The following is a 57,070-nucleotide window of genomic DNA, read 5'->3' as shown; positions in this document are numbered from 1 at the left end:
ATGACCTCGGCGATCTCGTGGCGAACCTCGGCGACGGCCCCGACGCCCTGCCCCGGATGGTGCACGCGATCCGGTCGGCGATGGCAGGCCCTCCGTTCCAGGCCGCGATCGAACTGTGGGCCGCCTCCCGCACCGACCCGCAGTTGCGCGCGGCGCTGCTACCGGCCGAAAGACGGTTGGGCTCGGCGCTGTGGGCGCTGTTCCATCAGCATGCCGGGATCGCCGATCCCGAAGCGGCCCGGACCGCATTCGAATCACTCATGGCCCTGGTTCGCGGCCTCGAACTGACCCGCATCATGCGAACCGATCCAACGATCGCCGATCGGGTCGTGGCCGACTGGTTGAACAACGTTGCCCGGCAGCGGAACATATGACGCCTATACCGGGGTCAGCGGAGGCGAGGGCGGGAACACCACGGGCAGCGCGGTGAGCGCACGGTGGAAGGCGCCCGCCCGCCAGGTCAGATCGGCGGGCGGGACGCCCAGCCGGATCTCGGGTAATCCGTCCAGCAGTTGGTCGATGGCGTCCTGAGCGATCAGGTAGGCCAGCGAGCTGGCCGGGCACACATGCGGCCCACCGCCGAACGCGAGGTGCGCCCGGTTGCCCGTGAGCCGGCTCGAACCGATCACCGGATCGGTATTGCACGCCGCCATACTGATGACGACGGGTTGATGCGCCGGTAACCAGCAATCGTCGATGAGAACCGGCTGCTTCGGAAAAGTGAAACAGAAGTTGGCCATCGGTGGATCATTGAACAGCACCTGGTCGAGAGCGTCCCGGGTGGACAGGCTTCCATCGAGTGCGCTGTCCCCGAACTGCTCGTCGGTGAGGATCAGGCGCAGCGCGTTGACGATCAGGTTCTGCAGCGGTTCGATGCCCGCGCCGTAGAGAGTGGCGACCTGATTCACGATCTCGGGCTCGGTCAGGGCACTGGGGTGCCGCAGTATCCGGGTCGTCACATCATCGCCGGGCGCGTGACGTTTGAGCGCGACCAGTTCCAGTAGCGATTCCATCAGCTCCCTGGCGCCGTCTTCGGCGCCGACACCCTCGAACATCGCGGCCATCCCGGCCGCGGCCCGCTGGGCGATCTCGGCCGGGCAACCCAGCACCGCGTTCAGCGCGGCGAAGGTGAGCGGGAAAACGTACTGGCGAACCAGGTCCGCGGATCCGTCCCCGCAGAACGAATTGATCAGCGGAACAGCGGCCTGCGCCACGGTCTCGTGCAGACCATACGGGTCGACCTCCGCCAGACCCGCGACGATCGCCTGCCGATAGCGCGCATGCGTTGTGCCGTCGTTGCGCCGGGCATTGGGCCGCCACTGCATGAGCGGCAGCACCGGGCAGTCCGAAGGGATCGTGCGCTGCCAGATGCGTGGGTCGGCAGGGAAATGATCCGGATCGTTGAAGATACGCAGTGCGGTGTAGTAGCCGATCACCAAGGTGGCGGGCACGCCGGGCGCCACATCCACCGGAACCAGTGGCCCGTATCGCTCGCGCATCTCGCGATAGGCGCTGTGCGGGTCGACCGCGAACTCCGGTACGTACAGCGGGATCCGCGGATCGTCGGTATCGATCGGGGCACCGTGCGGAGCCCGGCCCGAGGCATGGTCGGAAATCGTCATCGCAGCGATCCTAGGCCCCACGGCGGTCCCATTTCTCGTAAATGTTCGAGCGAGATACGGCTCGCATCCGGTGCTGTGGTGGTTATCGCGCAAGGCGATCCCGACTCCGCCCTTGCTAGTTTGTCCCTGTACGAATCCGGGCCGCCGCCGCGAGGCGATTCCAACAGGACAGAAGAGGTCGATGCCGGAAACGAACTATTCGACCGACCGCCATCTGGTCGGACGTGCCATTGCCGACATCACCGGGGAACCGGCCGAGGCCGGCATGCTCGGCTATGGCAGGGCCGATCAGAAGACGACGGGGATACACCTCCGTTTGCGCGCTCGCGCGTTCGTCTTCGTGGACCCCCTCGTCGACCGGCGGGTCCTGCTGGTCGTGACCGACCTGCCGCTGATCTTCTCCAGCATCACCCAGGAGGTGCTGCGCCGCCTGGCCGAGCGCTTCGGCGACACCTATACCGAGTCCAACGTGATGCTCACCGCAACCCACACCCACTGCGGGCCCGGCGGCTATTCGCACCACCGGCTGTACAACGGCTCGGCCGGGTTCCGGCCCAGAACGTTCGCGGCGATCGTCGACGGCATCATCGAGGCGGTGGAGGGTGCGCACGAGGATCTCGCACCGGCGACCTTGCGTTTGGCACACGGCGAGCTGCACGACGCCAGCGTCAATCGCTCGCGCGCGGCATTCGACCGGAACCCGCAGGAGGAAAAGGAATTCTTTCCCGATGCCATCGATCCGCAGACGACCCTGCTGCGTATCGATCGCGAGGGCGAACCGGTCGGTGTCGTCAACTGGTTCGCCACGCATTGCACCTCGATGACCAACCGGAACACCCTGATCAGCGGCGACAACAAGGGGTACGCCGCCTATCACTGGGAGCATGTGGTCGAGGGCGTGAACTACCTGGCAGACCCGGACCCCGACTTCGTCGCGGCCTTCGCGCAGACCAACGCCGGTGATATGTCGCCCAACCTGGGCGGCGGCCCCGGTGACGGTCCTACCGGCGACGAGTTCGAGAACACCCGGATCCTCGGCCTGCGCCAGTACGAGGTCGCGGCGAAACTCGCGGCGGGGTACATGCCTCGAATGGCCGGCAGCATCGATTTCCGCTCCGTCCATATCGATCTGTCCGCGGTCACCGTGTCCGCGGAGTTCACCGGAGACGAACGCGAACACCGGACCGGACGACCGGCCGGGGGAGCGGCCGCCTTCGCGGGGGCGGGATACGACGGGCCCACCCACTGGAAGACCTTCCGCGAAGGCCGGAATCCGGGCTGGGAGCTGCTGTCGCGGTTGGCGTACCGGTTCGCGCCGTCGCTGCGGGATGCGCAGGCGCCCAAGGCGATCGTCGCCCCGGGCGGGCTGCTCAATCGGATCGGACCGTATGTCCAAGAGATCGTTCCGGTGCAACTCCTCCAGATCGGGGAGCTGTATCTGCTCGGTATCCCGGGTGAGGTGACGATCGCCGCCGGCCTGCGATTGCGCCGCACGGTGGCAACTGCCCTCGGCGCCGAGCCGGCCAACGTCCTGGTCGCCGGATACAGCAACGCCTACATCCATTACGTCACGACTCCGCAGGAGTACGACGCACAGCATTACGAGGGCGCGAGCACGCTGTTCGGCCGATGGGAGCTGCCGGCCCTGCAGCAGGTCGCGGCGCAGCTCGCGACCGCGATGCGCGACGGCAGCGCGGTATCGTCCGATACCAGGGCGCCCGATCTCTCGGAGCGGCAGCGGCCCGCGGAATCGGCTCTGCCGTCGGACTTTCCGCCGGTGGGATACGGGTTCGGCGATGTGCTCACCGAACCCGCGTCCGAATACCGGGCCGGGGAGCGGGTGGAGGTCGAGTTCGCCGGCGCGCACCCCAACCACGATCTACATCGTGGCAGCACCTATCTCATGGTGCAGCGGCGCGACGGGGAGCGCTGGCGAACCATCGCCGACGACAGTGATTGGACGACCACCTTCAGCTGGGCGCCCGGCCCCGGCTCGAGCTCGCGGATCACGATCGCCTGGCACAGCCCCGCCGACGCGACACCCGGCCACTACCGGATCCGGTACTTCGGCGACGCCCTGAAGACCGGCAGCGACCGCGTCCCGATCGGCGGCACCTCGCCCGGGTTCTGGATCCACGCCGAGGACCAGGGCGAATAATCGGTACCCGAATTCGAAGGATGTGGTGTCGTGGCGGCGGAAATACCGCGTGGCCGGCTGCGTCGCGGAGGCGTACTGGGCCGGATGGCTGCCGACCAGGCGGTGCGCGGTGTCCGGACGCGGCTGTCGATGGCGGGCCGATCCGAGGCGGCGCGACACGTACTCGCTGAGCGATCGACACTCCAGGCCGCGCAACAACTCGTCGCCGTACTGGGCAGTATGAAGGGCGCGGCGATGAAACTGGGGCAGATGCTCTCGGTACTCGACCTCGATCTGGTGCCCGAATCGCATCGCGAGCTGTTCCGGCAGAAATTGGCGGAACTGCGCGATCGGGCGCCGACCGTGGATTTTCCCGAGATGCGCGGCGTGCTGGAAACCGATATCGGACCGCTGGGGCGGGTGTTCTCGGACTTCGATGAGACGCCTATCGCCGCCGCGTCCATCGGTCAGGTGTATCGCGCGAAACTGCGGGACGGCCGGTGGGTCGCGGTGAAGGTCCAGTATCCGGGCATCGGTGCGGCCATCGACGCGGATATTCGCAATCTGGAGTTCTTCGCCGGATTGTGGAAGTCGCTGGTGCCCAGCGCGGCCGATTCCGCCGTTCTCGCCGAGATCGCCGCCAATCTGGAACGTGAACTGGACTACCGGTGTGAAGCCGGCGCCCAGCGCGATGTCGCGGCACGGTACCGCGGCCACCCGTTCATCACCGTTCCCGATATCGTCGAAGCGCATTGCGGGAAACGAGTGCTGGTCACCGAATTCGTCGACGGACACTCGTTCGACCGGATCCGGGAGTTGTCCCGGTTCGAACGCGATCGGGTCGGGGAGCTGATCTATCGCTTCTACATCACGTCCTTGTTCACCGATCACGAGTTCTGCGGTGATCCCCATCCGGGAAACATCCTGCTCGCCTCGGACGGCCGGCTCGCGTTCGTCGATTTCGGTCTCTACAACCGAATGCGTCCCGCGGATACGGATTTCGAACGGATATGCCTGCGCGCCGCCGGTGAATACCGCGCCGATGACCTGTACCGATACTGGGTGGGACGCGGCATCGTCGATCGGGGCGCGAAGATATCACCGCAGGAATGCCTCGAATATGTCTGGGCTGCCGCAGGCTGGCACCTGTCGGACGAGGAGATCACGGTGACGCCCGAACTCGCGACCGCGGCGCTGGTCCTCGCGATAGATCCGCGCGCAGATCGCTTCCACGATATGCACCGGCAGCTGCTTCCTCCGGAGCACCTCTTCTCCCGGCGCGCGGATCTGTTCACCTTCGCGACACTCGGCCAGCTGGAGGCCCGCAACAACTGGCATCGCATCGCGCGGGAATGGCTCTACCAGGAACCGCCGATCACCGATATCGGGCGCGCCGAAGCCTTGTGGCGCGCGCAGCTCCGGAGTCGTTGAGCCGCCCACAGCGGACGTCGTCATGAGCATCCCGCGGCGGGGACCGAGCAGTCAGGAGTGAGCGATGCCCTCGAAAACCGGCACTCGCCGGCGTCCGACGCAGGCGCGTGCGAAGGCCACCAGAGAACATATCCTCGACACCGCGGCGCGCCTGTTCGGCGAACGCGGTATCGCGAACACCTCGACGAACCGGATCGCGGCCGAGGCAGGACTGAGCATCGGCACCGTCTACCGGTACTTCGCCGACCGCTCCGTCATGGTCGACGAACTACTCAGGCGCCTGCATGACACCATCGAAAGACGTCTCACGCAACAGGTTTCCGGAGCCCGGGACACATCGATGAACACCCTGTTCGCCGAAATCCTGCACGCCGTCAGCGACGAACTCGCGGCGAACGCCGATCTGGTTCGCGCCCTGGTCGACGGCGTGCAGTTCTACAGCAGCGGTATCCCGGAATTCGAACCCCGGCTGCGCTTACTGATCAAGGTGCTGCTGATCCAGATACTCGGCCCCGGCGACGACCACGAGTACGACGTCATGACCTACGTCATCATCAATACCGGGTTTGCGGCAGTTCTGCGTGCTTCCGCCGCCGAGGTCGACAGCGCGGCCCGCCACGAAGCCGTCGAGATGACCGCGCGCATGCTCAGCGCCTGGCTGGAAACCGAGGCGGCGAAGACTGCCGGCCGGGCGGGCGAGATCGCCACCTAGGTCCGGTCGAAGGACCGATTACTGCGATGAAACCGGCGCAGTCGTGCATCCGTTGTGCGGGCGGCGAAAAGTGAGCACCTGACGACCCCCATGGTCGTCGAAGGCCCGCGCAGTGTCGGATGAACTTCTGTATTCGCAGGTGAATTGACATTCATCCGAAGGCGGACGGCCCGCAAGAGTAGTGAGTAGTAGATGAGCGGATCTCAGGTTTACGCTGGTCGTCCTGGCGAAGGATCAGCGGGACCAGCCGGATTCGGGAGTACACGCCACCGTGGGCTCCGATCTCCGGCGGACCCGCCGAGGATCGCCGGAGCAGGCCGAAGGAGTCCTCGTGAGTATCACTGTTTCTTGCTCTTCGAACGCGATGACCGACGCGTCGCCCGGCTCGGGTGGTCGAGCGGGGACGGCGCCCGCCCGATTGGCGGGGTTGGTCCTCCAGCGATCACACGAACTCGCCACTCGCAGCACACCACTCGATATCGCCGTGCGGCGGTGCCTGCGCTTGGCCTCGGATCTGCTCACCGCGACAGAGACTTCGGCGGCGACCGCCCGGCTGACCGATGCCGCGAACAGGTGGGCCTACGAGGGTATTCCGCTGGAGTCGCTGCTGCACCGGGTGAACGAGACCTTTCGCGAATGCCTCGGACGGCTCGAGCCGGGCCGGACGGACCGCGACAGTGTGCTCGCCGGCTCACAAAGTGTGGTGGCAGCGCTGCGGATCATCAGCGCCACAGTGTCGCGCGCGTACGTTCGCGATATGAAGGCGGCCGCCGGTGAAGACCACACGACCGTGCAGGCGTTCACCTCCGCCCTGCTGGCAGGTCTGCCCGCCCGGATGTCCACGCCCGGGTTCGCTTTCGAGATCCACGACACCTACACCGTCCTGGCATTGTCCATCGCCCCGCATCCCGACGAGGGCGACCCGGCCGTCGACGCCTCAGTGGTGGCTCGCCGGAAATTGCGGCGTACCCAATCGGCCCTGTCGGCCCTGTCCTGGGGCGGACGCGCGCTGTCACTGCTCAGCGTGGACGGCGGGACCGTACTGCTGCCGGGCGAGCCCGCCGTTCCGGCGGCGACGGAGGATTTGGTGGCCGCCCTGGCCCGGGCCGCGGGGACGCCGATCACCGCGGCGGTGGCCACCGCCCGGGCCGGTGACGTCCCCTCCTCGGTGGACCGCGCCCACGACATTCTCGATATCGCGCACCGGCTCGGCTGCAGCCCGGGCGTCCACCGCTTCGCCGACTTCGCTCTGGAATACCAGCTGACCCGGCCCGGCCCGGGGCGGGAGGCCCTGCGTTCGCTCCTGGAACCCCTCGACGAATACCCGAAACTGCTCGACACACTGCGTGAGCACATCCGGAACAACTCCGATCGCCGCCGCACCTCCGAAGCCATGCACATCCACCCGAACACCCTCGACTACCGGCTCAGGCGGATCCATGAGGTCACCGGGCTCGACCCGGCCCATCCCGCGGGCCTGTGGCAGCTGAGATCGGCTTTCCTGGTCCGCGAATTCCGGCCCGGTCCCGGGCGCGCTCATTAAAATTCTGCGACGAGGAAACTCTTCGGTCGCGGTCGTGTCGGGACGACGACCTTCGCAGCCGCGGTATTCGTCCTCTGCAATCTCGTCGTCGATGTGGTCACCGCGCTGCGCGACCCGGCCGAGCGCTGAGTTCGAGCTTCTCGGTCGGCTCGGCCGGTCCCCGGGAATCGGGTCGGGTGCTACGCGTCCTGCTTGATGGCCGAGACCTCGAATTCCAGTACGACCTTGTCGGCGACCAAGACGCCACCGGTCTCCAGGGCGGCGTTCCAGGTGATCCCGAAATCCTTTCGGCTGATCGTGGTCGCACCCTCGAAGCCGACCCGGGTGTTACCGAAGGGATCGTCGGCCTGGCCCTCGAACGTGAACGGGACGGTCACCGAGCGGGTGATGCCCTTGATGGTGAGGTCGCCGGTCACATCGAAGGTGTCCGGGCCGGTCGGTGTGATCGCGGTCGAGCGGAAGGTGATCTCCGGGTGCTCTTCCAGCCCCAGGAAGTCGAGGCCGCGCAGATGGTTGTCGCGATCGGCATTGCGGGTGTCGATACTGCCCGCCTGAATGGTCACCTCGCCCGACGAGTTGCCGGGGTTCTCGGCATCGAAGCGGGCGCTGCCGGTGAACTCGTTGAACGCCCCGCGCACCTTGGTCACCATCGCGTGCCGGGTGACGAAACCCACCCGGGTGTGCGCCGGGTCGAGCACGTAGGTCCCGCTCAGCTCTTTCACGTTCGTCGCGGTTGTCATCGGGTTCCTCCGTGGTGAGTAGTTGATGTATCACCTAGATGGTGCGCGGAGTTTGGTGATATGTCAACTAATGCGTTAACCTGGCCATATGACCGAGACGCGATGGCTCGACGAGCGGGAGCGCCACGCTTGGCGGGGCTATCTGCGGATGCACACCCAGCTGGTCGCCCGGCTGCACCGGCAGTTGCAGAACGACTCCGGGCTCTCGCTGTCCGATTTCGATGTGCTGGTCCAGCTCACCGATCGGCCGGAGCCCCGGATGCGGGTGGGTGAGCTGGGGCAGGCACTGCAATGGGAGAAGAGCCGGCTGTCCCATCACCTCGGAAGAATGCAGCGCCGCGGGCTGGTGGTCCGCGAAGACTGCCCCGACGATGCGCGCGGCGCGTTCATCGTGCTCACCGAGCAGGGGCGCGAGGCTATCGAGCAAGCGGCACCCAAACATGTCGAAACTGTGCGTGAGCTGGTATTCGACGCGCTCACCGAAGATCAGGTACATGCCCTGGCGTCGATCGCCGACCGCATTCTCGCGAAGCTGGACGAATAGGCGTCCGGATCAGGGAATGGCTTCCGCGATGGTCGTGAGCAATTCCTCCGGCGGGAGATTCATCAGGTCGGTGGACAGCCACAGAGTGTGTAGGCCGTCATTGTTCACATGGTCCCAATCCATGTAGGTCTCACCTTTGATCGTCCCCGGCTCGGTGAATCTGATCTGCCAACCGTTGGTGCGGAATTCCCGGATCTTCTGTTCGGCGGCGGAATCACCGCCGCCGACCCGATCCAGCTGTTCGTCGAAATCGCCGGGCAGGCCGGTGTCCAACGGGCCTTCGAGGTAATTCTTCGACCCTTCCGGAGCGGGACGCCGTTCCCGGTCCGCCGGGGCTGCCCCACCGTTGTCCCCACCGTTGTCGTCCCCGTTGCCGCCGGATCCGCCGGAGGGCTCCGAGCCGCCACCACCTCCCGCCGCCACCGCACCGGCTACCGCGATCCCACCGCCGACCAGAAGCGCGCCTCCATACCCCGCCTTCTCGTTCGGGGGTTTCATCGCTTCCTCGACATGATTGCGACGCAGATGTACGTTTCCACTGCCCAGCAGGGCCGCTCCGGCGCGGCGGTCCACACCGTCCAGCCTCGCTGCCGCCCCGTTCGGTCCGGCGAGGTGGTGACTGGTGGAAAACAGCCGGTTGCCGAGACCTCGGCAGAGGTGGGCAGCGGTCGTGGAGAGCCGTGCCACTCCGCTCATCAGGGCTGCCGCGGGACTACGTGAGAGCGAAACGGGCGCGTCTCCGATCCCGCGCGGTGCCGGTATCGGCGTTGAGGCCATATGATTTCATCCCAACCGGAGTGGAATTCGTCCACTGGATTTCGACATCGTGGTGATACAGGAATGAAGAGGTAACTCGCACGAACTCTGGTGGATAATGCTAGACGGCAGATACTCGTCGCGAAACGGTCTGTATTGCCATAGTTTCGGCGGGGCTTTGTGAGGAATGCACAGTCGGTAGGACTCGATCGGAGAATTTCGGGTCGGGCAATCCGGCGGACGCGAATCCGCCCGAGAAGGTCTAGAATTCACACTCGCCTGCCGCTACGTCGAACGGAAAACGGTGACAGACACATCCCAGAGAATCGGGTCGCACGAGGTGCGCGCGCTGGGCGGCGAGGTGGTGGCGGCATGAGCGGCCTCGGGAGGTGGAGCCTCGGTATCGGCGCCGGACTCCTGGTTGTGGCCGTGCTGTGTTCGGCGTCGAACCTGATCCCGGCTGCGGTGATCACCGGTCTCACGGGTGTGGTCGCGCTCGTCATGGCCGGGTACGACGCGGTCTATACCTGGCTGGAGCGTGCCGACCTACGTCGCCGGGGTGCCAGGGCTCGCCGGGAAGGTCGAGGTCACCGAGGCCCGTAGGGGTAGGTCTCGGCCCGCCCCTGGAACGAGAGGATCCGCGGGTTCCGGATGCGGCCCTCGCGGATCTCGATCGCCCGCCGGACGGTCTCGTTGCCGTCCCAGGCGTCGGGCCCGCCCGCCACGATCGGCAGATACTCCAGCAGGGCCTCGGAGTTCTCCCAGGTGGCCGAGTTCCACAGATACGACGGGCTGTGGTCGACGCCGTAATAGTGCAGATCCTCACCGACGGTGAACATGGGTTCGGCGAACGAGGTCGGGCGGGCCCATTCGAAACCCATACCCGCGTCGCAGGAGACATCGATGAACAGGGTCGAACGCGGAAACAGCCCGAGGTCTTCGTCCAGGACGAAGAGCAGGGGATTCTCGGTGTCCTGGAACATACAGTTGACGATCACGTCGTAGTGGGCAAGCATCTCGGCCAGCGGCCCCGGCTCCGGCGCCTTCAATGCCAGGGTATGGCGGGGGTTGCGGGGGTCGCGCTGAAAGGTCTGCATCCGCACGGACGCGAACGGCGAGGCGACAGCGGAAACGCTGCGCTGGGTCAGCACCGTCACATCGCTGATCCCGAGTGCCGACAACGCGCGCACCGCGCCCCGGGCCGTGGCACCGAAGCTGATGACGGCGGCCCGCAATCTCTTGCCGTAGTCGCCGGTGACACCCCGCAGTCGCAGTGCGTGCATGACCGAGCAGTAACCGGCCAGCTCGTTGTTCTTGTGGAAGACGTGCAGGCTGAAATTTCCGTCCGCGGTCCAATGGTTCATCGCTTCCCACGCGATCAGGGTCAGCTGCCGGTCCACGGCCAGCTGGGTGATTCGCCGATCCTGCACACAATGCGGCCACCCCCACACGACCTGCCCGGGGCGCAGGTCCTCGAGGTCTTCGGCCAGCGGTTTGGGCAGCAACAGAACCTCACATCCGGCGAACAGCTCCGCGCGCGTCCGGTGCCCGGCGACCAGCGGTGCGAGCTGCGCGTCCGAGTAACCGAACCGGTCTCCGTAACCGTGTTCGAGGAAGATGCCCGCGCGGATGCCGGGGTCGATCCGGTCGAAGTGCGCCGGATGGATCGCGAGCCGATGCTCGTCCTCCTTGTGGGAGGTCGCCACGACACCGATCGTCAGTTGCTTCACCTGATGAGCCTACGCGCGCGGGGTCACGGTCAGATTTCCCGACGCAGCACCGCGGCTCGCGCGGTCTCACTCCGCGGCCATCCACGCTGTCACGGGATAACGACGAAAAGCGCCGATCGCCCGATCGGTGTGAGTTCGTTTCCGGCGCATACGGATGTTGAGATCTTAACCTAATGGTATTAGCTTTAGAGGTCGACGGCCCGACGCTTTCGAAGGTGCCGTGACAGCCGATCCGAGGGAATAGGACGTATGGCCGACCTGATCCGGACCGAGTGTCCGCGGTCCGGCGTACTGCTGCTTCGCCGCAACCGCCCAGGTGCGCTCGAGGGGATGAATGCCGACTCATCGAGGCGCTGCACAGATGCCGGCCGGCGCGGTGCCCACGGCCATGGTGGAGGACGTCGCGCTCCTCGGACCCGTCGACAAGATCTGTGAGGATATCGTGAACCGCTGGAAACCGACCTGCCTGACCACGCTGATACTCGGCGGCCGGCCGCGCCCCGAATCGCGGGAGCGGATCCTCGAGGCGGTGCGGTCGTGACACTGGACCCGCGAACGCCGGTTCTCGTCGGCGGTGGACAGATCAGCGATCGCGCGGGCGGCCGGGAACCGGTCGACCTGATCGCCGATGCGGCGGCCCGGGCGGCCGACGAAGCCGGTAGCGCCCGGCTGCTCGAACTGGTCGGCTCGGTGCGGATCGTCGGCCTGCTCTCCTGGCGCTATCGCGATCCCGGTGCGCTCGTCGCGGCACGTATCGGCGCGCAGCCCGCGCACACCGGATATACGGGCAGTGGTGGCAGCACCCCGCAGGCCCTGGTCAATGCGGCCGCCGAGGATATCGCGGCCGGGCGGGCAGAGGTCGTGCTCATCGGCGGCGCCGAATCCTGGCGGACCCGCACGAAGTTGCGTGCCCAGGGGATTCGGCCCGACTGGACCGTGCAGGACGACACCGTGGCGCCCGCGCCGATGCTGGTGCCCGAAGTGCCGATGCGTTCGGAAACCGAGAAACGCGCCGGGCTGGACCGGCCCGCCTATATCTATCCACTGTTCGAACAGGCGTTACGGATCGGCGCGGAGCGCACGATCGAGGACCATCGGGCTGCGATCGGGGAGCTGTGGTCGGGCTTCAGCAAGGTCGCGGCCGCGAATCCGTATGCCTGGACGCAACGCGAATACACCGCCGCGGAGATCGTGACCCCCAGCGCCGACAACCGGTGGATCGCCTCGCCCTACACCAAGCTGATGAACTCGAACAATATGGTCGAGCAGGGCGCGGCGCTGCTGCTGTGCTCGGTGGAGGTGGCCACCCGGCTCGGGATCGCCCGGGAGAACTGGGTGTTTCCCCAGTCGGGCACCGAGGCGCACGACACCTACGATATCGCCGCGCGCGGTGCGCTCGACCGGTCGCCGGCCATCCGGATCGCGGGCGCGCGTGCCCTCGATCTGGCCGGCATCGGGCTGGACGACCTCACCCATATCGACGTGTACTCGTGTTTCCCGTCGGCCGTGCAGGTGGCGGCGCGGGAACTCGGACTCGCCGTGGACGATCCGGGCCGGCCGCTGACGGTCACCGGTGGCCTGACCTTCGCGGGCGGGCCGTGGAACAACTACAGCACCCACGCGATCGCGGCCCTGGCCACCCGGCTGCGTGAATCGCCGGGCTCATACGGGCTGGTGACCGCGAATGGCGGTTACCTGACCAAACACGCCTTCGGGGTGTACCGGACCGAGCCGCCGGCGGTGGGATTCCGGCGCGAGGATGTGCAGCCGGTCGTGGACCGGGAGCCGACGGTCGGCGCGGAACCCGGGTACGCGGGCCGGGCGACGATCGAATCGTGGACCGCGGTCCACGACCGTGACGGGCGGCCCGAGCGGGGCTTCCTCGCCGCGCGCACGCCGAGCGGGCGGACGCTGGCAGTCACCGATGACCCGGAGGCCTCGGCACGCCTCGCGACCGAGGATGTCGCGGGCGAACGAGTGACGATCGCCGTGGACGGAAGTTTCCGGTTTTCCACAGACTGACCTGGCAGGGCAGGTTTGCCGCGGGCCGGTCATTGACTGGATAAACCTAAAGACATAAGGTAAAAGTAATCGGTCACCGCGTGCCGCACGGCATCGGCGACCCCGGGGGAGCAAGGAGAGAGTCATGTCCGAACAGGACTTCCGCGCGCTCTACGAGCGCCATGTCGGCCACGTCGTGACCGGGAACATGAAGGCGGCGCTGGCCGATATGGTGCCGGAGAATCTGTCCACCGTCTTCGACGGTGTCACGGTGCCCCGGGGTGCGGTGAACGGTTTCGAGATCAAAGACGTCCGCGCCGACGGCGACAAGCAGATCGGCGAGACGGTCTACGACACCCCGGACGGTGTGATCGGGCTGCGCTCGATCTGGGAGCTCCACGACGGTGTCTGGAAGGCCGCCGCACTCGAGAACTTCCCTGCCGCCGGGGGCCCGGCATGAGCGAGTCGGGCCCGGAGGCGGCAGCGAAGCGTCACCATGCAGGGCCCTCGCTCGTGCCCGGTGGACACAGCATGAGCGAGTCGGGCCCGGAGGCGGTAGCGCAGCGTGACCACGCAGACCCCCCTGTCCGCGAGTTCCCCTGGGGACCCGCCGCGGACGGCCTGGATCAGCCGTATTGGGACGGGCTGGTCGCGGGCGAACTGCGCCTGCAACGCTGCGGGCAGTGCGCCGAGTGGATCTGGGGGCCGCAGTGGATCTGCGGGGTCTGCCACACCTTCGACCCCGGCTGGGAAGCGGTCGAGCCGGTGGGCACCGTCTACAGCTGGTCGCGCAGTCACTATCCGTTCATCACCGAACTCGCCGACCGGACACCGTATGTGACCGTTCTGGTCGAACTGCCGGGCGCCGGTAATCGCCGCGTCCTCGGGATTCTCACCGGCGACGACGCCGACGGGGTCCGGATCGGGGACCGGGTGGCCGGGCATATCGAACTCGACGAGGGCGCGACCTGGCCGCTGCTGCGGTGGCGGCGGGACAGCACAGAAGGAGCACGTTCGTGAGCACTGGGTCGCTACGCGGAGCCGCCGCGGTCGTCGGCATCGCCGATCTGCACTACAAGCGGGGCGAGGCGCCGCACGGTGAGCTGCGGATGACCCTCGAGTCGATCGTCGCCGCGTGCGCCGATGCCGGGATATCCCCCCGGGAGCTGGACGGTTTCGTCTCCTACGCCGGTGGCGGACACGACGGCGCGATCCTCGGCGGTGCACTCGGTGTCGAGGAGGTGCGCTGGTCGACCATGATGTGGGGCGGCGGCGGGGGCGCCGTCGCCGCCGCGATCAACAATGCCGCGGTGGCCATCGCCACCGGTCAGGCCGAATGCGTCGTGGTGTTCCGGGCGATGGCGCAGGAGGACAGCGGCCGGCTCGGCTATGCGAAGTACTTCTACGGTCCGCACTATCTCGCGCACGGGGTCGGCTCGCCCGCCCAGGTGTGCGCGCTGCGGACCCAGCGGCTGCTGGAACACGACGGCGTACCGCGCGAAGCGCTGCGGGCACTGGTGCTGGCCGCGTACCGGCACGCCCAGAACAACCCGACGGCCGCCGGATACGGCAGACCACTCGACGAGCAGGGCTACGAATCGTCACGGATGATCACCGAGCCGTTCCACCTCTTCGACTGCTCCCGGGAGAGCGACGGCGCGGTCGCGCTGGTCCTGGTGCCCGCCGAGCGCGCCCGCGCGCTCCGGCCGGATGCCGCCTATGTCCTGGCCGGTAGTCAGGGGGCGCCCGGTGGCTATTCGTCGATCGTCGACAACGACGACCTCTACACCAGTGCCGGGTTCGCGGGCCGTCCCGGCTGTCCAGGGGTGGCCGACCGCCTCTGGACCGCCGCGGGGCTCGGACCCGGCGATGTCGACGTCGTCCAGGTGTACGAGAACTTCAGCGGCCCCGCCGTGGCCGCCCTGATCGATCACGGACTCGCTCCGGCCGGCCCGGCCGCGGGTGAGGTGCTCACCGTCGACAATCTGACCGCGGGTATCGGAAAACTGCCCGTCAACACCAGTGGCGGCAATATCGCGGATTCCTTCGTGAACGGGATGGGGCTGGCCGCCGAGGCCGTACGGCAGATCCGTGGCACCTCGGCCAACCCCGTTGCCGGCGCACATATCTCGCTGTTCATCGGCGGGCCGATGGCCCCGATCGTCAGCTCCACGCTGTTCGGCCGCGAAGAAACCCTCTGATCATTCCGAACTACCCGAGGACCGAAATGGACACCACCCTGGACCGGCGCGCGCTGTTCATCGACGGCGAATGGGCCACCCCGCGTACCGATTCCACCGTCGAGGTGATCGAGGCGGCGACGGAGAAAGTTCTCGGCACCTCCGCGCTGGCGGAGCAGGCCGATATCGACGCCGCTGTGGCCGCCGCCCGCCGGGCGCTGCCGGCGTGGCGGTCGCTGAGCCCGGCCGAACGTGGCGCGCATCTGGACGCGTTCGCGGCGGCGCTGAAAGCGCGGGCGAAGCAGACCGCAGCACTCACCAGCCGCGAGAACGGTATGCCGATCTCGTTGTCGATCGCCGTCAACGGCTACGCCCCGGGCCTGATGTTCGGGTACTACGCCGACGCGGTGCGCGATACCGTGCGCGACGACGTGCGGCCGAGTGCCTTCGGCGGTCGCACGGTGGTGCGGCGGGACCCGGTGGGTGTCGTCGCGGCCATCACGCCGTGGAACTATCCGCAATCGCTGGCGGCGATGAAACTCGCGCCCGCGCTGGCCGCCGGTTGCACCGTAGTGCTCAAGCCCGCACCCGAAACCGCTCTGGATGCCTTCGTTTTCGCGGAAGTAGCCCTGGAGGCGGGAATCCCGCCGGGCGTCCTGAACATCGTCCCGGGCGGGCGGGAGGCCGGATCGTATCTGGTCGGACATCCCGATATCGACAAGGTCGCCTTCACCGGGTCCACGCCCGCCGGACAGGCCATCGGCGAGGTGTGCGGGCGGCTGCTGCGACCGGTCACCCTGGAACTCGGCGGTAAATCCGCCGCCCTCGTCGCCCCGGACGCCGACCTCGATGTCTTCGCGGCGAATCTGCTCGAGGTCGCACTGGTGAACAACGGCCAGACCTGCCACGCGAGTACCCGGATCCTCGCGCCCCGCAGCCGGTACGCGGAGGTCGTCGAGGCCGTCACCGAGACGGTGCGGAAGCTGCGCATCGGCGATCCGCTGGACCGGCAGACCCAGATCGGTCCGCTGGTCAGCGCCGCGCAGCGCGATCGGGTGGTCGGCTACATCGACTCCGGGCGCTGGGACGGTTACCGGATCACCACCGGGGGCGGTATCCCCGCCGACCGGCCCACCGGCTGGTATGTCGAGCCGACGGTTTTCGAAGGCGTGCACAATGCCGCGCGGATCGCGCAGGACGAGATCTTCGGCCCGGTGCTCACGATCACCCCGTACGACGGCGAGGAGGACGCGATCGAGATCGCCAACGATTCCCGGTACGGGCTCGGCGGCACGGTGTGGACGACCGACGAGGAACGCGGCCTGGCCATCGCGGACCGGATCCACAGCGGCACCGTGGGCGTCAATCACTACCAACTCGATCTGGACGCGCCGTTCGGCGGGGTCAAGGCTTCCGGCCTCGGCCGCGAACTCGGCCCGGAAGGCCTCACCCCCTACTACACCACGAAGTCCGTCTACTTCGGTACGCGCTGAGCGGTACCACCGAAGGAGCCAACGATGAACCTTCCGCTGCACGGCGTCCGGGTCCTCGACCTCACCGACGGCCTCGGAGAATCCAGTGGGCGTTATCTCGCCGACCTCGGCGCCGAGGTGATCCGCGTCGAACCGCCGGGCGGCTCGCGATCGCGCACGGCCGACCCCGTTGTCGACGGGGTGAGCATCCCGTTCGCCCTGCGCAACGCGAACAAGCTCGGGATCACCGTCGACCTCACCACGGCACCCGGCCGGGCCCGCCTGGCCGAGTTGGCCGATGACGCCGATATTCTGCTCGAATCCCGGCCGCCCGGTTATCTGCCGGAGCTCGGTGTGGGTCCGGCCGAGATCCGGCGTGCCGCGCCGGGTCTGGTGTGGGTGTCGATCAGCGGGTTCGGTCAGGACGGACCCTATCGTGACTGGACGGCCACCGAATCGGTCCTCTACGGGATGTCGGGTGTGCTCTCCCGTTCCGGGGCTCCCGGCGCCGAACCGCTGCTTCCGCCGGCCGGTCTGGTCGAGGAAACAGTCGGTGTGCACGCCGCCTGGGCGGCATTGCTCGCCTACCACCGCCGGCTCGATACCGGTCGTGGTGAAACCGTGGATATCTCGGCCTTCGAGGCGATGGTGCACGGTTTCGATCCCGGGTTCGGAACGCAGGGGTCCGCCGCGGCCGGGCGGTCGGAGGACTTTCCGCGTGGCCGCCCCGACGCGTCGAATTTCTACCCGGTATTCCCGTGCCGCGACGGTCACGTCCGGATCTGCCTGCTGGCCAGGCGGCAGTGGCGCGGGATGTTCGAATGGCTCGGGGCGCCAGCGGAATTCGCGGATCCGAAATACGACACCATTCCCGCCCGGTTCGCCGCCGCAGATTCTCTGCATCCCCTCATCGAGCGGCTGTTCGCCGGGCACACCCAGGCGGAGCTGGTGGCCGAGGGCGCCCGGCGCGGGGTACCGGTCGGAGGCGTGCACACGCTGTCCGAAGTGCTCGCCACCGAACATTTCGATACGACCGGCTCTCTCGTGGACGCCGAACTCGCCCAAGGGCTGCATGCCCGCATCCCTTCGGGTTACGTGTCCATCGCCGGTCACCGCGCCGGATTCCGCACGCGGGCACCGGAACCCGGCGAGCACGATGCCGTGGACCTGTCCCGGAACCGCCCCGCCACCACCCCGGCCGGTGCGCCATCGGCCGCGCCGCTGGCGGGACTCAGAGTGCTGGACCTCGGCGTCATCGTCTTCGGTGCCGAACTGAGCCGGCAGTTCGCGGACTACGGCGCCGATGTGATCAAGATCGAGAACGTGAATTTCCCCGACGGTCTGCGCCAATCCAAACGCGGCGCCCCGCTGGCGGCCTCCGTCGCGTGGGGACACCGCAACAAGCGCAGTCTCGGACTGGACCTGCGCAGTACCGAGGGCGTCGCGCTGTTCCGTCGGCTCGTCGCCGATGCGGACGTGGTGCTCGCCAACTTCAAACCCGGCACACTCGCCTCGATGGGGCTGTCCTACGAGGTTCTCGCGGACATCAATCCACGCGTGATCGTCTCGGAATCCAGTGCGTTCGGCGGCACGGGACCGTGGCGTAACCGGCTCGGTTACGGACCGCTGGTCCGCGCCTCGTGTGGAGTGTCGGCGCTGTGGCGCTACCCCGGCGACGCGGAACTGCTCTGCGACGGACAGACCGTCTACCCCGACCATATCGCCGCCCATATCACCGCCGTATCGGTACTCGCCGCCCTGATCGCCCGCCGGCGCAGTGGCCGCGGCACGAATATCGAAGTCGCCCAGGCCGATACCGCGCTCATGCAACTGGGCACCCAGCTGGTCACCGAAGGTCTGCGGCCGGGCACGGTGACCGCGCCGGGGAACGCGGACCCCGATGCCGCACCGAGCGGTGTGTACGCGTGTGCGGGCGACGACGAATGGTGTGTGGTCACGGTGCGTGACGACCGCCAGTGGGCTGCACTGTGCGATCTGGTCGACCGGCCGGAGCTCCGGGGCGACAGCCGATTCGCCACCGGGGCGCAACGCATCGCGCACCGCGCCGCGGCGGATCAGCTGGTCGCGCAGTGGCTGCGCACCCGGGACCCGCGGGAAGCCGCCGCGGACCTCCAGCAGGCCGGGGTACCCGCGGGTGCCATGTTGCGGCTGCCGGAACTGCTCACCGACCCACACCTGACGGCCCGCGCGACCTACACGAATGTCGAGCACGAACTACTGCCGATGACCCTGCCCGCCACTGCCCGGGCCGCGGCCTTCGCGGAGATCGCCGACCCCCCGGCCCGGCAGGCCCCGATCGCGGGTGAGCACACCCGGGAGGTCTGCGCCGGAGTGCTCGGGATGGCGGATACCGAAATCGACGCGCTGGTCCGGGCCGGGGTTCTCCAGCCTCCCGCGACCGATCCGGCCCGCGTCCCCGAACCGGCCGCCGGATAGCTGTCGCCCGGTTCGGTGGTAGGGAAGCGTTCCCATCGATAGACCGGCCGGGGTCGCAGGGTCCCTCACCCGGCTGAGCGAGCGCGGGCACAAGACGATCGCGGCCGACTCGGCCGGATGCCGTGGCCGGCCGCGCGAGTGCGGGGGAGGGTGATCGCGGCCGACTCGGCCGGGTGCCTTATCCGGCCGAGCGGATGCGGGCGAGGATGATCGCGGCCAACTCCTCCGGGCGTTCCTCCGGTACCCAGTGGGTCGCGTCGAGGATTTCGTGGTCGAAAGGACCGGTCACGTATTCGGGGGTCAGCTCGGCGCCGCGACGGGCGATGAAAATGTCCCGGCTGCTCGAGACGTGGGTTGTCGGTGCGCCGACCTTCTGCCCGGCGCGCCGCCGGTCGACGATCGGCATCGCCCGGTACCAGTTCAGGGCGTAGTGCAGAGCACCGCTGTCGACGATATCGCGGCGCAACCGATCCAGCTGCTCGTCGTCGAGGCCCGACAGGGCGGCGGCACGGCGCCGCAGGCTCGTATCACCGGCCGAACCCGCCGCCCGGAAAGCGGCGGAGAGCACCACCTCGGGGATCCACGGCACCTGGAACAGCGCCATATAGCAGGTGCGCAGGGCCTGGCTACTGCTCAGCAGCGAGCGCGCGAAAGCCATCGGATGCGGTACCGAGACCGAGGTGAGCGTCCGGACCAGATCCGGACGCCGTGCCGCGGTGGCCCAGGCAACGGTCGATCCCCAATCGTGTCCGACGAGATGCACGGGTGCACCGCCCAGCGCCGTGATCAGCGCCGCCGTGTCGCCGACCAGTGCGCTGATCCGGTAGGCGAAACGCCCGCGAGGTCGCGCGCCGGGTGAGTAGCCGCGCTGGTCGGGAGCGAGGGTCCGGTAACCGTGTTCGTGCAGGAACGGGGTGAGCCGCGACCACTGCGCGGCCGTCTGCGGAAATCCGTGCAGCAGCACGATCGGAATACCATCGAGTGGACCCTCGTCGAGCACATCGAAGGTGAGTCCGTCGTTGACGAAGGACGTCAACCGTGTCCCCGGATGCCGCTCGGGCGGTGTATCGGACTGCATGGTGAAACGCTACGGCAGATCGCCTCGCGCCGCCCGGGCCCGTGCGCGACTCGGCCCGGGCCGACTGATCCGGGGCCGCTCAGGCCTTCATGAGGTCGCGGTGGATGATCTCTTTCATGATCTCGTTGGTTCCGCCGTAGATCCGCTGGATCCGGTGGTCGAGATAGGCCCGGGCGACGGGGTACTCCATCATGTAGCCGTAGCCGCCGTGGAACTGGACACCCGCGTCGATCACGCGGCCCTGCAGTTCGGTCGCCCACAGTTTCGCCTTGGCCGCGTCGACCGCGGTGAGCGTACCGGCGTTGTGGGCGCGGACGCAGCGGTCGATATAGGCCCGGGAGACCTCGATGGCCGAGCGCAGTTCCGCGAGCACGAAACCCATTCCCTGGAATTCACCGATCCGCTTGCCGAAGGCGGTGCGCTCCCGCACGTAGTCCATGGTCCAGGCGAAGACCGCCTCGGCGGAGACCTGACCCGCGATGGCGATTCCGAGCCGTTCCAGCGGCAGCGACTGCATCAGGTACGCGAATCCGCTGCCCTGCTCCCCGAGCAGATTCGACGCGGGCACCCGGACGTTGTCGAAGAAGAGTTCGGCGGTGTCCTGGGCGTGCAGCCCGACCTTGTCGAGTTTGCGGCCGCGGGTGAAGCCGGGCGTACCGTCCTCGACGACGATCAGGCTGAATGCCTTGGATCCGGCGGCTGGATCGGTCTTGGCGAACACGATCACGAGATCGGCCAGAATCCCGCTGGTGATGAATGTCTTGGCGCCGTTGACGACCCATTCGTCGCCGTCGAGCACGGCGGTGGTGGTGACCGCGCGCAGATCGCTACCGGCGCCGGGCTCGCTCATGGCGATCGCGCCGATGGTCTGCCCGCTGACGAAACCGGGGAGCCACTGCCGGCGCTGTTCGCCGGTGGCATGCCGGAGCAGGTAGTTCAGCACGATATCGTCATTGGTGGAGAATCCGGACTGCAGCGCCGAGGCGCCGGCGCGGGCGATCTCCTCCTGGATGACCACCCGGTACCGGTAGTCGGTTTCCGCGGGGCCGCCGAATTCCTCGGGCACCGAGAGGCCCAGCAGGCCCTGGCGGCCGGCGGCGAGCCAGGTATCGCGGTCGATCAGCCGCTGCGCGTCCCATTTCTCCATATTCGGGACGACATGCTTGTCGACGAAACCGCGCACCGAGGCGCGGAAGAGTTCGTGGTCGGGGTCGAAGAGATCGCTCTCCACTGTCGGCACTCCTTCGTTTACCTGGCCCGGCTCAGTGCCGGTCGAGCAGTTCCTGTACGCCGCGGCGGAACACCTGGTTGGCGACTTCGTTGCGGCCCAGGATCATCCGTCCGGCGTTGGCGCTGGCCATGCTCACCTGGGAATCGCGCAGCAGCGGGAAATCCTCGGCGTGCAGGACGGCCAGCAGGATCTCCCAGTTCTTGTCCCAGAGCCTGGTCCAGCGTTCCTCGGTCATCTCGGTGTCCTCGACCTTCGGCACGATCAACCGCATCTCCATCCGGCTGCGCTGCGGATCGGTGGGGTGGGGGCGGAAGGTCAGCAGCTGGAAATGGTCCGGCTGGCGGAGCAGAGTGCTGTTGGGCAGCAGGAAATGGGTCTCGGTGACATGGGATGCGAGGCTGCGATCGGCCGGATCCTCCTCGATCCACCGGTCGATGGATTTGCGGGGCGCGATGAACCGGCAGTGCCGCCCGAAATCGTCGAAGGCCAGCACATTGGTGTGAATATGCTTGGCCGCGGTGTTCGGGTGCGCGTACTGGATGTGGTAGCCGTCCAGGAAGGCGTCCTGCATGATCTTCCAGTTCACCGGTTCGTCGAATCCCTGCGAGCGCACGGTGACCAGTGCATCGAGCGAGTACGAGGCCAGTACCGCGTCCATTTCGGGTCCGAGCCAGGATGCCACATCGATCTCGGCGTCGGCATCGTCGATCACCCAGATGAAACCGTGCCGCTCCTCGGTGGGCAGCGCGATCAGGCCCATCTCGGCGCGATCGGCCTCGCCGAAGGTGTTGTCGCGGGTGATGGTGCGCAGACTGCCGTCGGTGTCGTAGGACCAGCGGTGGTACGGGCAGGAGAACAGGCGGCAGCGCCCCTTCTCCTCCTTCTCCACCATGGCACCGCGATGGCGGCACAGGTTGACCAGCGTTTTCACCCCGCCGTCGCGCTGGCGCACGACGATCACGTTGTTGCGGGGGAGCTGGAGGGTGAAGAAATCGCCGGGCCGCGGGATCTCGGAGCCGTGCGCCACGATGCTCGGTACCCGGCCGAAGACCAGATCGCGTTCGCGCCGGGCGATCGCCGTATCGGTGAACTCCTCGGGCCGGAACCACGTGGTGTGCCCGAACTCGTCGGTGGTGTCGTTGCGCAGATGTTCGAGCGTGCGGCGAATGCGTTCCTCGCGGGGTGCTCCGACCTCGGCCATCGGGTTACCTCCCAATCTCGTGCGCGGCGGCCCCAGTGCCGTCGACTCTTGCTTAAATCTAATCCAATTAGTTTTAGCTGTAAAGTCCGGGGCCTTGCCCCGAAAACCGACTACCGTTAGATTTAGCCACTGTTTCCGCTCGTCGAGGAGTACGGATGATCTCTTACCGATGGCGCGCCGAACTGGACGCCGAGGAGCGCGCGCAGGTGTCGGCTCTGGTGCGCGCGGCCGCCGAGTACGACGCCGAGGCCGGTTTCTCCGCGATCCCGCCGAGCGTGACCGGGGAGCGATCACACGCTTCGATACGGGTGGCGCATCTGCCGATCCTGGCCCGTCGCGATCTCAGCGTCCGGGTGGACGCCCCGTGGGTCACGGTCGCCTATCTGAACCTGGCCGTGGACGCGGACGGTGCGGGCACGGTCCGGTTCGTGGTGCATCCGGACTATCGGTCGCGCGGGATCGCGACCCTGCTCACCGAAGAACTCGGGCTGGATACCGCCGCGCCCGGTGGCTGGGCCGGAACCGGTGCCCGGTCCCTGCGGGCCTGGGCCTACGGCACCCATCCGGCGACCGAACGGCTCGCCGCGCGGTTCGATATCGCGGCGATCGACCGGCGGTGGACGCTGGTGCGTCATCTTTCCGGGCCGTGGGCGGTGCCGCTCGCCGGGCTCGCCTCGGAGGCGGCGCTGCCCGGCTCGGAACCGGTGCGCGACCTGCCCGGACTCGTCGAACTGGAGACGGAACTGTTGCCCGGTCCGGTTCGTGAAACGCCGGCCGTGGAGCACGGCCGGGAGCGGGCGATCACCGTGCGTGACGCCGATGGGCCGATGGGCATGGTCCGGTTCGATACCGCCTGCGGTGACCGTGACGGTTTCCGGGCCGCATGGATCGGTGCCGTCGTCGTGGCGCCTCGGGCCGCCGGGCGTGGTCTGGGTTCGGCGCTGCTGTCGGCCGCGCTCGGTGAGATGCGGGCCGCGGGCGTGCAACTGGCGCTGCTCCGGATGGACCCGCGCGAAGAGCGGGCGGTGCGCATGTGCCGGCTGCTGGCATTCGAGCAGGAGGAAGCGCACGTCAGGTTCGGTGTGTATGCAACATGAGATAAAAGACGTTCTTTGTTGTTTGTTGACCAGCCGCTGCTCCCGCAGTACCGTGTGTGACGGCACTCACAGCCGTTCGGCATCAGTCCGCCCGCTGTCACCGCGGGCCGGTTCGCGGATCTGTCCGCTCCGGACTTCCACCCCACCGGAGACTGCCGCAACTCGAAATTCGGCGAGGGAGAGAAATTCATGAATCGACTCGAAGGCAAGGTCGCGTTCATCACCGGTGTCGCCCCCGGGCAGGGGCGATCGCATGCCGTCCGGCTCGCCGAAGAGGGTGCCGCGATCATCGGGATGGATATCTGCGCGCAGATTCCGACGGTGTTCTACCCGATGGCCGCTGAGGCCGACCTCGCCGAGACCGTGCGGCTGGTCGATCCGACCGGGGTGAACACCCCGATGGTGGCCAATGCCGAATACGGCGCTTTCGTCAACGCGAACCCCGATGTCGCGAATGACGACGCGTTCGAGAACCCGATGCCGGTGGGGCTGATCGAGTCGATCGATATCAGCCAGGCCCTGGAATTCCTCGCCTCCGGCGAGGCCCGCTACATCACCGGCGTCACCTTGCCCGTCGACGCCGGCTACAACAACCGCTGAGGAAGGCCCCTTCATGACCAGCACAGAAACCACCGCTTCGGCGCCGCCGGTCGCCGACCGCGAACAGGTCTTCATCGGAGGCCGGTGGACGGAATCCTCCGGTGACGAGTGGATCGAACTCGTCGACCCGTGGAGCGAACAGACGACTGCCCGGATCCGCAGCGCCACCCACGAGGATGTCGCGCGCGCAGTACGCGCGGCGCGCGCCTCGTTCGATGCCGGTGTGTGGTCCGGTAAGTCGATGGCCGAGCGCGGCGCGGTGATCGACGAGATCGCCGACCGGCTCGAGCGGCGGCTCGACGAACTCACCACCATCGGCGTGCTCGAGGTCGGTATCCCGGTGACCGTGAGCGCGGGGACGCAGCAGATGAGCACCGGGCTCTACCGGGCGGTGGCCGAGGAGGCGCGCCACTTCGAGGTGCGGGAGGACCGGACCCGCGCCGACGGCGGAATCTCGCGCATCCTCGCCGAACCCACCGGTGTGGTCGCCGCGATCATCCCGTGGAACGGGCCGATCGGCACCATCGCGTTCAAGGTCGCTCCCGCGCTCGCCGCCGGTTGTTCGGTGATCCTGAAGGGGGCGCCCGACGCGCCGTTGTCCCCGGCCGTATTCGCCGATGTGATCGCCGAACTCGTCGCCGAGGGGCGGATCCCGGAAGGTGTGGTCAGCGTGCTGATCGCCGACCGGGAGGTTTCCGAAAGCCTGGTGACCGACCCCGATGTCGACCACATCACCTTCACCGGCTCCACCGCCGCCGGCCGCCGGATCGCCGCGCTGGCCGGTGAGCGAATCGCCCGGGTCTCCCTGGAACTGGGCGGGAAATCCGCCGCGATCATCCTCGACGACGCGAATCTGGACCATGTTCTGCAATCGCTGCCGATGGGTGGCTGTATGCAGTCGGGGCAGGCATGTATCGCGCTGACCCGGGTGCTGGTCTCCCGGAAACGGCACGACGAGGTGGCCGCGGCACTGACCGCCGCCTATTCGGCGCTGCCGATGGGTAATCCGTGGGAGCCGCAGAACTTCCTCGGCCCGCTGGCCGGGCAGCGGCACCAGGAACGGGTGCGCGGCTATATCGAGGCCGCGGTGAACGAGGGCGCCACCGTCCTCACCGGCGGTGACCGGCCGGAGTCCCTGCCGCACGGCCACTTCGTCGCCCCGACCCTGATCGACGGCGTCCGCAACGATATGCGCGTGGCCCAGGAGGAGGTGTTCGGACCGGTGATCTCACTGATCACCTACGAGGACGAGGACGATGCGGTCGCCCTGGCCAACGACTCGATCTACGGCCTGTCGGGGGCGGTCTACACCGAGGATCTGGACCGCGGTTACGCCCTGGCCCAGCGGATCCGGAGCGGGACCGTGAGCGTCAACGGTTCGGTTGTCGACTTCACCCTGCCTTTCGGCGGTTATAAGCAGTCCGGTCTCGGACGTGAGGGCGGTGCCGAGGGTCTCGCGGAATTCTTCGAGATCAAGACCGTGCATATGCCCGCGCCCGCGCAATAGTCCGCTACGCGAACGGCCGGTACGAGATCGCGCGGATCTCGTACCGGCCGTAAGTCGTGGTGGCTCAGGCCGATACCGCGGCGGGCCGGCCGGCGGGCGCGCCGGCATCGCGCATCACACCGTGCAGGAAGCTGCGCACCATCTCCTCGTACAACTGTTTCGAGGTCAGGGCGTTCTCCGCCAGCGCGTGTGCGAGTACCGGCTGTGACTCGGCGTCGACATTCGGGAAGATCGTGCTCTTCGTGCTGGACCCGCGCATCGCCTCGGTCAGCGCCGCACCGAGCGTGAGCCGCTCCATCCCGTCCAGGATCTGGACGTGCAGGTAGGTGGGCACACCCGAATCCGCCAGGAATTTCGCCGTCTCCTCGTAGGTGCTGATGAGCAGATCGCGCGGTAGATATTGCAGCAGGATCGGGGCGGCGTTGCGGTGTCGCAGGATCGAACGGCGGAAGTTCAGTGCCAGCGCGACGAAGAACTCGGGCCAGTCCGGTCCGGGCTTACGGCGCGGAATGGTGCCCGCGCCGGCGATCTGGCGCGCCACCGCGGCGAGGATCTCCGATTTATCGGCGAAATGGTGGTACAGCGAGGGTGCGCGCACACCGAGATGTTTTGCCAGCTTCGGCAGGCTGAACGCGTCGAGGCCTTCGGAGTCGATGATCTCGATGGACGCCGCCACCACGGAGGAGCGGCTGATCAGCGGTTGCGACGGTCGGGGCATATGCGGCTTTCCACTCGGTTCGCACCAGGAGATTTACCTAGCGTCGTCAGGTTGATCGTAACGTGTGGTGGATCGGCAGCCCGGCCGCGACGACACGGTGCCGGTCGCCTCGCTCAGTGGCCGGATGTTCCGCCGTCGACAGCGAGCGTCGAACCGGTGATGTAACCGGACCCGGGCCCGGCCAGGAAAACCACCGCGGCAGCTATCTCCCGCTGGGTGGCGGTGCGTCCCAGCGAACTTCCTCGCAGGAACTCCGCCAGCGTGTCGGCGTTCATCTCCCCGATCATGTCGGTGTCGACGAATCCGGGCGCGATCGCGTTGACCCGGATACCTTTTCGTCCCGACCACTGCTGTGAGAGGTCGCGGGTCAGACCGATCAGACCCGCCTTGCTGGCGGCGTAGGCGGCCTGGGGTAGTACCGATTTGACCAGCCCGAGCATGCTGGCCACATTGACGATGCTCGACCCCGGTCCCATCGCCCGCGCGCAGGCCTGTGCGGTCCAGTAGGCGCCGAACAGATTGACCTCGACGACCTTGCGGAAGTCTTCGGGACGTTCCCGGGTGGCCGGCGCGGTATGGCTCACTCCGGCATTGTTGACCAGCACATCGATTCGGCCGAATTCGGCCACGGCCGCTTCGGCCAGGGCGTCGCATTGTCCGGGGTCGGTGATATCGGTCGGCACCGCCAGGCAGCGTCGGCCCAGTCCGGTGACGATATCGGCGACCTGGTCGAGTGCGTCGCGCCGCCGCCCCGCGGCCACGATATCGGCTCCCGCTTCGGCCAGGGCCCGGGTGATTCCCGCGCCGAGTCCGCTGCCCGCACCGGTCACCACGGCCACACGGCCTGTCAGACGGAAAAGATCGAGTACCGATCCGCCCTCGTGAGCAGGGGTCTCCACCGGCCGGCTCCTCTCGCTCGGTTGGCTAACAGTATTAGATTTACCATCGAGGAGTAGCGCATGCGCAACTTCTCTACATGGTTCTTGCTTCCGATTAACCTAACAGCTTAAGATTTAGAAAACGATGGATCGAGTGGACGGTCAGGGCGATGAGCGATAATCGAGCACCCCGCCGGATGCGGGTGGCCGGCAAGGAGCAGGCCGCGGATGGAGTTGTCACTGTGACGCTCACGGACCCGGCCGGCGGTGACGTGCCGTGCTGGGAGCCCGGCGCGCATATCGATCTCGTCCTCGGTGATGTGACGCGCCAGTACTCACTGTGCGGCGATCCGGCCGACCGGGCCGCGCTGACGATATCGGTCCTCCGCGAAGAAGGGGGCCGGGGCGGATCGCTCTACGTTCACGACAAGCTGGACATCGGCGACGAGATCGAGATCGGCGGGCCCCGGATCAACTTCGCGCTGAGCGAGGCGCCGTGCTATCTGTTCGTCGCGGGCGGTATCGGCATCACGCCACTGCTGCCGATGGTGCGAGAGGTCGACGACCGGGGAGTGCCGTGGCAACTGCTCTACGGCGGGCGGTCGCGGGCGAGTATGGCTTTCGCCGCTGAACTCGCCGCTCGATATCCGGATCGGATTCGGCTGTCTGCGCAGGACGAGGACGGTCTACTCGATCTGGATACTGCGCTGGGTGATACGGCGGCGGGCGCTGCCGTGTACTGCTGCGGTCCCGAACCGTTGCTGCAGGCGATCGAAAGTGCCTGCCGGGCACGGGGTATCGCTCTGCATGTGGAGCGATTCGCGCCGAAGGAATCGGAATCCGCGCCCGGGGGCGCGTTCGAGGTCGAGCTGGCCCGCAGTGGTGCGGTGGTCGATGTCGCCGAATCGGAGTCGGTACTCGACGCGCTGCAGCGCGCGGGGGTCGCGGTCGAATTCTCCTGCCGGGAAGGTACTTGCGGCACCTGTGAGGTCGCTGTGCTCGGTGGGCGGCCGGAACACCGGGATTCCGTGCTCACCGAGGACGAACAGGCGGCGAACGACGCCATGATGATCTGTGTATCCCGCAGCCGCACCCCGCGGCTCGTCCTCGACCTCTGACTCTCGCCCGATCCCAGCCTCAGGAGGCCCCGTGACCCCGTCCGAATCCGCCGCGCTCTACGAGGTCCGCGACCATATCGCCATCATCACGCTGAACCGTCCCGACGCCCTCAATGCCGTGAACTCGGCCCTGTCGACGGCCGCCGGGGCGGCGCTGGAGCGCGCCGCGAACGATCCGCAGGTGCGGGTCGTGGTGATCACCGGAGCCGGTCGCGCGTTCTGCGCGGGCGCGGATCTCAAAGAGATCGCCGCGGGTCGCGGGATCTACGACCCGGACAATCGCGCGTGGGATTTCGCCGGTCTGGTGCGGCACTGGATTGCCAAACCCGTGATCGCCGCGGTGAACGGGTTCGCGCTCGGTGGCGGGACCGAGATCGTGCTGACCGCGGACCTCGCCGTGATCGACGAGAACGCGTCGCTGGGACTGCCCGAGGTGCGGCGCGGCCTGATCGCCGCCGCCGGTGGGCTGCTGCGTATCCATCGGCAGGTTCCGGCCAAGGTCGCCGCCGAGATCGCGTTCACCGGGGCGCCGGTCTCCGCCGCCCGGGCCTACGAGTTGGGACTGGTCAACAAGGTGGCGCCGGCGGGTACCGCGCTCACGGTCGCGATGGAACTGGCCGGGGTCATCGCCGCCAACGCGCCCCTGGCGGTCCAGCAGAGCAAAACGGCGATGCATGAGAGCGCCGCCGCGCAGACCGGCTGGTCGGCCGAGGAGTGGGCCGTCAATCGTGCCGCCGCGAAAGTGGTGATGACCAGCGCGGACTCGAAAGAGGGGCCGCGTGCCTTCGCGGAGAAGCGGGAGCCCCGGTGGAGCGGGAGCTGATAACAGGCCGGGCCTGTCCGCCGGACGTTCGGATTGATCTAACAAAATACAAAAATTGATTGACGTCTCACAGCTTGTGTTGTAGCGTGGATCACATGGCGAACGGTCTCGTTTCAGATCGACGCCTCGAATCGGCACCGTGATCCCACTCCGGCGCAATCGACTCGAATCATCAGGAAATCACTGACGCCGGATCCCCGGTCGTCGTTTCACGGGCAAGGGAGCTCGCAGATGAAACTCCAGGACAAGGTCGCGATCATCACCGGCGGCGGCTCCGGTCTCGGCCGCCAATCGGCCCAGCTCTTCGCCGCCGAAGGCGCCAAGATCGGGGTGGTCGATATCGACCCGGAACGGGCCAAGGACACGGTCGAGCTGGTGCGGGAACAGGGCGGGACCGCTGTCGCCCTCGTCGCCGATGTCAGTAAGAAGGCCGAGATCAGCGAGGCCGTAGCCCGGACCGTCGAGGAGTTCGGCAAGCTCGACATCATGTTCGCCAATGCCGGCGTGGTCTCCCGCGGCGGGGTCCCGTCGGTGGCCGGGGGCGAGCAGGTCGCCTTCGAGGATCTCACCGAAGAGGACTGGCACCATGTGCTCGGAGTGAACCTGAGCGGTGTCGTGTACTCGGCGCAGGCCGCGGTGCCCGCGATGGAGGCGAACGGTGGCGGCGTCATCCTCGCGACCTCCTCCGCCGCGTCGATCGCCGCTTACCACAGCATCGCGATGTATTCGGCGACCAAGGCCGGTGTCAACGGGCTGGTGCGCGGCCTGAGCCTGGATCTCGGCCGGCGCGGGATCCGCGTCAACGCGATCGCCCCCACGCACGGGATGTCACCGAACTTCCTGGCGCCGGCCGGGACGCCGGTGGTCGGTAAATCCTACGAAGAGGTCTCCGGTCCGTGGGAGCCCTCGGTATCCCCGATTCCGCTGAAGCTGAACCGGCCGCCGTCACTGCTGGACAACGCGCGCGCCGCGCTGTTCCTGGTCTCCGACGATTCCGCCTACATCTCCGGCGTCACCCTGCCTGCCACCGACGGCGGCACCCTCTCCCGGGTCGCGATGTGGTTCGACGAGGACAGCGGCTTCGCCGGGGCCTGAGCCTTTCGGTCGAGACACCCCGACGTCGTTCACAGAGGAAAGACGAACAATGGCTGCGACAATCGGGTCGGCCCTGCGCTGGTGGGCCGACACCAAAGGGGATCAGCGTGCGCTGATCGTGGAAGACGAAGGCCTGACCTACCGCGAACTGCAGGACTGGTCGAGCCGGGTGGCCCGGCGGCTCGCCGGCACCGGTATCGCACCGGGTGACCGGGTGGGCGTGCTCGGCCCGAATTCGCTGATCTGGCCGGTGCTGGCGCTCGGGGTGCTCAAGGCGGGCGCGGTGCTGGTTCCGCTGAACCCCAGGCTCAAGCCTGCCGAATTGCGCAAGGTGCTCGATGATTCCGGTGCCGTGGCGACCATCGCCCCGGAAGAATTCGCCGAGCAGATCGCGGCGACCCGCGAACTCGGGCAGAGTTTCGAGGCCCGGTTCTTCGACGAGTTCGCTGCCCTGCGAGCGGGGGGCCGCGACGATTTCCGGATCGACGCCGACCGCGACGACCCGGTCGCACTGCTGTTCACCAGTGGTTCGACCGGTCTGTCCAAAGGCGTCGTCTGTACCAACAGGACGCTGCTGGATATCGTCTTCGAGGCCTCACTCACCGAAGAGGGCCTCCGGCCCGGATCGACGTCGCTGCTGTTGCTGCCCCTGGTGTTCACGCCGGGCGTTGTCTGGGGTCTGGTGATGGCGGTCGTCCTGGGCAATACGCTGGTCGTCGAGAAGGAACTGCGGCCCGAACGCGCGGTCGCGCTCATCGGTGCGCACAAGGTGAACACGCTGTTCGGGGTACCGCTGGTCTTCGAGGCGCTGTCGCGGACGCCCGCTTTCGCCGATACCGATGTCTCGTCGCTGCGCACCGCCATCGTCGGCGGGGCGGCGGTCGCCCCCGCGCTGCTGAAGACCTGGGCCGACAAAGGTGTCGCGCTGCGGCAGATCTACGGAATGACCGAGGCCGGCGGTGTCGCGACCGCCACCGTGCGGACGGAAGCGTTCACCCACCCCGATACCTGCGGCACCGGGTCGATCTTCACCGAGATGAAGGTGATCCGGCCGGACGGCGGCGACGCCGAGGCGGGGGAGGAGGGCGAGATCGTCCTGCGTGGACCGGGTGTCACCCCGGGTTACTGGAACGATCCGGAGTCCACCGCGCAGGCACTGCGCGACGGCTGGCTGCACAGTGGTGATCTGGGCACCCGCGATGCCGACGGCCGTGTCAAGTTCGTCGACCGGATGAAGGATCTGATCATCACGGGGGGCATCAATATCTCGCCGGTCGAGATCGAACGGGTGATCGGCGAACTCGACGGGGTGTCGGAGGTCGCGGTGATCGCCGCCCCCGACGATCGCTTCGGTGAGACCCCCGCGGCCATCGTCACCGCGACCGGGGATGTCGACGCCACGGCGGTGGTCACGCACTGTGAGCGCCTGATGGCCGATTACAAGGTGCCCCGGTATGTGGTGATCCGGTCCGAACCGCTGCCGCGATTGCCCAACGGGAAACTGTCCAAAACCGCGATTCGCGACGAATACCGCGACGTGGCAAGCCGATTCGACAAGGTGCGGTGAATTCAGTGACGGAGTTGCGGACTGCCGATCCGGTGCTGCTGGAACGTGACGGTGAGATCGCGATCCTGCGGTTGCACCGCCCCGATCGGCTCAATGCCTTCACCGACGAGATGTGCGAGCGGATCATCGCCACCATGGACGAGATCGATGCCGACGATACGGTGCGCGCGGTGGTGATCACCGGTTCCGGACGCGCGTTCTGTGCCGGTGCCGACCTCGCCGCGGGTGGCGACACCTTCGTCCTCGCGGGCGATCCCGGCACCGGGGACGTGCCCGCGGACCAGGGCGGACGGGTCGCGCTGCGGCTGTACCGGTCGAACAAACCGGTGATCGCCGCCGTCAACGGTCCGGCCGCCGGCGTCGGCGTCACCGTGACACTGCCCGCGGATATCAGGATCGCCTCCGACACCGCGAAATTCGGTTTCGTCTTCACCCGGCGCGGTCTGGTCCCGGAGGCCTGCTCGTCGTGGTTCCTGCCGCGGATCGTGGGTATCGCGACCGCACTGGAATGGACGCTGGGCGGGCGGATGGTCGGTGCGGAGGAGGCGCGCGAGCGCGGTCTGCTGCGCGAGGTCGTCCCGGCCGATCGGGTGCTGCCGCGCGCACTCGAACTGGCCCGGGAACTGGTCTCCGGGACGGCGCCGGTGTCCGTCGCGCTCACCCGGCAGTTGATGTGGCGCATGCTCGGCGCGGACAGTCCCGATGTCGCGCACCGGGCCGAATCGCTCGCCATCTATCTGCGTGGGGTTTCCGACGACACCCGGGAAGGGGTCGAGGCGTTCCTCGAAAAACGCGACCCCCGGTTCCCCGGCCAGGTCTCCGCCGGGCTGCCCGACCTCTTCGGTGCGGCCGGGGCCGCGACCTGATTGCTACCATTCCCGAGGCCCGGCGCAGGTCCGGGCCGGCAAGAGGAGGGGAGCGACGATGGCTCGACGGCGAACCGGGAACGTCCTCAGCGAGGACCCGGACGAAGCGCGCCGCCAGATCCTCACGGCGGCCGAGGCGGTTTTCGAACGCTACGGCGTGGCCAAGACGACCATGGACGATATCGCCAGGGAAGCCACCATCTCCCGCCCCACCGTCTACCGCTATTTCGGTGATCGCGACACGCTGATCACCGCTCTGATCGAGGTCCGGGCCCGGGCGATGTTCACCCGGGCGCGGACCTTCCTGCGTAAACGCGAAACCTTCGCCGAGCAGATCGTCGACGGCCTGATCTACCTGGTGGACATGGGTCGTAAGGATCCGCTGGTGCGGTTGATCGTGAGCCCGGAGCATATGGATCTGGCGACGGCGCTCGTGGGCAGCTCCGAGCTCGCGGCGCGGCTCACCCAGGAGATGTGGGAGCCGATACTGCAGCAGGCCCGCGAACGCGGCGAGGTCCGCGCGGACCGGACCGATACCGAGATCTGCCAGTGGATCGCGCTGGTGGAACTGATTCTGGTGGGACGGATGGACTTCGGTACCGATACCGACCCCGATCACCGCCGGATGCTGACCAAATTCCTGCTTCCGGGAATCGTGACGCCCGAAGCCGCCGCCCGCGCCGGCATCTGACGCACCTGTACGAATAGCCGGTCCGGCCGTACCGATTATCGGTACCGCCGGACCGGCTCTCGTTGCGCGGCGCCGGGCGGGGAATCAGCGCGGTGCCATCCGGATGGCGCCGTCGAGGCGGATGGTTTCACCGTTGATCATCGGGTTGGCGACGATATGTGCCACGAGCGCACCGTATTCGATGGGGTCACCCAGACGCGACGGATGCGGAACCTGTGCGCCGAGCGACTGCTGGGCCTCTTCGGGCAGCGAACCGAGCAGCGGCGTCCGGAACAGGCCGGGCGCGATGGTGTTGACCCGGATCAGCAACGCGGCCAGATCCCGGGCAATCGGCAGGGTCATCCCCACCACACCGCCCTTGGACGCCGAGTAGGCCGCCTGGCCGATCTGTCCCTCGAACGCGGCGACGGACGCGGTGTTGACGATGACACCGCGCTCCCCGTCCACCGGTTCGGTTCTCGCGATCCGCTCGGCCGCCAGGCGCAGTACGTTGAACGTGCCGATCAGGTTGACGTTCACCACCCTGGTGAAATCGGCCAGCGGAAAAGCGCCCTGTTTGCCGACGGTTTTGATGGCATTGCCGATACCGGCGCAGTTCACCGCGATACGAAGCGGTCCGAGTGATTCCGCGGTATCCAGCGCCGCGGCCACCGCGGCTTCGTCGGTTACGTCGGCGGCGGCGAAACGCACATCGTCGCCGAGTTCCCGCGCCACGGCGGAGCCGTTCGAGGAAGCCAGGTCGACGATCACGACCCGCGCGCCCTGGGCCAGCAGAGCTTCGGTGGTGGCCAGGCCGAGGCCGGAGGCGCCGCCTGTGACGAGTGCGGCAGTGTTCTCGATCTTCATGGGTGTTCCGATCTGTGTGGTGCGGTCAGAGCCGTTCGATAACCGTCGCGTTGGCCATACCCGCGCCCTCGCACATCGTTTGCAGGCCGTACCGGCCGCCGGTGCGTTCGAGGTGGTTGACCAGCGTCGTGAGCAGGCGGGTGCCCGACGATCCGAGTGCGTGGCCGAGCGCGATGGCGCCGCCGGCCGGGTTCAGCTTCGCCGGGTCGGCGCCGAATTCGTGCGCCCAGGCCAGCGGTACCGGCGCGAACGCCTCGTTGACCTCGTAGGCGTCGATATCGTCGATTCCGAGGCCGGCCTTGGCCAGTACCTTGCGGGTGGCGGGAATAGGCGCGGTCAGCATGAACACCGGATCGTCACCGGCGACGGCGAACGAATGGAACCGGGCCCGTGGTGTCAGCCCGAGCCGGGCGGCCGCCTCTTCGCTCATGATCAGCACGGCGGAAGCCCCGTCGGTGAGCGGCGAGGAATTGCCCGGGGTGATCTGCCAGGCGGCCTCCGGGAAGCGTGCCGCGAACTCGTCGGTGCGGAAGGAGGAGCGCAGGCCTGCCAGCCCGTCGACGCCGGTGGCGGCGCGTACCGTCTCGTCGACGATGTGCGCGCGGGTCGCGCCGGAGCTGTCGGTGATATCGATCGGCACGACCTCGCGGTCGAAGTATCCGTTCTCGATCGCCGCCGCCGCCCGCCGATGCGATTCGGCCGAGAAGCGGTCCAGGGTCTCCCGGTCGAGTTTCCATTTCGCCGCGATCAGTTCGGCGGAGATGCCCTGGTGAACGAGGCCCTCGGGGTAGCGTGCCGCGATCCCGGGACCGGAAGCGTTCTGCCCGATCGGGGAGGTCCCCATCGGGATCCGGCTCATCGATTCGACACCGCAGGCGATGACGATGTCGTAGGCGCCGGCCATCACGCCCTGCGCGGCGAAATGCGCGGCCTGCTGGCTCGAACCGCACTGCCGGTCGATGGTGGTCGCCGGTACCGAATCCGGGAAGCCGGCCGACAGCAGCGCCGTCCGGGAGATATTGAGCGCCTGCTCACCGACCTGCTGGACGCAACCGCCGATCACATCGTCCACCTGCGCCGGGTCGATTCCGGTCCGCTCGACGAGGGCGCGCAGCACCTGCGCGAGCAACTCCACGGGGTGGATTCCCGACAGGGCGCCGCCCGGTTTGCCCTTACCGGAGGCGAGGCGGACGGCGTCCACGATGACCGCGTTGCGCATGATCGGTTCCTTTCGTCGGCCGCGGTCGGGGTACCACATGCCGGAATCCTGTAGGTCGTCGATCGCCGACAGCCTGGTGAAGGCAGGGGGCGACTACCAAATATCTATCACCATTAGATTTATTGGTCAACGGCCCTGCCCGGCCCCCGACGCTGCGTGCCGGTTTTCCGGCCGAGGCCCTCGGTGAGATCTCGGCGCCCGCGCTGTCGGACGGAGGGCCCGCCCCGGACCCGGTGCCGGGCGGCGATCGCTTGCGTAAACCGCAGCCCTCCACCCGGCAGCGGGCAGACGGATTTCCCCGGTACGGCGCAGCCCGCAGGCCTACCCGGCTGCCCGGGACAGGTCACCGATCTGCTCGTGCCGATCGGCCGCTCGGATCTTCTCCGGTAACCCGAGAACGTGCGGGTCGACGACATTCAGGAGTTGTTCGTCGGTGCGGGTCCGGATCCAGGTTGCGGCGATGTCGTAGCCGGTGTCGAACAGTTCATCGGATGTACGGGTGGGTGTGTTGAGCGCCGCACCGTAAGGCTGTCCGGCGAAGATGGTCGCCTCGCGCAGGGCATGGTCCCGGAACGGCCGTGGGCGGTGCGCAACGGCGGGCAACGAGGGATGGAGTAGAGGAAAAATCAGTCCGCCCCGGCTGTCGTACGGTTGTGGTCCGTAGAGATCGAGTATCAGCGCCGGGTGCGGGGAGAAGAGATGGTGCGGAACGCGGTACTGACAGCCGCCGTCGAAGACGTCGTCGAGACCCGCGGCCGCAGGCAGCGCTCCCGGTATCCGGGTGGCGGCGACAATCGCGTCGGTCACGGGCATATCGGTCAGGCCCAGCTTCGGCAGATCGCGCGGTAGTAGCAACGTGCCGTGTCCCGCCGCGTAGACCGGGATGAGCAACGAGGAGGCCGCCAGGTGGGGCTCCTGCCCCGGCGGCCCGAGGCTGAAGTCGGCAAAGGTGCGATCACCGGCGAAGGCGTGGGCGAGTTCGCGAATCCGGGCCCGCGGATAGAGAGTGCGCCGGGTCAACAGGCCGCGGACGCTCCTGGCGCCCAAGACCTCCTGCTGGGGGTGCTCGATGGCGATCTGCCGGGCCCGGTCCCGTGTCATCCCCAGCGCCAGTGCGGTCGCCGCGAGGGCGCCGCCACTGACACCCACGACGACCGGTTGCAGTGGCGGAGCTGGTTTCTCGTGGCAACGGACGCGTCGCTCGGTGAGGGCATCCACCGCCCCGAGTGACATCCCCACCATGAGGGCGAGGCTGCGGCCGGCCACACCGGCGAGGATCCGGACCATCGGACGTTCCACTGCCGGTGACTGCTCGATCACTGTTGCACTCGCTTGCCGGTGAATGACGTGATCCAGCGCCGAAAACCGTTGCCAGTTGCGGTATCCGGCACACCCTGCGTGGCAGCCGCGGCCAGTGCAGTGCGGAGGCCGCGCCGAGCGCCGGTAACCGGGTCGGTCGGTTGCCAGGTCGATCGGCTGCTGCCGTGCGCCGAGATCGTCAGGAACTTCCGTTCGGACCTGGTTTCGGTCGCATCGTCGGAAGTGCGGGAAAGGAACCGATCCGGCAGTGCGAGCTTCCAGATGGTGCGGTAGGACAGCCAGAACTGGGCAGGCAGCGAGCCGGTCGTGTACGGAAGATCGTATTTTTCGCACAGCGCGCGGACCCGCTCGGCGACCTCGGGATAACGGTTGCTCGGCAGATCGGGAAACAGGTGATGCTCGATCTGGTAGCAGAGGTTGCCGGTCAAGAGCGCGAGCCCGGGTCCGGCCCGGAAGTTGGCGCTACCCAGCAGTTGCCGGAGATACCACTCGCCCCGGGTTTCGTTGTCCAGCTGCGCGACGGTGAATTTCTCGGCCCCGTCCGGAAAGTGACCACACATGATCACCAGGAACGACCAGACATTCCGCAGCAGCAGCGCGGAGGCGTTCGCCACCAGTGTCCGCTTGAAATCTCGTCCGCTCAGGGCGGGATAGAACAGCAGATCCTTACCGGCCTGGCTGGCGAACTTGCGCGCGACTTCGAGATTCGGCTTCGATCGCCACTGGCTCCGGGGGATGTTCTGGTGCCGGCGCTCGACCGCCAGATCATGTATCGCGATCGCGACTTCGAAGCCCGCCGCGACGACCAGGCTCGTGATGGGCTGGATCAGATGAATCGGCCGCCAGGGCTCATCGCGTGTCATCCGCAGTACGACGAAGCCGAGGTCTTCGTCCATGCCGTACACATTGGTGTAGGTGTGGTGGATATGGTTGTGCGCGCGCTTCCAGTGGGCGGACGGACCGGCGAAATCCCATTCCCAACCGGTGGAGTGGATTTCCGGGTCGTTCATCCAATCCCACTGCCCGTGACTGATGTTGTGGCCCGCCTCCATCATCTCGATGATTTTGGAAGCCGCCAGCGCGGCGGTACCGGCGATCCGCACGCCCCGGTACCTACCGCCGCACAACAGCATCAGCCGCGACGCCGTCTCGAGGCCGCGTTGGAACGCGATGACGCGGTGAATGTAGTCCGCGTCTCGCTGTCCGAGGGATTGTTCGATGTCGGATCGGATCCGGTCGAGTTCGTGACCGAATGACTCGATGTCGTCTTCGGTGAGGTGGGCGAACGCCGCGATATCTGTGATGGCCATCGTTGCTACCGAGCGCCTCGTACCCGACCGGCGCTGCGCGTCTGCCCGGTCACCCCCGTCATCTCGGTGACCTCGGCCGGCGAGATGAGTTCTTCTGCGTCGCCGGACGGTGTCGCCGCCGGACCCGGTACCGCGGCGACGTCTATCTCCACACCCATATCCTCGAAAAATCCTTCAGTGAACGTTCCGTCATGTTCCTTGATAAACGCACATATGCGGATCGCTGAGCGATCCGGAGTGAACAAGGGTGTCTCCTCCAGTGTTTTCTGTGACTGGCCGACCGCCCGGAAACGCGGTTCCGCTGGTGGTTGCGAATTAGATGAATTGCGGTGATCCGACTGCGCGGTCGTACGGCTGTATTCTTACACCGATCGAACTTCTCGCCATTATTGGGAAGGCGTCCGGTTGCGCTCATCGCGCGCGCCAAAATGTCGCTGTGACGTGCGGCGGCGCTGAAATCTACGCATTGCCGCTGCCTGAGCACTGTGTTCGTGCACGTCTTTCATGTGAAAAGGAATCGGGCAACATATCGTGTCCGACCGGTGACTCTGTCGAATGGGATTGTTTGGAACAACGGGCCATCCGGTCGAATCCGGAAGTTTGTTCACTATGCACATTCGTCGAAATTATTTTGTCCCTGTTGCACATATCGGTCAGGACGGCGTTCGCAGGACACTCCGTCCGAGGAAGCGGCAGATACGGAGAGCGAGCGCGATATCCAGTTTCTCGTGGCCGGCGCCATTGCTCCGGGTGGCTTCGACCGCCTTGGTGATGCGGTATTTGACGGTGTTGCGGTGCAGGGTCATCTGTTGTGCCGTGTGCACATGGCTTTCACCGGTTTCGTAGAAGGTGCTCAACGTTTCTCGCAGCGTTGCTGCCTGATCGGTGTCGTCGGCGAGTGTCCCGAGTACCTCGCGCACCCACTCGCGCGTCGAGTCCAAGTCTCTGGCCAGCAGCGATACCACCGCCACTCCGGGGTCGCCGAACCCGATCGCCGGATTGCCGGCCGGTGATTCCGGCAGGGTGGCGACAAAGTAGGCGGCGGTGGCCTGCCGATGGGAGCGGCGGAAACCGTCGAGCCCCCGACCCGGTAGTCCGACCGCCAGCCGCACCTCCGCGGAGAGTCCCGCCTCCGACCTCAGTGCGTCGGCATCGATCGCCGGCTGGCGCCGGAACGGGAACCAGGCCCACAACGTCCGCCGGTCGACGGCTGTCAACAGCGGTGGGCCGTCGGCCTGCAATGCGTGGGCCATCCTTCGCGCCCCGGAATCCAGCCGCGCCAATGTGCCGACCTCGTCGCTGCTGGTCGACCACAGGATCACCGCCAGATGGGTGGGATCGAGGCGGTAGCCGGTGTCGGTCTCGAATCCCGCCGGGTCCGGCGTCCGCGGCGACAGCAGTGCCTGCACCGTGGAGGAGTGGACAGTGCCGCGGGCATTAGTCCACCGCATACGTTCTGTTTCGTAGGTTTCGAGGACGTACTCGATGATCCAATCGGTATACGCGTAGACGTACTCGGTGAGTCGTTGCAGGACCGCCAGTCCCAGCGCCGCCGGCAGGCCGCGTTGCGCCACGGCGTCATAGCACATGCGCATCATGGTGTTCTGGCCCATGTGGTAGGCCCGCACCAGCAGGTTGGACGGAAACTCGCGCTGCGCCATCCGCCGCGCGTATTCGACGGCCGCCATCGGCGGTTGCAGATTGGCGACCGGGATGTCGTTGGCCAAGACCTCGATCATCGTGGTCACATTGGCGTGGATGCTGGCGGACCGCAGATCCGAAAGGCGTGGATCCGCTCGGGTGTAGTTGATCTCGTGGAGTATCCGTCGGGCCATCCCCGCGGCGATCTCCGATTCCCGCGCGCGCAGCCCCGCCCCGATCTCCAGCGCGAGAGCGGACGCGCGGTCTGTTACCGGCCCCGGCTCCGGATCGGGCCGGGCCGCCGGAGGGAGTTCAGAGGCGGTCACCGCGCCGGGCCTTTCGCGAGACGAGAAGACGAATGGATCGACGGAGGTGATGTGCGTAGGCCGTACGCCACGGACGGCCGGCGCGTTGCCGGTGTTCGAGGTGCACCCGATCGGCCCGTGACGAGGGTGATCGGGGCGCCCAACAGTATGGCGGCCAGAAAATTCATCGCGATGACCTCGGCGCGGACCAGCGGCAACGATATCGAACAGTGGGCGCTCGCGGTGAGTCCCAGATGCTCGGTTGTCTGCCGGGCCAGCCGGTCCAGGTCTCCGTGCGGGATTTCGCTGTGCGCCGGTCGGCAACCCTGTTCGGGATATACGAGAGCAATGTCGTCGGCTTTCGGCGCCGGGGGCGTCTGCCACGCCGCCGGCCTCCGCCGGGGCAGAATCTCGACGGGCATACAGGGCGCGCCACCCAGACGCAGTCCAGGACTCAGTATTGTGCGATTGTCCAGAACGAGGAGGGCGTTCGCTCCGAAGATCTGCTGTTCTGCCCGGGCCCGGCCGATTTCTGGGTCCACCGGAGCAGCGGTCGCACCCAGCCGCCACACGGCCATCAGGGCGACCATCAACTCGAGCCGGTTGGGTAGGAGGGTGGCGATGGTTGTGCCCCGTCCGGTCCCGGCGGCAGCGAGTTGGGCGGCGGCGGCATCGACGCGCGCGGTGAACTCGTGGTATGACCAGGCCCGGTGATGATCCCGGATGCACGGGGTGGTGCCGCGGTGACGCACTTCGAGATATTCAACGGATCCGGACAAACCCATCAGCTTCCCTAGTCGGTGTGATCTGAGGTTAGCCAGTGCTGCGATGCCGGGAAATATCTCGAAACGCCACAATCGGCGGACTGCCTTGGGCAGATTGCACAACGTCGTCCTGAATCGGGTGCTGACCGGCGCTATCGTTGCCGGGGCGTATCGCCGTACTGCACGAAAACATGGATGGACCGGTATCGACGATCTGCTCGCCGGAAGGTTGCCGGTGTGGTCGTACCGGATCACCGAGTCCGACGCCGCCGGCCGGGCCGGCGGCCGTGAGTTTCAGCTGTCCCGTTCGTGCAACATGCGAACGGTGCCCACCGTATCGGCCTCGGCCGGGGATTTGTCGTCGCGGTAGCGCACCACGCGGGCGAACCGCAGTGCCATGCCGCCGGGGTAGCGGCTGGAACTCTGGACTCCGTCGAAGGCGATTTCGACGACCTGTTCGGGTCGCAGTTTCACGACGTACTCGTCGGTGGGGCCGTCGGCGAGTTCGGTGAAGCGCGCGGTCTGCCATTTCAGCATGGCGTCGGTCATTCCTTTGAACGTCTTCCCCAGCATCACGAATCCGCCGGTGGCGGGATCGCGCGCGCCCAGGTGGATATTCGACAGGGTGCCGGTGCGCCGGCCGGAACCCCATTCGACCGCGAGGACGACCAGGTCCAGGGTGTGCACGGGTTTGACCTTGAGCCAGCCGGCCCCGCGGCGCCCGGCCTCGTACGGTGCCGACGGCGATTTCGCCATCACGCCTTCGTGCCCGGCCGCCAGCGTGCGGTCCAGGAACTGCTGTGCGGCGGCGGCGTCGGCGGTCACCACGCGACCCACCCGCTGGGTAGCGGGAACGAGAGTGTCGAGTGCGGCGAGCCGGTCCCGGGCCGGAAGATCGAGGAGATCTCTGCCGTCGAGGTGCAGCAGATCGAAGAAGAACACCGACAGCGGTTCGAGATCGCCCGGATGCTTGCGGCCGAAGCGGGCGGCGGTGACCTGGAAGCGGTGCGGCCGTCCGTCGGGCCGTAACGCGATGGCCTCGGCATCCGCGATCAGATCGGTAGCGGGCAGGGCGAGGGTCGCGGCCACGACCTCGGGGAGCCGTGCGGTGACATCGTCGAGACTGCGAGTGAAGACCGAAACCGCCGTTCCGGCGCGGTGGATCTGCACTCGGGCGCCGTCCAGTTTGGTTTCGAGTACCGCCGTGCCGCCGAGTCGCCGGAGCGCATCGTCGACGCCGGTCGCGGTCTGCGCCAGCATCGGCCCGACCGGTCGCCCCGGGCGGAGCCGGAACTCCGCCAGCGCCGGCCGGCCCGCGGTGAGAGCCGCGGCCGCGACAGCGGGCAGGGCGCCGGCCAGCATCGCCGCGCGCCGGACCTCGGCGGCGGGTATACCGGCGGCTTCGGCGACCGCGTCGGACATCACTCCCGCCAGGGCGCCCTGGCGCAACTCACCGCTGAGCAGCCGCCGCAGAAACGTCTGCTCGATACCGGATGCGCTGCTGAACAGATCGAGCACCAGTTCGGCGCGCGCGACCCGGGAGCCCTTTCCGGATACCGCGCCGATCCGGGTGAATCGCTCATCGACCTCGGCGACGGTGAGCGTCGGCGTCGGGGCGGGTGGCGGCAGCGACCGCAACGCCGCCCACCCCACGCCGATCTGGCGTTGCGGCAGTTCGCCGGAAAGCCAGGAGGCGGTTACCGATACCAGCCGCGCGTCGCCCTCTGCCGCGATACGGCTCAGCAGCGCGGCGAGACGGTCGGTCTTGGCCCGCCGCGCCGACGCCGACGCGATATCGGCGGAGGCATCGGCGACCTCGGCGAACAGCACATCCACAGCCTCGCATGCGTACCGGCCGCGAGCAATCAGCGCGCGTACGGCGGATCGGATGCCGCGGTCGGCGCGCCTGTCGGTATCAGTAGCCCGGGCTACACGGATTCGGCAGTGCGGACCCCGAGGCGAGGTCGCAGACGCCGCCGGTCAGCATCTGAAAGGGCGTGATGACGAGCAGCGCGATGATCCCGAAGATATCGCCGCGCTGGACGGCGCCGACCGCCGACTGCGCGGCCGCCGATCCCGTGTCCGCCATGGCCGAGCCGGTGCCGGATTCTGCGACGGCCACCGGTGCCGGAGTCGGGGGAGCGGCTGTCGCACCGGCCGCGGTGCCGATCAGGCCGGCTGCCGCAATCGAGGCGGTGGCCAGGCGGAGGGGGAGGGGCATCGTCGTCTCCTCATCGAGTCGGAACGGTTCCGCCGGGTGTGAAACCGGCGAGAATTATGAGTAACTTATCAGCTTGCTTGGATGCGTCGCTATTTTTCGGCCCGCGCGCGACGATCTGACGAATCTTCGGGCTTTGTGGGAAAATATTTGAGGCGACTTGCTCCAAAAAGAGAAATGCTTATGCCATGATGGGGCGGTGACGTGACGCATGAGGTCCCCATCATTGAGAATGAGCATCAACATGGCTCATCAACGTCCGAGGTTGCGCAGACGACACGGCACACGCAACTCGGATTGCCGGGGAGCTGCCGGCAAGAAAGCGGCCGGGCAACTCACGATGTGCGAGGCCGATCGCACTCGGCCCTTGCCGCCTGGTCGTGCCTCCGCTGCCGGCGCAGCCGAGGGCTGGGGGTTCGACAATCCGGCCTCGACCTGCCCGGACATTCCGGTCGCGTGCCTTCAGCATTCACTTTCCGCCGGGACGCCGCGCAGGCGCTCGTCCAGCCAGAGCACGGCCTCGGGGTAGCCGAGCCCCGCCGCGATGATGTGTTCGCCGAGCACGCCGCGGTAGACGGCGGTGACGCCGAGTGCGCACTGCTCGCGGTAGAGGTTGCGTGCGCCCTCGGCGGGGATCCAGAACTCCTGTTCCCCGTTGTAGATGTAGAGCGGTGTCGCCGATGCGAGCCCGGCCATCCGGGTCACCTCGTAGATATCCTGTGCCAGTGTCGATCGCAGTGGATCGGCGATATTCGCGGCGATATCGATCGGCAGCAGCAGCACGCCGGGCAGCGCGAAAACGCTGATGCACTGGTCTTTCATCGGTGAGGTGGTAACCCATTGGGCGAAGTGGTTCATCCGGGTCAGGATCTCGGGCCGCTCGCGCGCGATACCGAAAACGGCCGCCATGAACACGGCCGAGGCCAGGTTGCCGTTCATACTGCGGGCGAGGATCTCGAAGTCGGCGGGCACCCCGCCCAGCGCCGCCCCGGCCAGGAACGGTGCGAGCTCGGGTGCGTAGCTGTCGATCAGTTTCACCGCACCGTGCGTGGCGATCGCACCACCGGAATAGCCGGTCATCGCGAATCTGCTCGCGCCGAACTCGTCGGCCCTCCAGTCGCGCACGGCGCGTACCGCATCGAGTACCGCGTGGCCCGCGACATAGGGCTCGGCGTAGGCCATCAGCGGGCCCTCGTGATCCGGGATGAGTACGGCGTAGCCGCGCAGTGCGGCCAGGTGTGTGGTGGGCGGCACGAAATCGGTGAACGCGCTGTCCGCGAATGAGAATCCATGCGCCAGGGTGTAGCTCGGCGTGCAGTGACGGCCGAGAGCATCGATCGGGAGGTTGTTGACGACGACCGGCCGTGCGCCGGGCATCGGTGACGGGGACGCCGGAATCACCAGCGTGGCCGTGGCGAAGGAGGGGCGGCCGTGCGCATCGGTGGTCCGGTACTTGAACAGCAGGGCCTGGCGGATCGGTACCACGACCAGCGGCGCGGCCGAGGCGGTGATATCGCGGACCTCGAGCACCGCGCCCGGGGCGGAATCGGCGAGGTTCGGCGGCCACAGATCGAATATCGGGTCGCCGACCGGCGCGGGTAGCACCGCCTGCCGCAGCGCGGCCAGTTCCGGTGTCATATCGTGCGTTTCCGACATCGGTGCCGGGTGGGGCGCCGGCGCGATCGGCGGCGGCGGAATCACCTGGTCGATCCACTCCTGAACAGTGGGCAGTATCGCGCCGCTCACGTCCGTCGGCGGTGGTGATACAGGTAGTCCGGGAATCGGGATGCCGGGTGGTTGGGCGGCGGCTTGCCCGGTGAGAAATAGCACGATGACGAGCAAGGCGAGAGCGCCGGTACGCAAACATCTCATGGCACACGTCCCTGGGTGCGATGTCGATACGCCTGGCACCCGAGGAGCTCCGGGAATCCGTCCCCTGTCAACACGGGGCCAGAGGCTCAGATTACGGGACCGGGATCCGGCCACAGTGTTACGTCACAAGATTGAGACGAGTTGCTGCTGATTCGAGACAACACCCGGCCGCGCGCCGAAACTGCCCGCCGGTCCGGCTCTCTCGACATCTGCGCGGAGGTCGAGTACACCAAAAGAATGCGCCATCCGAGTGACGACGTCTGGGAAGTACTGTCCTCCGCTCGGTCGATTCGCCGGTTCACCGACGAGCCGGTCGATGACGCCACGCTCGAGCGTTGCCTTCGGGCCGCGACCTGGGCCCCGAACGGGGCCAACGCGCAACTGTGGCGTTTCATCGTTCTCGACGCACCCGAGCAGCGGGCCGCGGTGGCGCAGGCGGCGCAGATCGCCTTGCGGTCGATCGAATCGATCTACGGGATGAGCAGGCCCTCCGACGACGACCGCGGCCGCGCCGCGCGCAACAACCGCGCCACCTATGAACTGCACGACCGGGCCGGTGAATACACGTCGGTGCTGTTCGCCGCGTTCAAGAACGACTTCTCCTCGGAGTTCCTGCAGGGCGGTTCGATCTATCCCGCGCTACAGAACTTCTACCTCGCCGCACGCGCCCAGGGCCTGGGCGCCTGCTTGACGAGTTGGGCGTCGTACGACGGCGGCCAGGTGCTCCGCGAATCGGTCGGCATACCCGACGAATGGTTTCTGGCCGGGCATATCGTCATCGGCTGGCCACGCGGACGCCACGGGCCGGTCCGCCGGCGACCGCTCACGGATGTGGTGTTCCGCAACCGGTGGGATCCCGAGCACGCCGACATCACCTTCGGAAGGGGCGCCCGTCCCAGAGGCGGGTCCTCATAGCGCGCGAGCGCGCCGCACGAGCCGGACCAGGTCGCCGGCGGGTCCCTCCAGTTGACGAGGCGGGCGCCAGACAGCCCGCAGGATGCGATCCAGATGGAGATCTTCTACCTCGACGACCTTCAGCTCACCTGATTCCACCTGGGCCGATACCGCGAGGGTGCTCAGGACCGCCGGTCCGACCCTGCCCAGCACACTCGTTCTGATGGCCGCGCCGCTTCCGAGTTCGAGCAGCGGCGCCGCCCTCTCGTATTCCTGGAGAGCCAGGTCCAGCGTGGTACGGGTGCCGGATCCGGGCTCGCGGACCACCAGCGGTGTCTGTGCGAGCTCGGCGACCGGCAACGGCCGTCTGCGCCGGGTCCATGGGTGACGCGGGTCGACCACGACCACCAGCCGGTCGCGCGCGACCGCGACACTGTGCAACGCCGCCGGCACGGCCGGAGACTCGACGAACCCGACATCGCAGTGCCCGGCGGTGACATCGTCGAACACGTGCATGGAATTGCGCACCTGGAGATGGATCGTGACGTCCGGGGCCGTTCGCCGGAACTGCCCCAGCCACGCGGGCATCAGATGCTCGGCGACGGTCATACTCGCGCTAACGGTGAGCTCCGCGGCGCGCTTCTCGCGCATACCCGCCGCGACGTCGAGGAGTTGCCGGGCCTCGTCGAGAACCTTCCGGGACCAGTGGGCGATCACCGTGCCCTCCGGAGTCAGTGTCGAACCGGTGGGCTTACGCTGCAGCAGCGGTGTTCCGACCTGCGCCTCGAACCGCTTGATCGCGCGACTGGCGTTCGGCTGGGCGATACCGGCGATCCTGCTCGCCGCGCCGAGACTCCCGTGGTCGTCGACCCCGACGAGCAGTTCCAGCACCCCGAGCTCAGGCCATCGACTGAACATGCGCTGATTATATGACCTATGATCACTCCATATCAGATTGATATGGAGTGATAGCGGATTGCCCGCTACCGGGGGCGGGGCCGGCGCAGCAGAGTTCCCGGTATGTCCAGTGATGTTCGTCAGGTCACCGATCCGGAGCGGCCGGTGCACCCGGAGGCCCGCACCCGGCCGGCCCGCACCCGCCGCGCGGGCGTCGCGGCCGGTATCGCACTGTGCGGAGCCGGAGCCGCGGCCGCGATGGTGATCGGACACTTCGTACCGGCGGTGAGCCCGCTCCTGATCGCCATCGTGGCAGGCGCCCTGCTGGCCAATCTCGTCATGGTGCCCGGCTGGATCCGGCCGGGTCTGGACTTCTCCTCGAAGCGGCTGCTCCGGGTGGGCGTGGCACTGCTCGGACTGCGGTTGATGTTCAGCGACGTCATCGGCCTCGGGTGGGGTGTGATCGCCGTCGTCGTATCGATCGTCGTCCTCGGTATCGCGGGCACCATGTACGCGGGCAAACTGCTGGGGCTGTCGTGGACGCAGCGGGTGCTCATCGCCTGCGGATTCTCGATCTGCGGGGCGGCGGCGGTCGCGGCCGCCGGCGGAGTCGTCGACGCCGACGACGAGGAACTGCTCACCGCCGTCGCGCTGGTGGTCGTCTTCGGGACGATGATGATCCCGGCGGTGCCGCTCCTGGCGAACGTGATCGGCCTGTCCGAACGGCAGGCGGGAATATGGGCCGGTGGATCGATCCACGAGGTGGCGCAGGCAGTGGCGGCCGGCGGCATCATCGGGGGCGCGGCGCTCGCTGTCGCCACGGTGGTCAAGCTGGCCCGGGTACTGATGCTCGCCCTCGTCATGGCCTACCTCGGCGCGCGCCGGCGGCGAACGGCCGGGGGCGGTGGCGCCGATAACGCGCAGCCGCCACTTGTTCCGGTGTTCGTTCTCGGCTTCCTCGTATGCGTCGCACTGCGCTCCACCGGGCTGCTGCCACAGGTCGTGGTCGACCAGGCCCAGTGGATCCAGACCGCACTGCTCACCGCGGCGATGTTCGCACTGGGGCTCGGCGTCCGGGTATCACTGCTGCGCTCGGTGGGATCGCGGCCGATTGTGCTGGCCGGCCTCTCCACGGTGTGGGTGGCGGCCATCGCCCTGGCCGGAGTCCTGCTGGTGACCTGAAGCGCCGAGGCGGTCGCGCTGGGCAGAATGAACCCTGCGCGATGGCCGGGATTTCGTCGACGCAGCGGGAGCGCTGTCCTGGGAGTTGCTGCGCGAGTGTGTATCCCGTCACCGTGTCGATGCCAGGCCCCGTACTCTGGTTCGGCAAGCACCGGTCAGTGTGGGAGGAATGCGTTGGGCCGCAGAGAGCCGCGGGAAGAACGAGATGTTTCGCCGGAGAACCGCGAAGCCATCCGGAACAGCATCAAGGAAGAATTAGGCATCCCCCACACCTTCGAAGGTGCCGACCCGGACGATTTCGCGGGGTGGCTGTCCCGGGTCGAAAACATGATGGACCTCGTCCCTCGGCAGAACCGGCAGCCGTTCGATATCACCGACAGCCGCGGGGCGACCGACGTGGTCGGTGCGGAGTTCATGCTGCGCCGGCTCGCGGAGGTCCGGAAGGAACTGCAGGCCGGGCTGCGCAATGCCACCTCGCGCAGCGAGCTCTCCCGGATTCGGCACGTAGCCGATTCCGCGATCCACGACCCGGTGGCCCGGCAGATGGTCGCCGATCAGATCCAGCGGGCACAGGATGCGGTGGTGAAATCGTCGGACACCGAGGACGCGCGGGATGCCGCATTGGAGATCGAATTGCGGAATGTGGCCCGGGGCCTGGAAGAGCGTCGCGCGAAGATGCGCTGGTCGGCGCTGCAGCGTGAACCCATCGCGGTGCTCCTGGGAGCGTTCCTGCTGGTCGGGTTCAGCGCGGTGATGGTGATCGCCATGTTCACGCATACGGAGGTCCCCGAGATCGTGATGAATATGATCCTGCTGATCCTCGGGTTCTTCTTCGGGCAGTCGGCCGCGGGCGGGCGTAGCGGCCGGAGGGAGACCTAGACGCCGTACCCCCATGCCCCGCGGCGTCGCCGGTGCCGCTCCGGGTGCCGCGCGGTCGAGGTCAACGGGAACGGAGCGCCGACACGGCGAACCGCTGCCGCGGCCTGTCGGACCCCGGTGCCAGACTCTGCCAGGTGAGATGGGCGGTGGCGGAATCGGGCGACGGGGGTGCTTTTCTGTGTCCGCTCGATCCGGCCGGCCGGCCGGGCCCGGTGGTTCACGAACCCTCGCTCGCCGAAGCGGTGCGCTCACGCCCCGAGGTCGAGCGGTGGGTGTGGCGATCCACCGCCGAGATCTACCGCCCCCTGCTGGCGGCGGGGGTGCGGGTCGAGCGGTGCTATGACGTGCAGGCCGCGGAGGCCCTGCTGATCGGGTACGAAGAGGGGCAGTCGGGGCAGCCGCGCTCGCTGGCGGCGGCCTGGGCCCGGCTGCACAACCTGCCGGTTCCTCCGGATGCCCCCGCGCGAGTGGCGGAGGTCCAGCCGTCGCTGTTCGAATCCGGGCCGGTACCGCTGCCACCCGGCACCGACGAATTCACGGCCCTGCTGGAAGTGTATGCGGGACAGCTCGCCCGGACGGCGGCCACCGCGTATCCGGAGCGGATGCGGCTGCTGCTCGCCGCCGAATCGGCGGGCATGCTGGTCGCCGTGGAGATGTCGCGCTACGGGCTCCCGTGGCGCGCGGATGTCCACCGCGAATTACTGGACACGATGCTGGGTGAGCGCTTTCCGGGTGGGGCGGAACCGGCCCGGCTGGCGGAGCTGGCCGATCAGGTGTCGCGGGCGTTCGGCGACGGGGCGCGGGTCCGCCCGGATCTGCCCAACGATATCGTCAGAGCCTTCGCACGCGCCGGAATCGAGTTGTCCTCCACCCGGAAATGGGAGCTCCAGCGAATCGATCATCCCGCGGTGGCGCCGTTGCTGGCCTACAAATCGCTGTACCGCCTGTACACCGCGTACGGCTGGTCCTGGCTCGAACAGTGGGTACACGGCGGTCGTTTCCGTCCCGAGTATTTCCCCGGCGGTACCGTTTCCGGCCGCTGGACCACCAATGGGGGTGGCGCCCTCCAGATCCCGAAGGTGATACGCCGGGCGATCCGCGCCGATCCGGGCTGGTGCCTGGTGGTCGCGGACGCCGACCAGATGGAGCCGCGGATACTGGCCGCCGTTTCGCGTGATCCGGGGTTGATGGAGGTGGCCGGCCGGGGTGCGGATCTGTACGCGGATCTGGCGTTCCGTGGTTTCGGTGGCGATCGCGCGCAGGCCAAACTCGCCCTACTCGGCGCGATCTACGGTCAGACCTCCGGCGATGCCCTGACCCACCTGGCCGCTCTCCGCCGGCGTTATCCGGCCGCGGTGGCCTATGTCGACGAGGCGGCGCGCGCCGGCGCGGAGGGCCGGCTGGTACGCACCTGGCTGGGCCGGACGTGCCCGGCGGCATCGGCCGGGTCGCCGGACGAGGAGGACCTGTCCCGGGAGAACTCCAAAGCGTACGGGAGCACCGCGGCGGCCCGTGCCCGCGGCCGGTTCACTCGTAACTTCGTGGTACAGGGCAGCGCCGCCGACTGGGCGCTCCTGGTGCTGGCGGGCCTGCGGCATGCGATATTTCGTGCCGGGCTCCGCGCCGAGCTGGTCTTCTTCCAGCATGACGAGGTGATCGTGCACTGTCCGGCGGCCGAGGCGCCGCTGGTCACCGAAATGATCGCGGCGGCCGCCGATACCGCGGGCGAGCACGTGTTCGGGCCGACACCGGTGCGGTTTCCGTTCACCACCGCAGTGGTGGATTCGTACGGGGACGCCAAGTAGGGCTCTAGTCCAGAATGCGCCGGGCGACGTTGGTGGTGACCAGGTCGAGGAGTTCGTCGGCGCGGCCGGCGAGGATGGTGCGGATGGCGTAGAGGCTGAAACCCCTGGCCTGTTCGGCCGTGATGGCCGGTGGAATCGTCATCTCCTGCCGTGCCACGACCACATCGACCAGCGCGGGACCCTCGTGCGCCAAGGCTTCCGCGACGGCCGGCTCCAGGTCACCGGGCCGTTCCACGCGGAGGCCCCGGATGCCCATTGCCCGGGCGACGGCGCCGAAATCGGGGTTTTTCAGATCGGTGCCGAAGTTCACCACCCCGGCCGCCTTCATCTCCAGCTCCACGAAGTTCAGCGACGAATTGCTGAACACGATCACCTTGACCGGCAGACCTCTCTGCACCAGGGTGATCAGCTCGCCGAACAGCATGGTCAATCCACCGTCACCGGCGAGGGCGATCACCTGACGGCCCGGGTGTGCCGTCTGCGCGCCGATCGCATGCGGCACCGCGGCGGCCATCGTGCCGTGGGTGAACGAGCCGGTGAGGCGTCGCCGCCCGTTCATGGTCAGGTAGCGCGCGGCCCAGATCGTCGGCGTACCGACGTCGAAAGTGAAGACGGTGTCGTCGTCGGCGAGCCGATTCACCACGCCGGCCACGTATTCGGGCCGGATGGGCGTGCGGTCCTGGTCGTTGACCGCCAGTGCGTCCAGCGATTTGCGGGTGCGCCCGTAATGCCGCAGCGACCGGTCCAGGTGTGTCCGGTCGGTCTTCCCCGTCAGCATCGGCAGCAGCGCGTCGATCGTGTCCCGCACACTGCCGACCATGCCCACGTCGATCGGAGTGCGCCGGCCGAGGTGGCTGCCGCGGATATCGACCTGGATGACCGCCGCGTCCTCGGGATAGAACTGGGTATACGGAAAATCGGTGCCCAGCATCAGCAGCACATCGGCTTCTTTGATCGCCTTGTATCCGGAGGCGTAGCCGAGCAGGCCCGTCATCCCCACGTCGTACGGGTTGTCGTACTCCAGATGTTCCTTGCCGCGAAACGCGTGCACGATCGGCGATTGCAGAGTATCGGCCAGAGCCATGACCTCGGTGTGGGCGCCGGCGGTGCCGGCCCCGCCGAGAATCGTCACCCGTGACCCGGCATTCAGGATATCCGCGGCGCGGCGCAGCGTGGAATCGTCCGGCCGCCGCACCGACCGGGATGGTAGTACCGGCCGGCCGCTCCACCGTTCGCCGGACAGGCGGCTCTGGAACACCTCACCGGGTACCACTACGACGGCGACCCCGTTTTCCTCGATCGCCGCCCGCATCGCCATCTCCAGGACCCGCGGTGCCGATTGCGCGCTGCTGATGAGTTCGCAGTACACGCTGCACTCGCGGAACAACTGTTCGGGGTGGGTCTCCTGAAAGTATCCGGATCCGATCTCGGCGATCGGGATATGCGCGGCGACGGCCAGCACCGGGACCCGCGTCCGCTGCGCGTCGAAGAGGCCGTTGACGAGATGCAGATTGCCGGGCCCGCAACTGCCGGCGCAGACGGCCAGACGGCCGGTCAGCGCGGCGTCCGCGGCCGCGGCGAACGCGGCGGCCTCCTCGTGCCGTACATGCTCCCAGGTGATGCCGTCCGCTCGCCGGATCGCATCGGTGAACCCGTTCAGGCTGTCACCGGGCAACCCGTAGATACGGCTGACACCGCTGACCTGCAACGCGGAGATCATATGCTCAGCGACAGTCGCCATGGCGCGACCCTACGCGCGCCGAGTGCGATCTCCGGTGAGGCGAGTCGGTGCCGCCGGACATCCCGCGACCCACCGCCGCGCCGACCTTGCCGGCGCGGCAGTCGCTGGTGTCAGGACGTGGGTCGCAGCGGACCGATGTAGGTCCCCGGATGGGTGGCACCGTCCTGACGCTGCACGCTCGCCCCCGACGGCCACGGCGCCTGCAACTGGGTGGTGGTATCCGGCGGGGTGACGACTATCGTCGCCGGGACCCAGCCGCCGGGACCTCCCGGGAGGTAGGTGAGATCGCTGCTCACCGCGGAGCCCGGTTCCACCACCACCGGTGCGAAACCCACTTCCTGGCGGGGCAGCGAATAGGTCGGGCCGAAGGCCGGATCGTCGGGGCCCGCCAGGTCCACCCCGAGGTATCCCTGCACCGCGCAGCTCTGTGCGGAGGTGTTGGTGAGGACGATCTCCAGCCGGCCCTGACCCGGGGAGTCCGTCGGCCGTTCACGGGTGCCGATGTTCAGGGTCTCCGCGGAACACGGCGCCGGCGCGGCCGCGCTGGTCGCCGCGGGGATCATCACTGCCGCCAGGGCCGCCACCGCCACCCCGGCCGCTCCGGCGGCCCGCCACGTCCTCGACGTCATGGTTCCTTTCGAAATGCGATACGTCATCAGGCCATTGGACCAGATATCTCGTGCCGCCGGGCGGGACATGCGGCCGGCCCGGTCCCTCACCGGAACACGCCCCCGGACGAAGGCTCGGAAGGAGCCGATGGCCGGGTACGCTGGCCAACGCCCGGAAGCCCCCCGCGCAGGCTCATCCCGGGGGCGGGCGGTAGAACCGCTGCCGCGGTCGACGGTCGATATTCCACGCTGTGCAGTTCGCGACAACCGAGGGATGCCGATATGCCTGATGGAAAGCCGAATATTCTCGTCATCTGGGGCGATGACATCGGAATCACCAACCTGAGTTGCTACAGCGACGGTCTGATGGGCTATCGCACCCCGAATATCGATCGGATCGCCGACGAAGGAATGCGGTTCACCGATTCCTATGGCGAGCAGAGCTGCACCGCGGGCCGGGCCGCGTTCATCAGCGGACAGAGTGTGTACCGCACCGGTATGAGCAAGGTCGGTGTGCCGGGCGCCGATATCGGCTGGGTCGCCGAAGACCCGACCATCGCCGAACTGCTGAAGCCGCTCGGATACGCGACGGGCCAGTTCGGCAAGAATCACTTCGGGGATCTGAACAAGTACCTGCCGACCGTGCACGGCTTCGACGAGTTCTTCGGCAACCTCTATCACCTCAACGCCGAAGAGGAACCCGAAAGCTACGATTACCCGCACGCCGACCGTTTCCCGCGGCTGCACGAATTCGCTCTGCCCCGCGGTGTGCTCCGGTGCAAGGCGACCGCCGAGGTCTCCACCGAACCCGACGACCCCAAGTTCGGGCCGGTCGGCAAGCAGACCATCGTGGACACCGGTCCGCTGAATGCGAAACGTATGGAGACCATCGACGACGATATCGCCGACGCCACCGTCGATTACATCAAGCGCCAGCATGCCGAAGGTAATCCGTTCTTCGTCTGGTGCAACTTCACCCATATGCACCTCTACACCCACGTGAAGCCCGAGAGTCGCGGCCAGGCCGGGCTGTGGCAGTCGTCCTACCACGACGCCATGATCGATCACGACAACAATGTCGGGACCGTGCTCGATGTGCTCGACGAACTCGGTATCGCCGAGGACACCATCGTCATCTACTCCACCGATAACGGCCCGCACCGCAATACCTGGCCGGACGGCGGTATGACACCGTTCCGCAGTGAGAAGGACACCAACTGGGAGGGCGCGTTCCGGGTCCCGGAGTTGATCCGCTGGCCGGGGAAGATCGAGGCCGGCTCGGTGTCCAACGACATCATCCAGCACCACGATTGGCTGCCGACGCTGCTGGCCGCCGCGGGCGAACCGGATATCGTCGGGAAGCTGAAGAAGGGTCACGTCGCCGGTGCCGATGGTAAAACCGAGTACAAGGTCCATATAGACGGTTTCAATCTACTGCCGTATCTCACCGGCGAAGTCGAGACGAGCCCGCGGCGCGGTTTCTTCTATTTCTCCGACGACGGCGACCTGATCGCCATGCGGTTCGAGAACTGGAAAGCGGTCTTCCTGGAGCAGCGGTGCCCGGGTACCTTGCAGGTATGGGCCGAACCGTTCGTCCATCTGCGGCTGCCCAAGCTCTACAATCTGCGCACCGATCCGTTCGAGTTCGCCGATATCACCTCGAACACCTACTACGAGTGGCTGCTCCGCCACGATTACTTCATCTTCTATATGACCGCGATGGCATCGCAGTTCCTGGAGACATTCCGGGAGTTCCCACCACGGCACGAACCCGCCAGCTTCAATATCGACCACGCGGTCGAGAAGCTCGAGAAGTTCCTGGCCAAGGACTGAGCCGTGCTCGATACCTGGACCGACGGCCGGACGAAGTCGGCGATCGTCGACTTCGTCGGCCGGGTCACCACCGACGGCCCGGATTATGTCGAGCCGGATGCCCGCGTAGCCGTTTTCGACAACGACGGCACGCTGTGGTGTGAGAAACCGATGTACATCCAGCTGGACTTTCTGCTGCGACGCTTCAAGGAACAGGCCGAGGCCGACCCGTCGTTACGGGATAAACAGCCCTACCGGGCCGCCTACACCGGGGACCTGACCTGGCTGGGCGACGCGGTGACCAAGCACTACCAGGGTGACGACAGCGATCTCCAGCCGCTGCTGGCCGCGATCCTGGCCGCGCACCAGGCGATCACGGTGGAACGGCACGCCGCCGAGGTCGCGGCGTTCTTCGACGAGGCCCGGCATCCGACACTCGGGCGGCCCTACACGGCATGCGGGTACGTGCCGATGATCGAATTGCTGCGGTATCTGGAATCCAGCGGGTTCACCTGCTACATCGTCTCCGGCGGTGGCCGCGATTTCATGCGGCCCGTCTCCGGGCCGATGTACGGGATCCCACCGGAACGGGTGGTCGGCAGCACCGTGGGTCTCGTCTACGAGAACACGGACGTCTACACGACCGCCGAAATGGAGTTCGTCGACGACGGAGCCGGCAAACCCGTCCGGCTGTGGAGCCGGATCGGGCGACGGCCGATCTTCGCGGCCGGTAATTCGAACGGCGATATCGAGATGCTGGAGTTCACCGCCGCGTCCGATCATCCCTCGATGCAACTGCTGGTGCTGCACGATGACGCGGAACGCGAATTCGACTACACCGCGGGTGCGGAGAAAGCATTGGACCGGGCCGCCGCCGCGGGCTGGACCGTGGCCGGTATCAAAAACGATTGGACCACGGTTTTCGGTGACTGACACTCGCATATCCGAACTCGCAGTCGACGCGGATTCGGTCTGGATCCCGGCCCGGGCGACAACCGTCGGCGCGGATAACGAATACCCGGAGGAAGGGCCGGCCAAGGAAGTCGCCACTCGTGGCTTCTGGGTGCAGAAATATCCGGTGACCAACGGCCGGTTCGCCGAATTCGTCGCTGCCACCGGCTACCTCACGGTTGCCGAGCGACCGCTGAATCCCGCTGATTATCCGGGTGCACCGCCGGAGAATCTGCAACCGGGTTCGATGGTGTTCCACCGTACGGCGGGACCGGTGGACCTGAAACATCTGAGTCAATGGTGGACATGGACGCCGGGTGCGTGCTGGAACCACCCCCGCGGACCGCGCTCGTCGCTGCGCAACCGCGAGAACCATCCCGTGGTGCATATCGCGTTCGAGGACGCCGAGGCCTACGCGGACTGGGCGGGACTGGCCTTGCCGACCGAAACCGAGTGGGAGGTGGCGGCCCGGGGTGGGCTCGACCGCGCCACCTACACCTGGGGTGACGAGCCCGAACCGGCGGGCCGGAAGCTGGCCAACTACTGGCACGGCGAATTCCCGTACCTCCCGGATACCGGATACGGGCAGACGACCCCGGTGGGCAGCTTCCCGGCCAACGGTTACGGGCTGTTCGATATGGCCGGAAACGTCTGGGAGTGGACCACCGACTATTACGGTGAGGACCGGGCCACCACACCGTGCTGCGCGGAGGGGTCCTACGACCGCTCCCAGCCGCAGTTCGCCATCCCGCGTCGAGTGGTCAAGGGCGGGTCGTTCCTGTGCGCGGACAGCTACTGCATGCGGTACCGGCCGTCGGCCCGCCGGCCGCAGATGGTCGATACGGGGATGAGTCATATCGGGTTCCGCTGCGTACTGCGCTGACCACTGCACGGCCGGCCCTTACGCGCGGATCGATGGCACTGCCGTTGTGCTGAGGATAGTTTCGTTGCATGCAGGACCACCTGGACGACCTCCGCTTCGCGCATGTCATCGCCGATACCGCCGACGCG

Annotated in this window: 53 protein-coding genes (2 of these 53 cut by a window edge); 31 read left to right on the top strand and 22 right to left on the bottom strand. The window is 67.4% G+C overall.

Going from position 1 to position 57,070, the window contains the following annotated elements; translation table 11 throughout:
• Positions 1-374 carry the 3' portion of a TetR family transcriptional regulator gene (locus tag AB0F41_RS00550; protein ID WP_357420478.1) on the top strand. 259 nt of this gene lie to the left of the window's left edge, so only the last 374 of its 633 coding nucleotides appear in the window; its start codon lies beyond the left edge, outside the window; its stop codon occupies positions 372-374.
• 3 nt (positions 375-377) lie between these two features.
• Here AB0F41_RS00550 and AB0F41_RS00545 read toward each other — a convergent pair whose 3' ends face one another.
• On the bottom strand, positions 378-1,622 hold the full coding sequence (locus AB0F41_RS00545) for a cytochrome P450 (protein WP_357420476.1): 1,245 nt from the start codon (positions 1,620-1,622) through the stop codon (positions 378-380).
• A gap of 181 nt (positions 1,623-1,803) precedes the next feature.
• Between AB0F41_RS00545 and AB0F41_RS00540 the strand changes: the two genes are divergently transcribed.
• From AB0F41_RS00540 to AB0F41_RS00525, 4 genes are all read left to right on the top strand, one after another.
• Complete coding sequence (locus AB0F41_RS00540; RefSeq protein ID WP_357420474.1) at positions 1,804-3,780, top strand: neutral/alkaline non-lysosomal ceramidase N-terminal domain-containing protein; 1,977 nt, start codon at positions 1,804-1,806, stop codon at positions 3,778-3,780.
• A gap of 84 nt (positions 3,781-3,864) precedes the next feature.
• Positions 3,865-5,190, top strand: a complete 1,326-nt coding sequence (locus AB0F41_RS00535) for an AarF/ABC1/UbiB kinase family protein (RefSeq protein WP_357420970.1) — start codon at positions 3,865-3,867, stop codon at positions 5,188-5,190.
• A gap of 64 nt (positions 5,191-5,254) precedes the next feature.
• On the top strand, positions 5,255-5,902 hold the full coding sequence (locus AB0F41_RS00530) for a TetR/AcrR family transcriptional regulator (protein WP_357420473.1): 648 nt from the start codon (positions 5,255-5,257) through the stop codon (positions 5,900-5,902).
• Positions 5,903-6,266: 364 nt separating this feature from the next.
• The gene (locus AB0F41_RS00525; protein ID WP_357420471.1) at positions 6,267-7,445 is read left to right on the top strand and encodes a helix-turn-helix domain-containing protein; all 1,179 of its coding nucleotides are present in this window, start codon (positions 6,267-6,269) and stop codon (positions 7,443-7,445) included.
• Positions 7,446-7,624: 179 nt separating this feature from the next.
• Here AB0F41_RS00525 and AB0F41_RS00520 read toward each other — a convergent pair whose 3' ends face one another.
• Positions 7,625-8,185, bottom strand: a complete 561-nt coding sequence (locus AB0F41_RS00520) for a YceI family protein (protein ID WP_357420470.1) — start codon at positions 8,183-8,185, stop codon at positions 7,625-7,627.
• Positions 8,186-8,273: 88 nt separating this feature from the next.
• On the opposite strand from AB0F41_RS00520, the gene AB0F41_RS00515 reads away from it, so the two are divergent.
• A complete protein-coding gene (locus AB0F41_RS00515) occupies positions 8,274-8,729 on the top strand; it encodes a MarR family transcriptional regulator (RefSeq protein WP_357420469.1) in 456 nt (151 codons plus the stop codon).
• Between the two features lie 9 nt (positions 8,730-8,738).
• On the opposite strand, the gene AB0F41_RS00510 is transcribed toward AB0F41_RS00515, so the two are convergent.
• On the bottom strand, positions 8,739-9,302 hold the full coding sequence (locus AB0F41_RS00510; RefSeq protein WP_357420467.1) for a hypothetical protein: 564 nt from the start codon (positions 9,300-9,302) through the stop codon (positions 8,739-8,741).
• Between the two features lie 555 nt (positions 9,303-9,857).
• On the opposite strand from AB0F41_RS00510, the gene AB0F41_RS00505 reads away from it, so the two are divergent.
• Positions 9,858-10,088, top strand: coding sequence for a hypothetical protein (locus tag AB0F41_RS00505; RefSeq protein ID WP_357420465.1), 231 nt, complete (start codon positions 9,858-9,860; stop codon positions 10,086-10,088).
• Here the strand turns inward: AB0F41_RS00505 and AB0F41_RS00500 are convergent.
• The gene (locus tag AB0F41_RS00500; protein ID WP_357420464.1) at positions 10,073-11,215 is read right to left on the bottom strand and encodes a N(5)-(carboxyethyl)ornithine synthase; all 1,143 of its coding nucleotides are present in this window, start codon (positions 11,213-11,215) and stop codon (positions 10,073-10,075) included. The two genes, AB0F41_RS00505 and AB0F41_RS00500, sit on opposite strands and share 16 nt — an antisense overlap.
• A gap of 361 nt (positions 11,216-11,576) precedes the next feature.
• Between AB0F41_RS00500 and AB0F41_RS00495 the strand changes: the two genes are divergently transcribed.
• The 7 genes from AB0F41_RS00495 (at position 11,577) to AB0F41_RS00465 (ending at position 19,325) form a co-directional block, all read left to right on the top strand.
• Positions 11,577-11,756 (top strand): hypothetical protein, encoded by a 180-nt coding sequence (locus AB0F41_RS00495; protein ID WP_357420462.1) that lies wholly within the window; start codon positions 11,577-11,579, stop codon positions 11,754-11,756.
• Positions 11,753-13,237, top strand: a complete 1,485-nt coding sequence (locus AB0F41_RS00490; RefSeq protein ID WP_357420461.1) for an acetyl-CoA acetyltransferase — start codon at positions 11,753-11,755, stop codon at positions 13,235-13,237. Before AB0F41_RS00495 ends, AB0F41_RS00490 begins: the two co-directional genes overlap by 4 nt.
• Positions 13,238-13,361: 124 nt before the next feature.
• A complete protein-coding gene (locus AB0F41_RS00485) occupies positions 13,362-13,676 on the top strand; it encodes a hypothetical protein (RefSeq protein WP_357420459.1) in 315 nt (104 codons plus the stop codon).
• A 71-nt stretch (positions 13,677-13,747) separates the two neighbouring features.
• Entirely contained in the window at positions 13,748-14,236 is a 489-nt protein-coding gene (locus AB0F41_RS00480) for an OB-fold domain-containing protein (protein WP_357420457.1), read from the top strand.
• Positions 14,233-15,417: a transporter gene (locus tag AB0F41_RS00475; RefSeq protein ID WP_357420456.1), complete on the top strand. Its 1,185-nt coding sequence runs from the start codon at positions 14,233-14,235 to the stop codon at positions 15,415-15,417. Before AB0F41_RS00480 ends, AB0F41_RS00475 begins: the two co-directional genes overlap by 4 nt.
• A 26-nt stretch (positions 15,418-15,443) precedes the next feature.
• The gene (locus tag AB0F41_RS00470) at positions 15,444-16,889 is read left to right on the top strand and encodes an aldehyde dehydrogenase (RefSeq protein WP_357420454.1); all 1,446 of its coding nucleotides are present in this window, start codon (positions 15,444-15,446) and stop codon (positions 16,887-16,889) included.
• A 24-nt stretch (positions 16,890-16,913) separates the two neighbouring features.
• Complete coding sequence (locus tag AB0F41_RS00465) at positions 16,914-19,325, top strand: CoA transferase (RefSeq protein ID WP_357420452.1); 2,412 nt, start codon at positions 16,914-16,916, stop codon at positions 19,323-19,325.
• Between the two features lie 178 nt (positions 19,326-19,503).
• Here AB0F41_RS00465 and AB0F41_RS00460 read toward each other — a convergent pair whose 3' ends face one another.
• The 3 genes from AB0F41_RS00460 to AB0F41_RS00450 form a co-directional block, all read right to left on the bottom strand.
• Entirely contained in the window at positions 19,504-20,403 is a 900-nt protein-coding gene (locus AB0F41_RS00460; RefSeq protein ID WP_357420450.1) for an alpha/beta fold hydrolase, read from the bottom strand.
• Between the two features lie 79 nt (positions 20,404-20,482).
• Complete coding sequence (locus AB0F41_RS00455) at positions 20,483-21,634, bottom strand: acyl-CoA dehydrogenase family protein (protein WP_357420448.1); 1,152 nt, start codon at positions 21,632-21,634, stop codon at positions 20,483-20,485.
• A 31-nt stretch (positions 21,635-21,665) separates the two neighbouring features.
• A complete protein-coding gene (locus tag AB0F41_RS00450; RefSeq protein WP_357420447.1) occupies positions 21,666-22,835 on the bottom strand; it encodes an SRPBCC family protein in 1,170 nt (389 codons plus the stop codon).
• A gap of 155 nt (positions 22,836-22,990) precedes the next feature.
• On the opposite strand from AB0F41_RS00450, the gene AB0F41_RS00445 reads away from it, so the two are divergent.
• From AB0F41_RS00445 to AB0F41_RS00435, 3 genes are all read left to right on the top strand, one after another.
• Positions 22,991-23,932, top strand: a complete 942-nt coding sequence (locus AB0F41_RS00445; protein WP_357420445.1) for a GNAT family N-acetyltransferase — start codon at positions 22,991-22,993, stop codon at positions 23,930-23,932.
• Positions 23,933-24,121: 189 nt separating this feature from the next.
• Complete coding sequence (locus AB0F41_RS00440) at positions 24,122-24,532, top strand: hypothetical protein (protein ID WP_357420443.1); 411 nt, start codon at positions 24,122-24,124, stop codon at positions 24,530-24,532.
• A 13-nt stretch (positions 24,533-24,545) separates the two neighbouring features.
• Positions 24,546-26,039 (top strand): aldehyde dehydrogenase, encoded by a 1,494-nt coding sequence (locus AB0F41_RS00435; RefSeq protein WP_357420442.1) that lies wholly within the window; start codon positions 24,546-24,548, stop codon positions 26,037-26,039.
• A 64-nt stretch (positions 26,040-26,103) separates the two neighbouring features.
• Here the strand turns inward: AB0F41_RS00435 and AB0F41_RS00430 are convergent, their stop codons facing one another.
• Together AB0F41_RS00430 and AB0F41_RS00425 are read right to left on the bottom strand one after the other, a co-directional pair.
• Positions 26,104-26,757 (bottom strand): TetR family transcriptional regulator, encoded by a 654-nt coding sequence (locus AB0F41_RS00430; RefSeq protein ID WP_357420441.1) that lies wholly within the window; start codon positions 26,755-26,757, stop codon positions 26,104-26,106.
• A 113-nt stretch (positions 26,758-26,870) separates the two neighbouring features.
• Positions 26,871-27,656, bottom strand: a complete 786-nt coding sequence (locus AB0F41_RS00425; protein ID WP_357420440.1) for an SDR family NAD(P)-dependent oxidoreductase — start codon at positions 27,654-27,656, stop codon at positions 26,871-26,873.
• Between the two features lie 149 nt (positions 27,657-27,805).
• Between AB0F41_RS00425 and AB0F41_RS00420 the strand changes: the two genes are divergently transcribed.
• From AB0F41_RS00420 to AB0F41_RS00395, 6 genes are all read left to right on the top strand, one after another.
• Positions 27,806-28,753, top strand: coding sequence for a PDR/VanB family oxidoreductase (locus tag AB0F41_RS00420; protein WP_357420438.1), 948 nt, complete (start codon positions 27,806-27,808; stop codon positions 28,751-28,753).
• Positions 28,754-28,784: 31 nt separating this feature from the next.
• Positions 28,785-29,576, top strand: a complete 792-nt coding sequence (locus tag AB0F41_RS00415) for an enoyl-CoA hydratase-related protein (RefSeq protein WP_357420436.1) — start codon at positions 28,785-28,787, stop codon at positions 29,574-29,576.
• Positions 29,577-29,807: 231 nt separating this feature from the next.
• The gene (locus tag AB0F41_RS00410; protein ID WP_357420435.1) at positions 29,808-30,671 is read left to right on the top strand and encodes an SDR family NAD(P)-dependent oxidoreductase; all 864 of its coding nucleotides are present in this window, start codon (positions 29,808-29,810) and stop codon (positions 30,669-30,671) included.
• A 49-nt stretch (positions 30,672-30,720) separates the two neighbouring features.
• On the top strand, positions 30,721-32,238 hold the full coding sequence (locus tag AB0F41_RS00405) for an AMP-binding protein (protein WP_357420433.1): 1,518 nt from the start codon (positions 30,721-30,723) through the stop codon (positions 32,236-32,238).
• 5 nt (positions 32,239-32,243) lie between these two features.
• Positions 32,244-33,104: an enoyl-CoA hydratase-related protein gene (locus tag AB0F41_RS00400; protein ID WP_357420969.1), complete on the top strand. Its 861-nt coding sequence runs from the start codon at positions 32,244-32,246 to the stop codon at positions 33,102-33,104.
• Positions 33,105-33,162: 58 nt separating this feature from the next.
• On the top strand, positions 33,163-33,795 hold the full coding sequence (locus AB0F41_RS00395) for a helix-turn-helix domain-containing protein (RefSeq protein WP_357420431.1): 633 nt from the start codon (positions 33,163-33,165) through the stop codon (positions 33,793-33,795).
• An 84-nt stretch (positions 33,796-33,879) separates the two neighbouring features.
• Here AB0F41_RS00395 and AB0F41_RS00390 read toward each other — a convergent pair whose 3' ends face one another.
• From AB0F41_RS00390 to AB0F41_RS00345, 10 genes are all read right to left on the bottom strand, one after another.
• Positions 33,880-34,641 (bottom strand): 3-hydroxyacyl-CoA dehydrogenase, encoded by a 762-nt coding sequence (locus AB0F41_RS00390; protein WP_357420430.1) that lies wholly within the window; start codon positions 34,639-34,641, stop codon positions 33,880-33,882.
• A gap of 25 nt (positions 34,642-34,666) precedes the next feature.
• Entirely contained in the window at positions 34,667-35,860 is a 1,194-nt protein-coding gene (locus AB0F41_RS00385; RefSeq protein WP_357420428.1) for an acetyl-CoA C-acyltransferase, read from the bottom strand.
• Positions 35,861-36,181: 321 nt separating this feature from the next.
• Entirely contained in the window at positions 36,182-37,180 is a 999-nt protein-coding gene (locus AB0F41_RS00380) for a patatin-like phospholipase family protein (RefSeq protein WP_357420426.1), read from the bottom strand.
• Positions 37,177-38,490: an acyl-CoA desaturase gene (locus AB0F41_RS00375; RefSeq protein ID WP_357420424.1), complete on the bottom strand. Its 1,314-nt coding sequence runs from the start codon at positions 38,488-38,490 to the stop codon at positions 37,177-37,179. The genes AB0F41_RS00380 and AB0F41_RS00375 overlap by 4 nt, the downstream gene beginning before the upstream one ends.
• A gap of 5 nt (positions 38,491-38,495) precedes the next feature.
• Positions 38,496-38,648, bottom strand: a complete 153-nt coding sequence (locus AB0F41_RS00370; RefSeq protein ID WP_357420422.1) for a hypothetical protein — start codon at positions 38,646-38,648, stop codon at positions 38,496-38,498.
• Between the two features lie 495 nt (positions 38,649-39,143).
• Positions 39,144-40,457 carry a helix-turn-helix domain-containing protein gene (locus tag AB0F41_RS00365; protein WP_357420420.1) on the bottom strand — a complete coding sequence of 438 codons (1,314 nt, stop codon included), beginning with the start codon at positions 40,455-40,457 and terminating at the stop codon, positions 39,144-39,146.
• The gene (locus tag AB0F41_RS00360; protein WP_357420418.1) at positions 40,454-41,323 is read right to left on the bottom strand and encodes an AMP-binding protein; all 870 of its coding nucleotides are present in this window, start codon (positions 41,321-41,323) and stop codon (positions 40,454-40,456) included. The genes AB0F41_RS00365 and AB0F41_RS00360 overlap by 4 nt, the downstream gene beginning before the upstream one ends.
• Before the next feature lie 171 nt (positions 41,324-41,494).
• Positions 41,495-43,030 (bottom strand): ATP-dependent DNA ligase, encoded by a 1,536-nt coding sequence (locus AB0F41_RS00355; RefSeq protein ID WP_357420968.1) that lies wholly within the window; start codon positions 43,028-43,030, stop codon positions 41,495-41,497.
• An 85-nt stretch (positions 43,031-43,115) separates the two neighbouring features.
• On the bottom strand, positions 43,116-43,421 hold the full coding sequence (locus AB0F41_RS00350) for a hypothetical protein (RefSeq protein ID WP_357420416.1): 306 nt from the start codon (positions 43,419-43,421) through the stop codon (positions 43,116-43,118).
• 459 nt (positions 43,422-43,880) lie between these two features.
• Entirely contained in the window at positions 43,881-45,074 is a 1,194-nt protein-coding gene (locus tag AB0F41_RS00345; RefSeq protein WP_357420415.1) for a lipase family protein, read from the bottom strand.
• 453 nt (positions 45,075-45,527) lie between these two features.
• Between AB0F41_RS00345 and AB0F41_RS00340 the strand changes: the two genes are divergently transcribed.
• Positions 45,528-46,205, top strand: coding sequence for a nitroreductase family protein (locus tag AB0F41_RS00340; RefSeq protein ID WP_357420414.1), 678 nt, complete (start codon positions 45,528-45,530; stop codon positions 46,203-46,205).
• Here the strand turns inward: AB0F41_RS00340 and AB0F41_RS00335 are convergent.
• On the bottom strand, positions 46,200-47,102 hold the full coding sequence (locus AB0F41_RS00335; RefSeq protein WP_357420413.1) for a LysR substrate-binding domain-containing protein: 903 nt from the start codon (positions 47,100-47,102) through the stop codon (positions 46,200-46,202). The two genes, AB0F41_RS00340 and AB0F41_RS00335, sit on opposite strands and share 6 nt — an antisense overlap.
• A 102-nt stretch (positions 47,103-47,204) precedes the next feature.
• Between AB0F41_RS00335 and AB0F41_RS00330 the strand changes: the two genes are divergently transcribed.
• The 3 genes from AB0F41_RS00330 to AB0F41_RS00320 all read left to right on the top strand — a co-directional run bounded on the left by AB0F41_RS00330 (position 47,205) and on the right by AB0F41_RS00320 (position 50,947).
• Entirely contained in the window at positions 47,205-48,263 is a 1,059-nt protein-coding gene (locus tag AB0F41_RS00330; RefSeq protein ID WP_357420412.1) for a putative sulfate exporter family transporter, read from the top strand.
• 174 nt (positions 48,264-48,437) lie between these two features.
• Positions 48,438-49,142: a hypothetical protein gene (locus tag AB0F41_RS00325; RefSeq protein WP_357420411.1), complete on the top strand. Its 705-nt coding sequence runs from the start codon at positions 48,438-48,440 to the stop codon at positions 49,140-49,142.
• Positions 49,143-49,276: 134 nt separating this feature from the next.
• Complete coding sequence (locus AB0F41_RS00320) at positions 49,277-50,947, top strand: bifunctional 3'-5' exonuclease/DNA polymerase (protein WP_357420409.1); 1,671 nt, start codon at positions 49,277-49,279, stop codon at positions 50,945-50,947.
• A gap of 4 nt (positions 50,948-50,951) precedes the next feature.
• Here AB0F41_RS00320 and poxB read toward each other — a convergent pair whose 3' ends face one another.
• The gene (gene poxB, locus AB0F41_RS00315; RefSeq protein ID WP_357420408.1) at positions 50,952-52,688 is read right to left on the bottom strand and encodes a ubiquinone-dependent pyruvate dehydrogenase; all 1,737 of its coding nucleotides are present in this window, start codon (positions 52,686-52,688) and stop codon (positions 50,952-50,954) included.
• A gap of 110 nt (positions 52,689-52,798) precedes the next feature.
• Complete coding sequence (locus tag AB0F41_RS00310) at positions 52,799-53,317, bottom strand: DUF4232 domain-containing protein (protein WP_357420406.1); 519 nt, start codon at positions 53,315-53,317, stop codon at positions 52,799-52,801.
• 261 nt (positions 53,318-53,578) lie between these two features.
• On the opposite strand from AB0F41_RS00310, the gene AB0F41_RS00305 reads away from it, so the two are divergent.
• The 4 genes from AB0F41_RS00305 to AB0F41_RS00290 form a co-directional block, all read left to right on the top strand.
• Positions 53,579-55,129, top strand: a complete 1,551-nt coding sequence (locus AB0F41_RS00305) for an arylsulfatase (RefSeq protein WP_357420404.1) — start codon at positions 53,579-53,581, stop codon at positions 55,127-55,129.
• Positions 55,130-55,132: 3 nt separating this feature from the next.
• On the top strand, positions 55,133-56,041 hold the full coding sequence (locus AB0F41_RS00300) for an HAD family hydrolase (protein ID WP_357420402.1): 909 nt from the start codon (positions 55,133-55,135) through the stop codon (positions 56,039-56,041).
• On the top strand, positions 56,034-56,942 hold the full coding sequence (locus AB0F41_RS00295; protein WP_357420400.1) for a formylglycine-generating enzyme family protein: 909 nt from the start codon (positions 56,034-56,036) through the stop codon (positions 56,940-56,942). The genes AB0F41_RS00300 and AB0F41_RS00295 overlap by 8 nt, the downstream gene beginning before the upstream one ends.
• A 68-nt stretch (positions 56,943-57,010) precedes the next feature.
• A protein-coding gene (locus tag AB0F41_RS00290) for an inositol monophosphatase family protein (RefSeq protein ID WP_357420398.1) crosses the window boundary here: on the top strand, positions 57,011-57,070 show its 5' portion. 741 nt of this gene lie beyond the right edge of the window; only the first 60 of its 801 coding nucleotides appear in the window; its start codon is at positions 57,011-57,013; the stop codon falls past the right edge of the window.

The organism is Nocardia sp. NPDC024068, assembly GCF_040638875.1.
GTDB lineage: Bacteria > Actinomycetota > Actinomycetes > Mycobacteriales > Mycobacteriaceae > Nocardia.
The sequence above is the reverse complement of the archived record's forward strand: the minus strand, read 5'-3'. Positions and strand labels throughout refer to the sequence as shown.

Excerpts from the sequence above, each read along its gene's own strand:
- AB0F41_RS00525 (WP_357420471.1), top strand. The coding sequence starts at position 6,267 with ATGACCGACGCGTCGCCCGGCTCGGGTGGTCGAGCGGGGACGGCGCCC.
- AB0F41_RS00505 (WP_357420465.1), top strand. The coding sequence starts at position 9,858 with ATGAGCGGCCTCGGGAGGTGGAGCCTCGGTATCGGCGCCGGACTCCTG.
- AB0F41_RS00530 (WP_357420473.1), top strand. The coding sequence starts at position 5,255 with ATGCCCTCGAAAACCGGCACTCGCCGGCGTCCGACGCAGGCGCGTGCG.
- AB0F41_RS00310 (WP_357420406.1), bottom strand. The coding sequence starts at position 53,317 with ATGACGTCGAGGACGTGGCGGGCCGCCGGAGCGGCCGGGGTGGCGGTG.
- AB0F41_RS00410 (WP_357420435.1), top strand. The coding sequence starts at position 29,808 with ATGAAACTCCAGGACAAGGTCGCGATCATCACCGGCGGCGGCTCCGGT.
- AB0F41_RS00470 (WP_357420454.1), top strand. The coding sequence starts at position 15,444 with ATGGACACCACCCTGGACCGGCGCGCGCTGTTCATCGACGGCGAATGG.
- AB0F41_RS00430 (WP_357420441.1), bottom strand. The coding sequence starts at position 26,757 with ATGCCCCGACCGTCGCAACCGCTGATCAGCCGCTCCTCCGTGGTGGCG.
- AB0F41_RS00330 (WP_357420412.1), top strand. The coding sequence starts at position 47,205 with ATGTCCAGTGATGTTCGTCAGGTCACCGATCCGGAGCGGCCGGTGCAC.
- AB0F41_RS00440 (WP_357420443.1), top strand. The coding sequence starts at position 24,122 with ATGAATCGACTCGAAGGCAAGGTCGCGTTCATCACCGGTGTCGCCCCC.
- AB0F41_RS00340 (WP_357420414.1), top strand. The coding sequence starts at position 45,528 with ATGCGCCATCCGAGTGACGACGTCTGGGAAGTACTGTCCTCCGCTCGG.
- AB0F41_RS00465 (WP_357420452.1), top strand. The coding sequence starts at position 16,914 with ATGAACCTTCCGCTGCACGGCGTCCGGGTCCTCGACCTCACCGACGGC.
- AB0F41_RS00395 (WP_357420431.1), top strand. The coding sequence starts at position 33,163 with ATGGCTCGACGGCGAACCGGGAACGTCCTCAGCGAGGACCCGGACGAA.
- AB0F41_RS00375 (WP_357420424.1), bottom strand. The coding sequence starts at position 38,490 with ATGGCCATCACAGATATCGCGGCGTTCGCCCACCTCACCGAAGACGAC.
- AB0F41_RS00520 (WP_357420470.1), bottom strand. The coding sequence starts at position 8,185 with ATGACAACCGCGACGAACGTGAAAGAGCTGAGCGGGACCTACGTGCTC.
- AB0F41_RS00450 (WP_357420447.1), bottom strand. The coding sequence starts at position 22,835 with ATGGCCGAGGTCGGAGCACCCCGCGAGGAACGCATTCGCCGCACGCTC.
- AB0F41_RS00370 (WP_357420422.1), bottom strand. The coding sequence starts at position 38,648 with ATGGGTGTGGAGATAGACGTCGCCGCGGTACCGGGTCCGGCGGCGACA.
- AB0F41_RS00335 (WP_357420413.1), bottom strand. The coding sequence starts at position 47,102 with ATGTTCAGTCGATGGCCTGAGCTCGGGGTGCTGGAACTGCTCGTCGGG.
- AB0F41_RS00345 (WP_357420415.1), bottom strand. The coding sequence starts at position 45,074 with ATGTCGGAAACGCACGATATGACACCGGAACTGGCCGCGCTGCGGCAG.
- AB0F41_RS00460 (WP_357420450.1), bottom strand. The coding sequence starts at position 20,403 with ATGCAGTCCGATACACCGCCCGAGCGGCATCCGGGGACACGGTTGACG.
- AB0F41_RS00305 (WP_357420404.1), top strand. The coding sequence starts at position 53,579 with ATGCCTGATGGAAAGCCGAATATTCTCGTCATCTGGGGCGATGACATC.
- AB0F41_RS00495 (WP_357420462.1), top strand. The coding sequence starts at position 11,577 with ATGCCGGCCGGCGCGGTGCCCACGGCCATGGTGGAGGACGTCGCGCTC.
- AB0F41_RS00390 (WP_357420430.1), bottom strand. The coding sequence starts at position 34,641 with ATGAAGATCGAGAACACTGCCGCACTCGTCACAGGCGGCGCCTCCGGC.
- AB0F41_RS00545 (WP_357420476.1), bottom strand. The coding sequence starts at position 1,622 with ATGACGATTTCCGACCATGCCTCGGGCCGGGCTCCGCACGGTGCCCCG.
- AB0F41_RS00535 (WP_357420970.1), top strand. The coding sequence starts at position 3,865 with ATGGCTGCCGACCAGGCGGTGCGCGGTGTCCGGACGCGGCTGTCGATG.
- poxB (WP_357420408.1), bottom strand. The coding sequence starts at position 52,688 with ATGGCGACTGTCGCTGAGCATATGATCTCCGCGTTGCAGGTCAGCGGT.
- AB0F41_RS00445 (WP_357420445.1), top strand. The coding sequence starts at position 22,991 with ATGATCTCTTACCGATGGCGCGCCGAACTGGACGCCGAGGAGCGCGCG.
- AB0F41_RS00540 (WP_357420474.1), top strand. The coding sequence starts at position 1,804 with ATGCCGGAAACGAACTATTCGACCGACCGCCATCTGGTCGGACGTGCC.
- AB0F41_RS00350 (WP_357420416.1), bottom strand. The coding sequence starts at position 43,421 with ATGCCCCTCCCCCTCCGCCTGGCCACCGCCTCGATTGCGGCAGCCGGC.
- AB0F41_RS00385 (WP_357420428.1), bottom strand. The coding sequence starts at position 35,860 with ATGCGCAACGCGGTCATCGTGGACGCCGTCCGCCTCGCCTCCGGTAAG.
- AB0F41_RS00435 (WP_357420442.1), top strand. The coding sequence starts at position 24,546 with ATGACCAGCACAGAAACCACCGCTTCGGCGCCGCCGGTCGCCGACCGC.
- AB0F41_RS00485 (WP_357420459.1), top strand. The coding sequence starts at position 13,362 with ATGTCCGAACAGGACTTCCGCGCGCTCTACGAGCGCCATGTCGGCCAC.
- AB0F41_RS00405 (WP_357420433.1), top strand. The coding sequence starts at position 30,721 with ATGGCTGCGACAATCGGGTCGGCCCTGCGCTGGTGGGCCGACACCAAA.
- AB0F41_RS00420 (WP_357420438.1), top strand. The coding sequence starts at position 27,806 with ATGAGCGATAATCGAGCACCCCGCCGGATGCGGGTGGCCGGCAAGGAG.
- AB0F41_RS00480 (WP_357420457.1), top strand. The coding sequence starts at position 13,748 with ATGAGCGAGTCGGGCCCGGAGGCGGTAGCGCAGCGTGACCACGCAGAC.
- AB0F41_RS00515 (WP_357420469.1), top strand. The coding sequence starts at position 8,274 with ATGACCGAGACGCGATGGCTCGACGAGCGGGAGCGCCACGCTTGGCGG.